Here is a 56,206-nt window from a genome sequence, read left to right as displayed (position 1 = left end):
CGCAGTTGCCGTGGATGTCCTTCATGATCTCGTGCAGGCGCAGGTCCACGTCGCTGTGCGACCAGGACAGGCGCATGGCGTTCTGGCTCATCTCCAGGCCCGAAGTGGCCACGCCGCCGGCGTTGCTGGCCTTGCCCGGCGCGTACAGCGTGCCGGCGGCCAGGAAGGCATCGACCGCATCCAGCGTGCTGGGCATGTTGGCGCCCTCGGCCACGCAGATCACGCCATTGGCGATCAGCGCCTTGGCGTCGCCCTCGTCCAGCTCGTTTTGCGTGGCGCAGGGCAGCGCGATGTCCACCGGCACGTGCCAGGGGCGCTTGCCGGCCTCGAACTTGAGCTTGTTCTTCTTGCAGAAATCGGCCAGCCGGCCGCGCTGCACGTTCTTGAACTCCATCAGGTCCTGCAGCATGCCGTGGCTGATGCCGTGGTCGTGCACCAGGGTGCCGCCCGAGTCGGACAGCGTGACCACCTTGGCGCCCAGCTCCAGCGCCTTTTCGGCCGCGTACTGGGCCACGTTGCCCGAGCCCGAGATGCTGACCGTGCGGCCGTCGAAGCCCAGCTGCTTGCGCCGCAGCATCTCCTGCGCGAAGTACACCGTGCCGTAGCCGGTGGCCTCGGGGCGCATCAGGCTGCCGCCAAAGGCGATGCCCTTGCCGGTGAACACGCTGCCGGCGTTGTTGGCCAGCTTCTTCATCATGCCGGCCATGAAGCCGACCTCGCGCCCGCCCACGCCGATGTCGCCCGCGGGCACGTCGGTGTCGGGGCCCAGGTGGCGATACAGCTCGCACATCAGGGACTGGCAAAAGCGCATCACCTCGCCGTCGCTCTTGCCCTTGGGGTCGAAGTCGCTGCCGCCCTTGCCGCCGCCCATGGGCAGCGTGGTCAGCGCGTTCTTGAAGGTCTGCTCGAAGCCCAGGAACTTCAGGATCGACAGGTTGACGCTGGGGTGAAAGCGCATGCCGCCCTTGTAGGGGCCGATGGCCATGTTGTGCTGCACGCGAAAGGCCCGGTTGACCTGGGTCTGGCCCTTGTCGTCCACCCACGCCACGCGGAACTGGATGGCGCGATCGGGCTCGACCAGGCGCTGCAGCAGGCCGTAGTCGCGGTACTTGGGATGCGCGTCCAGAAAGGGCCACAGCGAGACCATCACCTCGCGCACGGCCTGCAGGAACTCGGGCTGGTTGGGGTCGCGGCGCTGGACGGCGCCCATGAAATCTTCAAGGCTTTGGGTCGACACAGGAAATTCCTCCTAAAACAAGAATGGGGGGCATGGCACGGCAGCATGCGGCGCGGGGCCGCGCGGCCTGGCCCAGGGCCAGGCCGCCGGCTGGCGTGGCGGCGGCCAGATGGGAAAGGTGTCGTTCTGCCGGCGCCGTGACATGGTGGGGTGGCTGCGTGTGCCGGTCAGGGGGCCGCGATGTTCACAGCCGCACCTCGATGCCGCGCGCGGCCATGTGCTGCTTGGCCTGCGCGATGGTGAAGGTGCCGTAGTGGAAGATGCTGGCGGCCAGCACCGCGTCGGCGCCGCCCAGCTGCACGCCGTCGGCTAGGTGCTCGAGCGTGCCCACGCCGCCCGAGGCGATCACGGGCACCGACACGGCGTCGCTCACGGCGCGCGTCAGCTCCAGGTCGAACCCGATCTGGGTGCCGTCGCGGTCCATGCTGGTCAGCAGGATTTCACCGGCGCCATGCTCGGCCATCTGGCGCGCCCAGGCCACGGCGTCCAGGCCGGTGTTGCGGCGCCCGCCGTGGCTGTAGACGTCCCAGCCTTCGCCGCGCGCGGCCACCTCGCCCCCGGTGCGCCGGCGCGCGTCGATGGCCACCACGATGCACTGCGCGCCGTACTTGCCCGAGGCCTCGCGGATGACCTGCGGGTTGGCGATGGCGACCGAGTTGAAGCTGGTCTTGTCGGCCCCGGCGTTGAGCAGCCGGCGCACGTCGGCGACGGTGCGCACGCCGCCGCCCACGGTGAGCGGAATGAAGACCTGGCTGGCCACGGCCTCGATGATGGGCAGGATCAGGTCGCGCCCGTCGCTGGTGGCGGTGATGTCCAGAAAAGTGAGCTCGTCGGCGCCCTGCTCGTTGTAGCGCGCGGCGATCTCCACCGGATCGCCCGCGTCGCGCAGCTCGACGAAGTTGACGCCCTTGACCACGCGCCCGCCGGTCACGTCCAGGCAGGGGATGATGCGTTTGGCCAGCATCAGTCGTTCGCCAGCGCGTCGGCGCGCGCCTGCGCCGCGGCGAAGTCCAGGTCGCCCGAGTAGATGGCGCGCCCGCAGATCACGCCCTCCACGCCCTCGCCCTCGACCGCGCACAGGGCCTCGATGTCGGCCATGCCGGACAGGCCGCCGGAGGCGATGACGGGGATGGACAGCGCCTGCGCCAGCCGCACGGTGGCCTCGACGTTGATGCCCGAGAGCATGCCGTCGCGCCCGATGTCGGTGTAGACGATGGATTCGACGCCCCAGTCCTCGAACTTCCTGGCCAAGTCGACCACCTCGTGGCCCGTGAGCTTGCTCCAGCCGTCGGTGGCCACCTTGCCGTCCTTGGCGTCCAGGCCGACGATGATGTGGCCGCCGAAGGCGCTGCAGGCGTCCTTCAGAAAGCCCGGGTTCTTCACGGCCGCGGTGCCGATGATGACGTAGCGCAGCCCGGCGTCGATGTACTTCTCGATCGTGTCCAGGTCGCGGATGCCGCCGCCCAGCTGCACCGGGATGTCGTCGCCCACCTCCTTCAGGATGGCCTTGATGGCGCTCAGGTTTTGCGGCTTGCCGGCAAAGGCGCCGTTCAGGTCCACCAGGTGCAGGCGGCGCGCGCCCTCGTCCAGCCAGTGCGCGGCCATCTCGGCCGGGGCTTCGCTGAAGGTGGTGGCCTGGGCCATGTCGCCTTGCTTGAGGCGCACGCAATGGCCGTCCTTGAGGTCGATCGCGGGAATCAGCAGCATGATCGGTTGAGCAGAGAAAAGACTGGTTGCGCTGGTTGTGCTTGCGCGAGACGCTATGAAAACAAGAGTGAGTCGGAACTTAGGGGTTCCAGTGCAGGAAGTTGCGGTAAAGCTGCAGGCCCTGCGCCGCGCTCTTTTCGGGGTGGAACTGCGTGGCAAAAAGATTATCGCGTGCAATGGCCGAGGCAAAGCGCACGCCGTACTCGGTCTCGCCCGCGCACTGGGCCGCCGCGTGCGGGCGGGCGTAGAAGCTGTGCACGAAGTAGAACCACTGGCCGTCGGCCTGCTCGCCCCACACCGGGTGCGGGCGGCTGTGGAACACCCGGTTCCAGCCCATTTGCGGCACCTTGTAGCGGCTGCCGTCGGGCGCGCGCTGGCCGGCCAGCTCGAAGCGCAGCACCTCGCCGGCGATCAGGCCCAGGCCGGGGGTGCCGGCCGCCGTGGGGCCTTCGGCGCTGTGCTCCAGCAGCATCTGCATGCCCACGCAGACGCCGAACAGCGGCTTGGTGGCGGCGGCCTCCAGCACCGATTCGAGCAGGCCCGACTCGCGCAGCTCGCGCATGCAGTCGGCGATGGCGCCCTGGCCGGGCAGCACCACGCGGTGCGCGGCGCGCACCTGGGCCGGGTCGGCCGTGATGACGGCGTTGACGTGCGTGTCCTGCGTGGCGTGCATCACGGCCTGCGCCACCGAGCGCAGGTTGCCCATGCCGTAGTCGACCACGGCAACGGTTTGATTGACTCTTGAATTCATAGCTGCTCGCGCAAGGAAGACGCGGGCTGGAGGCCTATTTTGCTTAAAGAACGCCCTTGGTGGACGGGATTTGCCCCGCCGCGCGCGGATCGAGCGTGAGCGCCATGCGCAGCGCGCGGCCGAAGGCCTTGAAGATGGTCTCGACCTGGTGGTGCGCGTTGACGCCCTTGAGGTTGTCGATGTGCAGCGTGACGTGGGCGTGGTTGACGAAGCCCTGGAAGAACTCGTGCACCAGCTGCGTGTCGAGGCCGCCGATCATGCCGCTGGAAAAGCGCGCATCCAGCACCAGGCCGGGGCGGCCCGAGAAGTCGATGACCACGCGCGACAGCGCCTCGTCCAGCGGCACGTAGCTGTGGCCGTAGCGCGTGATGCCCGCCTTGTCGCCCACCGCCTGGCGCACGGCCTGGCCGATGGCGATGCCCACGTCCTCCACCGTGTGGTGGCCGTCGATGTGCAAATCGCCCTGGGCCTGCACCTGCAGGTCGATCAGGCCGTGGCGCGCGATCTGGTCGAGCATGTGGTCGAAAAAGCCGATGCCGGTGGCCAGCTGGGAATGGCCGGTGCCATCCAGGTCGAGGCGAACGTGGATCTTTGTTTCGGCGGTGTCGCGCGAAACCTCGGCGGTGCGGGCAGGAGTCGTCATAGGGCGGCTTGCAGGGCGGCCAGCATCTGCGCGTTCTCGTCGGCGGTGCCCACCGTCAGGCGCAGGCACTGGGCCAGCAGAGGATGCATTTTAGAAACGTTTTTGACCAGCACCCCGCGTGCCCTCATGCCCTCGAAGGTCTTGGCGGCATCGGGCACGCGCAGCAGGATCATGTTGGCCTGGCTGGGATAGGCGTGCACGCCGGGCAGCCTGGCCAGCGCTTCGAAAAGCAGAGCACGCTGCGCACGGATGTCCTGGGCCTGCGCGGCAAAAACATCCGAATGGCCAAGCGCGAACAGCGCGCATTCGGCGTTCAGCACGCTCACGTTGTAGGGCGGGCGCACCTTGTCCAGCTCGGCCACCAGCGTGGCTTCGCCCAGCAGGTAGCCGATGCGCACGCCCGCCAGGCCGAACTTGCTGAGCGTGCGCAGGATCAGCACGTGGCGGTGCGCATCGGGCACGGCACGCACGTTGTCGATCCAGCTGCGCGCGGCAAAGGGCTGGTAGGCCTCGTCCATCACCACCAGGCCGCCGGCCGCACCCTGGGCGGCGACGATGCGCGCGATGGCGCCCTCGTCCCACAGCGTGCCGGTGGGGTTGTTGGGGTAGGCCAGGTAGACGATGGCCGGGCGGTGCTGCGCGATGGCCGCCAGCATGGCCGCTTCATCCAGCTCGAAGTCGGCGGTGAGCGGCACGCCGTGAAAGGCCAGGCCCTGCAGCTGCGCGCTCATGGCGTACATGACGAAGCCCGGCACGGGGGCCAGAATACTTGCGCCCGGAATGTCGCAGGCCATGGCCAGCAGGCTGATCAGCTCGTCCGAGCCGTTGCCCAGCATGATCGACCAGCCGGCGGGCGGCTGCGCGTGGCCCAGCAGCGTCGTGCGCAGCGCGTCGATGCGCTCGCCCGGGTAGCGGTTGATGGCCACCTGGCCCAGGCGCGCGCCCAGCTCGGCCTGCAGCGCGGGCGGCAGGCGGTGCGGGTTTTCCATCGCATCCAGCTTGACCAGGCCGCGCGAGTCCTGCACCGCGTAGGCGTGCATGCCCTGCACGTCGCGGCGGATGCGGGCCAGGGGGCTGCTGGTGGGGACGGGAAGAATGGGGGCGTTCATGTCAATCTTCACTTGGTGGCAATTCGTCCGGGCCCACCCGGAATGGGTCGATCACCTGCACGGTCTCGAAGCGCTGCCGGTGCTGCAAATCCTCGCTCAGCAGGTAGCGGCAGCCCTGCTGCTGAGCGGCAGAAACGATCAGCGCGTCCCAGTAGCTGAGCGCGTAGCGGTCCTGCAGCGCCCAGGCGCCGTCGATCACGTAGGTGTCCAGGTGCGGGGGCTGCCACTGGCGCAGGTTGCGCACCTGCGCGCGCGCCTGCTGCACCGGCATCACGCTGCGAAACTGGGTGATGGCGTTGTTGTAGAACTCGTTGAGCACCTGCGAGCTGATGCGCCCGGCCGCGTTCAGCCAGCACCAGCGCACCCACTCGCGCGCGCGCGCCTGCTTGGGCAGGTCGCGCTCGTCGACCGTGTAGAGAAAGACGTTGGTATCAACGAAAACGAGCGCGCTCATACATCTCGTCGCGGGTCAGGTAGGGGCCGTCGCTCGCGCCCCAGGACTCGAAGCGCAGCGCATCGCGCATCGCCTGCGCGTAGGCGTCTTCCTGGCGCATTTTCTCGGCCAGCAGCTCGCCCACCATGCGCGAGACGCTGCTGCCGCGCTTGGCCGCCTCCACCCGCGCCCATTCGAGCACGCTGTCCTCCACGGTGATGGTGACGTTCTTCATGTCACCCAGTCTACACGAATTTCGTGTTACACGAAATTCGTGTTTTTAAATGGTAATCTGACCCCGATTATTTTGTGATCTGACCCCGATTATTTTTGCTGCGCCGTGCGCGCCAGGCCTTCCAGCGCCGCCAGGTCGAGCTGGCCCAGGGCGGCGCGCACGCCGTCGATCGGCACGCCGGTGCCCTCCACGCTCACCACCAGGCCGTTCTTGAGGATGGTCTTGGCCTCGGCCTGGCTGCCGTCCTTGTGATATTCCTCCATCAGGGTGCGCCCGCCGGACTGCCAGGTTTTCTCGATGCGGCCATCGCTTTCCTTCTCGCCCTGCACCAGGCCGGCCATCTGCGCCAGGCCCGACAGGCCGCCCATGTCGATGATCTCCACCCGCAGGCGCTTGCCCGCGCTGCCGTATTCGGCCCGCGCCTGGCCCATGGCCACGCCCATGGCCTGGTTGTTCTGCACCTCCAGCGCGGTGCGCGGCAGGCCGCCCAGCTGGTCGGGCAGCGCGGCCTTGAGCGCCGGCACCCCGACGCTGCCCTGCGCGCCGCCCAGCGCGCCCATGGCCGCAGCCGCGGCCTGCCCGGCGGCGGCCGCGGCATCGGCCGGCTTGCCGCCTTGTTGCGCCTGCTCCATCTGGCGCGTGGCCTCCTGCATCTTCTTGCCGGCGGCCTCGAGCGCCGCCGTATCGATGGACACCTTGCCCTGCGGCGTGGTGATGGACACCCCCGCGCCGCCGGCCCCCACCATGCCATGGTGCGGCCGGAACAGCGCGCTGATGGCGCCGATCACCAGCCCCATCACGATGCCGGCCACGATCACCACCGCGGTGTAGGCCAGCGACTTTTCAGGCGGGTTTTTCATCAGCACCGGCAGCCCGGTGTAGATCAGGTAGACCGAATACAGCGCCGCCAGCAGCCCCAGGATGGACAGCATGGGCAGCAGGCTGAACACGCCGCCCACCAGCGCCGCCGTGCTGGCGTACACCGTCAGCTTGAGCGCCTGAATGGAGCTGCGCGTGCCCCCGAAAGTGGGCGCCAGCGCATCGACGATGAGCGCCAGCACGAACACCCCCACCAGGCTGAGCACGTACGACACCACCAGGTTGCCCAGCCCCATCAGCAGCGGCACCCGCACCGTGAAGCCGAAGCCGCCGATGCCGATCAGCGACAGGCCGATGAAGCCGCACACCGCCGGGATGGCCGCCAGCCACACCAGGTAGCCGCGGTACAGCTCGGCCGTGCTGGTGGACTCGGCCTCGATGACAGGCCAGGTGCGCCGGGGGTCGAGCAGGATGCCTTTGACGCGATCGACGAGAGACATGGCAGACCTCCTTCTCTGGAAATCAGCCCACGCTACCCGATTCGGGCGCGCTGTCAAGCCCCGCGCCGCGGGCCCGGCCGGTCAGGACTTCAAGCGCAGCTCCGCCGCCCGGGCATGCGCCTGCAGCCCCTCGCCATGCGCCAGCACGCTGGCGATGCGGCCGATGGCCTGCGCGCCGGCCTCGCTCACCTCGATCAGGCTGGTGCGTTTTTGAAAGTCGTACACCGACAGCGGCGACGAGAAGCGCGCCGTGCCGCTGGTGGGCAGCACGTGGTTGGGGCCGGCGCAGTAGTCGCCCAGGCTTTCGCTGGTGTAGGCACCCAGGAAGATGGCGCCGGCATGGCGCAGCAGCGGCTCCCAGCGGTGGGGCGTGCGGCTGGCCACCTCCAGGTGCTCGGGCGCGATGCGGTTGGCCAGGGTGCAGGCCTCCTCCATGCTGCGCGTGTGGATGAGCGCGCCGCGGCCCGCCAGGCTGCTGGCGATGATCGGCGCGCGCGGCAGCGTGGGCAGCAGGCGGCTCATCGCCGCCTGCACCTGCTCGATGTAGGCGGCGTCGGGGCTGAGCAGGATGGCCTGCGCCAGCTCGTCGTGCTCGGCCTGGCTGAACAGGTCCATCGCCACCCACTCGGCGGGCGTGCTGCCGTCGGCCAGCACCAGGATTTCGCTGGGCCCGGCGATCATGTCGATGCCGACCTGGCCGAACACGCGCTTCTTGGCGCTGGCGACGTACGCGTTGCCGGGGCCGGTGATTTTGTCGACCTTGGGGATGGCGGCCGTGCCATAGGCCAGCGCCGCCACCGCCTGCGCGCCGCCGACGGTGAAGGCGCGCGTGACGCCGGCCACGTGCGCCGCGGCCAGCACCAGCGGGTTCTTGTCACCCTTGGGCGTGGGCACCACCATGATGATCTCGCGCACGCCGGCCACGTGCGCGGGGATGGCGTTCATCAGCACGCTGCTGGGGTAGGCGGCCTTGCCGCCAGGCACGTAGATGCCCACGCGGTCCAGCGGCGTGACCTTCTGGCCCAGCAGGGTGCCGTCCTCGTCGCGGTAGCTGGCCGTCTCGCCGCCCTGGGTCTTTTGCCACTCGTGAAAGCGGCGGATGCGCCCGGCGGCGGCCTGCAGCGCCTGGCGCTGCTCGGTGGGCAGGCCGTCGAAGGCGGCGGCCAGCTCGTCGGCCTTGAGCTGCAGCGCGCCCATGCTGGCCGCGCTCACGCCGTCGAAGCGCACGGTGTATTCCAGCACCGCCGCGTCGCCGCGCGCGCGCACGTCGGCCAGGATAGCGGCCACGCGCTGCTCGATGGCGGCGTCCTGCTCGGCGCTCCAGTGCAGGCGCTGCTGGAATTTGGACTCGAAATCGACCTCGGCCGTTGAAAGACGCGCGGGAGCAGCTATCAAGTTCATATCACCTCCGGCGACACCGCGGCCGCAAAGGCATCGATGATGGGGCGCATGGCCGCGGTCTTGAGCTTGAGCGCCGCCTGGTTGACCACCAGGCGCGAGCTGATGTCCATGATGTGCTCGACCTCGACCAGGTGGTTGGCCTTGAGGGTCTTGCCGGTGCTGACCAGGTCGACGATGGCCTCGGCCAGGCCGGTGAGCGGCGCCAGCTCCATGCTGCCGTAGAGCTTGACCAGGTCCACGTGCACGCCCTTGTCGGCAAAAAAGCGCCGCGCGATGGCCGGGTACTTGGTGGCCACGGTGATGCGGCTGCCCTGGCGCACGGCGCTGGCGTAGTCGAAGCCCTCGGGCGCGGCCACGGCCATGTGGCACTTGGCGATGCGCAAATCCAGCGGCTGGTACAGGCCCGCGCCGCCGTGCTCGATCAGCACGTCCAGCCCGGTCACGCCCAGGTCGGCGCCGCCGTATTCGACGTAGGTGGGCACGTCGGTGGCGCGCACCAGCACCACGCGCACCTCGGGCCGGTTGGTGGCCAGGATGAGCTTGCGCGAGGTCTCCGGGTCTTCCGTCACCGTGATGCCGGCGGCCGCCAGCAGCGGCAGGGTTTCGTCGAAGATGCGGCCCTTGGACAAAGCAAGCGTGATCACGATTGCGTCTCCTGTTTTTCAAGCGTGATCATGCCGAAACCCTCGTGATGTCGGCGCCCAGGGCGCGCAGCTTTTCCTCCATCTGGTCGTAGCCGCGGTCCAGGTGGTAGATGCGGTCGACCACGGTCTCGCCCTCGGCCACCAGGCCGGCGATGACCAGGCTGGCCGAGGCGCGCAGGTCGGTGGCCATCACGCGCGCGCCCGACAGCCGGGCGCCGCCGGCCACGGTGGCCACGCGCCCGTCGACCATGATCTCGGCGCCCAGGCGCATCAGCTCGTTGACGTGCATGAAGCGGTTTTCAAAGATCGTCTCGGTCACGCTCACCGTGCCCTGCGCCACCAGGTTCAGCGCCATGAACTGCGCCTGCATGTCGGTCGGAAAGCCCGGGTACTCCATGGTACGAAAGCCCTGCGCCTTGAGCCCGGCGCCGCCGCCGCTGGCCACGCGGACGCCGCCCTCCTCGGGCGCGACGCGCACGCCGGCGTCGCGCAGCTTGTCGATCACCGCCTCCAGGTGGTCGGCGCGCGCGTGGCGCAGCAGCGCATCACCGCCACAGGCGGCCACCGCGCACAGGAACGTGCCGGCCTCGATGCGGTCGGCCACCACGCGGTGCGTGCAGCCGTGCAGCCGCGGCACGCCCTGCACGCGGATGTGGCTGGTGCCATGGCCCTCGATGCGCGCGCCCATCTCGATGAGCATTTCGGCCAGGTCGGCCACCTCGGGCTCCTGCGCGGCGTTTTCCAGCACCGTCTCACCCTCGGCCAGGCAGGCGGCCATCAGCAGGTTCTCGGTGCCGGTGACGGTGACCATGTCGGTGGTGATGCGCGCGCCGCGCAGGCGGGTGCGGCCGGCCGGCAGGCGGGCCACCATGTAGCCGTGCTCGACCGCGATCTCGGCGCCCATGGCCTGCAGGCCCTTGACGTGCTGGTCCACCGGACGCGAGCCGATGGCGCAGCCGCCCGGCAGCGACACCCGCGCCTGGCCGAAGCGCGCCAGCAGCGGCCCCAGCACCAGCACCGAGGCGCGCATGGTCTTGACCAGCTCGTAGGGCGCCTCGGGCCGCAGCGCGTCGGGCGCGACCAGGCCGATGCCGCCGCGCTCGCCATGCGTCTCGGTGGCCACGCCCATGTGCTCCAGCAGGCGGCGCATGGTACGCACGTCGTGCAGGCGCGGCACGTTGGTCAGCTGCACCGGCTCGCGGGTCAGCAGCGCCGCGCACATCTCGGGCAGCGCCGCGTTCTTGGCGCCCGAGATCGTCACCGTGCCCGAGAGCGGGCGTCCGCCGTGGATGAGCAATTGGTCCATTGTGGCCGTTATTTTTCAGTCAAATCGGCCTCCAGCGCCCATCAAACAAGCGCCATCAGCTATCGAATATGGAGTATTACTGGCCCGCGGCCGCCCATTCGGCGGGCGTGAAGGTGCGCATGGACAGCGCGTGCACCGCCTCGGACTGCATCTGGCTTTCCAGCGTGGCATACACCATCTGGTGGCGCGCGATGGTGCGCTTGCCCTCGAACTGGGGCGAGACGATGACGGCGAACCAGTGGCGGCCGTCGCCCTCCACCTGCAGGTGCTCGCAGGGCAGGGCGGCGGCGATGAGTTGTCGGATTTGTTCAGCGTCCATGGATATCAGTTTCTGAGTTTGTAGCCGATCTTCAGCAGGTGCAGCGTCAGCGCCGACACCGCCAGCACGCTGGCCACGGCCACGCCCAGGCTGAGCCAGGGCGAGACGTCGCTGACGCCGAAGAAGCCGTAGCGAAAGCCGTCGATCATGTAGAAGAACGGGTTGAAGCGGCTCACCGTCTGCCACATGCCGGGCAGGGTGTGGATGGAGTAGAACACACCGGCCAGGAAGGTCATGGGCATGACGATGAAGTTCTGGAACACCGCCATCTGGTCGAACTTGTCGGCCCACAGCCCGGCCAGCAGGCCCAGCACGCCCATCAGCAGCGCCCCCAGCACGGCAAAGGCGATGATCCAGCCCGCCGCTGCGGCCTGCGGCGGTGCATACCACAGGGTGACCAGGTACACGCCCACGCCCACCATCAGCCCGCGCAGCAGGGCGGCGCCCACGTAGGCGACGAACCAGTGCCAGGCGCCCAGCGGCGTCAGCAGCAGGAACACCAGGTTGCCCATGATCTTGCTTTGCACCAGGCTGGAGGCGCTGTTGGCAAAGGCGTTCTGCAGCACGCTCATCATCACCAGGCCGGGCACCAGGAAGGCCACGTAGCCCACGCCGGGATAGACCTGCACGCGCCCTTCCAGCACGTGGCCGAAGATCAGCAGGTACAGCACGCTGGTGAGCACCGGCGCGGCGATGGTCTGCGTGGCCACGCGCCAAAAGCGCAGCACCTCCTTGGCCAGCAGCATCTTCCAGCCGTCCTCGGGCGCGGGCAGCGCGTGCAGATGGCGCGCGCCCTGGGGCGCGGGGGTGATGGCCTGTCCGTTGCTCATTGCGCGTGCTCCAGCGCCGGCACCGCCGGCGCGCCCGGGCCGCTCATCAGCTGGATGAACACGTCCTCCAGGTCGGCCTTGCGGATTTCCAGATCCTCGATGCGTACGCCGGCCTCGCGCAACGCGGCCAGGTGGTGCTCCGCCTCGGCCGCCATGGGCGCCGGCAGCTCCACGATGCGCCCCGTGACGCGCGCCTGCGCCGCCAGCTCGGGCGGCAGCGCGTCGTCGGTCTTGAAGTGCAGCACCTTGGCCGCCGCCTTCGCGAGCAGCGCGCTGGTGCGGTCCAGCGCGATCACGCGCCCCTGCTTGAGCATGGCGATGCGCTGGCACAGCGCCTCGGCCTCCTCCAGGTAGTGCGTGGTCAGCAGCACGGTGTGGCCGCGCCGGCTGAGGTTGGAGATGAACTGCCACAGCGTCTGGCGCAGCTCGACGTCGACGCCCGCGGTGGGCTCGTCCAGCACGATGACGGGCGGCTTGTGCACCAGCGCCAGCCCCACCAGCACGCGCCGCTTCATGCCACCCGACAGCTGGCGCATGTTGGCGCCGGCCTTGTCGGCCAGGCCCAGGCCGTCCAGCAGCTCGTCGATCCAGTCATCGCTGTGGCGCAGGCCGAAGTAGCCGGCCTGGAAGCGCAGCGCCTCGCGCACGGTGAAGAAGGGGTCGAACACCAGCTCCTGCGGCACGATGCCCAGGTGCCGGCGCGCGGCCACGAAGTCCTTCTGCACGTCGTAGCCGTGCACCAGCACACGCCCGCCGGTGGCGCGCACCAGCCCGGCCAGGATGGAGATCAGGGTCGTCTTGCCGGCGCCGTTGGGGCCCAGCAGGCCGAAGAACTCGCCCTCCTCGATGTCGAAGCTGACGTCGTCGAGGGCCTTGAACGGGGGAAGAGCGGATTTCCCGGTGCTGGCGTAGACCTTGGAAACCGATTGAAAGCTGATCGCGGGCATGAAGCCCTCGATTGTACGATTTTGGCGATTTTTGGCGCCGCTCAGGCGGCCGGCGCGGCGTCGGGCAGCAGCGCGTCCACGCCGTACAGGCCGGCCAGGGTGCGCAGCCGCGGCGCCAGGCCCCGCACGAGCAGCGTGTGGCCGGCGTGCCGGCAGCTGCGGCGCAGGCCCAGCAATACGGCCAGGGCCGAGGAATCGAAGCGCTCCAGCGCCGTGGCGTCGACCACGACCTCGGGGCCTGGCTCGGCCGCCGCGGCCTGGCGCAGCAGCGCCAGCCCGGCACGGGCCTGGGCGTGGGTCAGCTCGGCGGGCAGCACCAGCATCACTTCGACGCCTTGTTGTCGGCCGCGTTGCTGCGGTTGCGCTCATCCAGCGCCTGGATCAGGCCGTCAATGCCCGACTTGTTGATCTGCTCGGCGAACTGCGAGCGGTAGTTGGCCACCAGCCAGACGCCCAGCACGTTCAGGTCGTAGATCTTCCAGCCCGCGCCCTGGCCGGGCGTGCGCTCCAGCCGGTAGTCCAGCTCGATCGGATCGCCCCGGCCGACCACCTCGGTGCGCACCGTCACCTCCTTGTCGTCGGCGCCGGCGCGCAGCGGCTTGACCTCGACCTTCTGGTCGCTGACCTGCTTGAGCGCGCCGGCGTAGGTGCGCACCAGCAGCACCTTGAAGGCCGCCTGCAGCTGCTGGCGCTGCTCGGGCGTGGCGCGGCGCCAGGCCGGGCCGGTGGCCGAGGCCGTCATGCGCACGAAGTTGACGTTGGGCATGATCTTGCCGTCGACCACGCCGATCAGGCGGTCGATGTCGCCGCTCTGGATCGCCTTGTCGCCCCGGATGATGGTCAGCACCTCGTTGGACAGGCGGCCGATCATCGCGTCGGGCGCCTCGTCGGCGGCCCGCGCCGCGGGCGCGCCCGCCAGCAGCGCCAGGGCGGCGGCGGTGGATTGCAGGAAACGGCGGCGTTCGGTCAGGCTCATGTTCATCGTGGATCGGTCGTGGGGCGCCATGCGATGGCGGGTCGGCCAAGCATAAACCGGGCACCTGGGCGCGGGGTGACAAGGCGTAGCACGCGCCGCGCCTTTCTGCACGCTATTTGGCAGGCGGCTCGTCGAGGTCGTAGCGCTCTTCCTCGGGCGGCTCGCCGTCGCGGATGTCGTTGCGGCGCTTTTGCAGGAAGGCGTCGCGCTGGAAGCTGTAGGGGTCCAGCGCGGCCTGGTCCAGCAACTGCTCCACCCCCAGCAGGCGCGCGCGCGTGTCGATCACCTCCAGCACGGTGAACGAGTTGCGCACCGGCACGTCGGAGATTTGCGCCTGCGGGCGGCCCAGGTAGTCCACCGGCAGGGCGATCGTGTCGCGCAGGGTGGACGGGCCCAGGATGGGCAGCACCAGGTAGGGCCCCGAGTCGGCGCCCCAGTGGCCCAGGGTCTGGCCGAAGTCCTCGCGGTGGCGCACCAGGTGCATCTCGGTGGCCGGATCGAACAGGCCGCCCAGGCCGATGCTGGTGTTGACCACCACGCGCCAGAACGAGTGCAGCGCGCCCTCGGGCTTGGCCTGCAGCACGTTGTTGACGAAGGACCAGGCGTCGCCCAGGTTGCCGAAGAAATTGCCCACGCCGGTGCGTACCGGGCTGGGCAGCACCTCCTTGTAGACGGTGGCCACGGGCTTGATCACCGCCTTGTCCACGCCGTCGTTGAAGCGGGTCATGGCGCGGTTGTAGCCCTCCCACGGGTCGCGCGGGTCGGGGTGCGCCACGGTGGCGCAGCCGGCCAGCAGCAGGACGGCCAGCAAACCCGCCGCCGCGCCGGCGCGGCGCAGGACCGCCGCTGTGTTGATCGTCATGATTGAATGTCTGTCCATCGATCCGCTCGCGCCATGCTTCGGCGCGCCGGCCCTCGCCCTCGAATTGCCTATTTGCCCTTGCCGGGCGCGGGCTTGCCACCCGCGTCGGAAGAGCCGCCACTGGCCGCGCCGTTGTAGAGAAACTGGCTGATCAGGTTCTCCAGCACCACCGCCGACTGCGTGTTGCCGACATTATCGCCAGCCTTCAGGTTGGTGTCCGACGCGCCCGCCTCGATGCCCACGTACTGCTCGCCCAGCAGCCCGCTGGTCAGGATCTTGAGCGAGCTGTCGCTGGGAAACTTGTACTTGCTGTCCATGTCCAGCGCCACCAGCGCCTGGAAGCGCTCGTCGTCGAAGCCGATCGAGCCCACGCGCCCCACCACCACGCCGGCGCTCTTGACCGCCGCCTTGGGCTTGAGCCCGCCGATGTTGTCGAAGTGCGCCGTCACCCGGTAGGTGGACTGCCAGCTCAGCGACAGCAGGTTGGCCGACTGCAGCGCCAGAAACACCAGCGCCGCCAGCCCCAGCATCACGAACAGGCCGACCCAGACGTCATTCTTGGAGCGTCCCATGCTCTCGTGTCCTTTTGGTTTGAAACATCAGTAAGTGAACATCAGCGCCGTCAGGATGAAGTCGAGCCCCAGCACCGCCAGCGAGGCCATCACCACGGTGCGCGTGGTGGCGCGCGACACGCCCTCGGCCGTCGGCCGGGCCTCCCAGCCCTGCAGCAGCGCCACGAAGGTCACGGCCACACCGAACACGAAGCTCTTGAGCACGCCGTTGCCCAGGTCGGCCCACACGTCCACGCCGCCCTGCATCTGGCTCCAGAACGCGCCCGGATCGACGCCGATCATCCACACGCTGACCACCCAGCCGCCCAGTACGCCCACCGCGTTGAACACCGCCGTCAGCAGCGGCATCGTGATCACCCCGGCCCAGAAGCGCGGCGCGACGATGCGGCGCATCGGGTCGATGGCCATCATCTCCATCGCCGACAACTGCTCGCCGGCCTTCATCAGGCCGATCTCGGCCGTGAGCGAGGTGCCCGCGCGGCCGGCGAACAACAGCGCCGTGACCACCGGCCCCAGCTCGCGCAGCAGCGACAGCGCCACCATCAGCCCCACCGCCTCGGACGAGCCGTAGCGCTGCAGGATGTTGTAGCCCTGCAGCGCCAGCACGAAGCCGACGAACAGGCCCGACACGGCAATGATGGCCAGCGAGTAGTTGCCCAGAAAGTGCACCTGGTCGCGCACCAGCGAAAAGCGCCGCAGCGTGGAGCCCAGCAGCGCGATCAGGCGGGCGAAGAAGCGCGCGCCCTGGCCGATGTCGGCCAGCTTGCGGCGCACGGCCAGGCCCACGTCGGACGGGCGCCACCAGCTCATCGCGCCGCCTCCTGGCCAAAGTCCTGCTCCACCGTCGGGCCCGGGTAGTGGAACTGCACCGGCCCCTCCTGGCTGGCGCCGATGAACTGGCGCACCAGCGGGTGCCGGCTGGCGCGCAGCTCGTCCGGCGTGCCGCTGGCGGCCACGCCGCCGTCGGCCAGGATCACCACCCGGTCGACGATGGCGAAGGTCTCGGCCACGTCGTGCGACACCACGATGCTGGTGATGCCCAGCGCGTCGTTGAGCTGGCGGATCAGCCGCGCCGTGGTGTTCATCGAGATCGGGTCCAGCCCGGCAAAGGGCTCGTCGTACATCACCAGCTCGGGGTCGGCCGCAATCGCGCGCGCCAGCGCCACGCGCCGCGCCATGCCGCCCGAGACCTGCGCCGGCATCAGATCACGCGCGCCGCGCAGGCCCACGGCGTCCAGCTTCATCAGCACGATGTCGCGGATCAACTCCTCGGGCAGGTCGGTGTGCTCGCGCAGCGGGAAAGCCACGTTGTCCAGCACCGACAGGTCGGTGAACAGCGCGCCGAACTGAAACAGCATGCCCATGCGCCGGCGCGCGGCGTACAGCCCGGCCTCGTCCAGCGCGCCCACGTCCTGCCCGTCGAACAGCACGGCGCCCTGCTGCGCGCGCTGCTGCCCGCCGATCAGGCGCAGCACCGTGGTCTTGCCCCCGCCCGAGGCGCCCATCACCGCCGTCACGCTGCCGCGCGGCACGGCGAACGTCACGCCGGTCAGAACCGCGCGCTCGCCATAACCGAAGTTCACGTCGCGCAGCTCGACCAGGGCGTCCGGGGGAGTTGGAGGGTTCATGCCATCAAAAAAGCCGGCCACGATGGCCGGCGGGCAATGATACGGGATCAGGCCGTGCCGTGATTCGATGGATCGGGACCAGACAACCCTCAGTTGGACACCGGCAGACCCAGCGCCTTGAGGCCCTGAATGGCCCAGTCGGCATTCTTGGGGCATGCGACCGGTTTCAGCGGATAGGCGACCGTCTTGACCGGATAGGTGTCGCGTGAAGCGACCTTCAGGTATTCGATGATGGCGGCGCGATCATGGGCGCTCAGCGCCGGGCCGATGCGCCCCGGGCGCGCGGCATCGTCGGTGAACCAATGGCCTGCATTGCTGTTGCCCCGCACGCTGGCATCGAACTCCAGGGCGCCCGGACCGCCCTGGGTCGCCAGCCCCAGCCGCACCGGGTCGTAGTCGTTGCCGCCCGAGGCGAAGCGGGCCGGACGCTGCTCGCTCAGCAAATCGTCCACCGTCGGCACCGAACCATTGTGCAGAAACGGCGGCGTCGCCCAGATGCCGATCAATGGGCGCGGGCGATAGCCGCAGGTGTCGGGGTTCATCTCGGCCTTGCGGCCGAAGCCGTCATAACGGGGCGCCTCTTGCGCGGTGATCCCGGCATCGGCATACGCCTGCTGCTTGACCTTGGTGGCCACCAGGTTCAGGCCCTCCAGTGCGTTGATGGTGTGCTTGAGCCCCAGGATCGAAGCGTCGAACTGCCTCCCGGACATGGCATAGACCAGCATCGGATCGGTGCCGATCTTGGCCAGCGGCACCACCGGCAGGTGCCACGTCGGGGTCTTGCTGCCTTCAATCTGCTTGATGCCGTGGCAGCCCGCGCAGCGGTTCTCGAACAGCTTTTGCCCCACCGCCGCGCGTTGCGTGTCGATGGTCCCCAGCAGCTTCTCGGGCCAGGGCGGCGGCGCCAGCGATTGCAGGCGATTTTCGATCTCATGCAGGTTCTTGACCCGGTAGCTGCTGCGCCAGCGCTCGGGCTCAGGCTTGAGCGTGCCATCGGCGTTGACGAAGTGGTTGGGCCCCGTGCCCATCGCCTCGGTCACGTTGCGCAGCATCGGCTGATGCGCCGAGGCATTGGACTGGACCCAGTCGAAATACCAGATATCCCACAGCGGCGGGTAGCTCTGCGGCGCGTCGGCGGGAAAGAGGTTGTGCGGGTTGTCGAAACCGTCGGCGAACACCGCGGTCGCGATCGAGGCCACCGCATCCACACGTCCCGGCCCCGGCACGGTGGACACGAGATGGGCGCTCCGCGCTGCCTCGCGCCTGGTCTTGTCGATCACCTGCGCCCAGTCCGACTCGATGCGGTCGGCGGGATGACCCAACGCGACCGCGCGCTTGAACAGGCGCGCACGCCGGGCCGGATCGGCGTCGGTTTCCAGAAAGCTGCGCATCCAGTCGCCGCCCATCCGCGCGATGTCGGTCACGGACTGTCCGCCCTCGATCAGCAGGCGCTTGCCCTTGTGGCGCACCTCGCCGGTATGGCAGGCGGCACAGGTGACCGAGAACTGCCGCCCGCCAAGCCTGGGCAGGTCGTCCACCACGAAGCCGATCGGCCAGCCCCAGGGATTGTTGGGCACCTTCAGCCCATCCTCGGGGTACAGGACGCCATATTTTTCGAGGTTGTCGCGCGCCATGAAGGGCTTGCCGTCGGCCGTCTCCAGCGCCTGCATGATGGCGGCGGGATACATGGCCGTCCCCTGCGTGGTGCCGTAAAAAAGGGCACGGTCATCGTCGCTCCAGCCTTGGTTGAGAAGCATCGGCGCAGTCGCGGCCGCCAAGGGAAGCAACGCAGCCAGGACAAGAAGGCGCTTGGTTTTCATGGGTCTTTCCTTTCGTCGGTGTTGGCATTCAGTCGGTGGCGCAGATCGAAGATCATGGGATAGATCACGCGGCGCACCCGGTTGATGCCGCCCGCCGGCGCGTGGGCTTCGAGGCTGTGCCAGGGCGAGAACTGGAGGTTCTCGCAAACCGCCCTGTCCTCGCTGGTCGGCGGCGGGGCCGGTTCGATCCGGATGTGCGCCACGGTGTGAAACGGGCCTTTCCATGGCACCGTCGCATCCTCGATCGGATCCGTTGCGGGGTCCGTCTGCGGCTGCAGCGCGAAATCGAAGCAGGCCGGCGCGCCAGCCAGGCGCTGATACAGGCGCGCGGCCAGGAAGTCGGCTCCATCCGGCCCGGCGGGCTGCGGCGCCGGCGCCGCAGCGCCATGGCCCGGACAAGCGGCAGGAAACGCCGCGAACTTGGCGAACGTGGCGCCCAGCCGGTAAGGCACCTGGCTGAAATAGCGCTGCTCCAGCACATCGTCGATCGGCCGGGCGGTTGCCGCCGCGATGGCGGCCTCGGCTGGGTGGGTCGCAAAAAATTGCGCCCCGCGATCCTCGGCCATGGCGCGGGTCAGGCCGGTGTAATCGGCCGCATCGCGCACGAAAAAGACCGGGTGATTGATCATCAGGAAATCCTGGCCCTGGGGTGCATGCGCAACTCCGGTCAGCTTGACGGCCATGCCACGCCCGTCGCCGCGGTGATCGTCGGCGGGCAGCGCCGCGCCGTTGGAGAACCGGATCACCGCCGCATAGTCCCCCGGCGCCGCGAACAGGCCCACGCGCAAGGCCTCGGGCACATCGCCGGCCACCACGAAGCGCGCCGCCACGCAGCCATGCGCCTTGGCATGGGCATCGCGCAGGGCGGGCGCCGCGGGTGGGCGCAGGGCCAGATCGCGGCCGTAGCGGATCAGCGTCTGCGCGGCAATGGCGCGAATCGCCTCGTTCTCGCCCGCAGGCACGCACGCATCGCCTGCGGCGCAGGCCAGGGCCAGCATGGGCGTGAGCGCCAGCATGGGTGTCAACCGGCCTCAGTCCTTGGCCGACGCGGTTCGGGGAGTGGTGGCACGCAGCTGGCGCGTGGTCAGGCTGCTGCCGTCGGCGCTCCAGCCAGGGGCCGCGAACAGGCAGCCCAGGACCTCGCGCGCGCTGCGCGCACAGCGCAGGTCGCGCCAGATGCCGGCCCATTCGTGAAAGGCGATGCGCAGCGGGTTGTCGGTGCCGACCGGGTGCGTCAGGCCATAGCGCGGCGTCTGGCGCTCGGTGTAGAAACTGCCGAACAGCCGATCCCAGACAATGAGCGTGCCGGCATAGTTGCGATCCAGGTATTCCTCGTCGCTGCCATGGTGCACGCGATGGTGCGACGGCGTGTTGAAGACGGCCTCGAACCATGGCGGCAGGCGGCCGATGGCCTCGGTGTGGATCCAGAACTGATAAATCAGGCTGACCGACTGCATGAACAGCACCATGGCGGGATGGAAGCCCACGAACGGCATCCAGGCCCAGAACAGGAAGCTGCCGCTCACCGTGCCGGTCCAGGTCTGGCGCAACGACACGCTCAGGTTGTAGTGCTCGGATGAGTGGTGCACCGAGTGCGAGGCCCAGAACCAGCGCGACTCGTGGCTGATGCGGTGGAACCAGTAATAGGTGATGTCGTCGGCAAAGAAGCACAGCCCCCACACCCACCAGGCCCCCATGGGCAGAGTCAGCAGCCGGTGCTGGTACAGCCAGCCGTAGACCAGCAGCACCATGCCGCCCAGCAAGGTGCTCAGCAGCAGGTAGCCCAGCGCGAGCGAAAGATTGGCCGCCGTGTCGCGTGCGCGGTAGCGTCCGTCTCCCCGGTACATGCTGGTCACCGTGCCGATGGCGATCAGCGCCATGAACGCGGGCAGCGCCGCCAGCAGGATGTTGGGCAGTTCTTCGTTCATCGGGCGCGGCTTTCCGTGTCAGGCGCCGAGCGCGTCGGCGGTGGCCTGCAGCACGGGTGCCACCGCGGCCACGAATTCAGGCACGCGCTGCACGCTGTCGGCGCCGCCGCGCCAGTTGAGGGTGAAGCAGAACGTGGCGGCGCGCCGCCCCACCACCATCTGCCCCGGCACGCTGAGGGCGTGAAAGCCCTCCCAATCGATGCTGCCGCCCTTGCCGTAGGCGGCCAGCCCGGCTGGCACCACCAGCGCCAGCGCGTCGGCCATGGCATGGATGCGGCGGAACTCGCGCAGCGTGTCGGCCTGCGCAAACCAGCGCCCGGCCAGCGCTCCGGCGTACCAGCGCACCATGTCGTCGGCCGAACCGGTCATGCGCTGCGGCGCGCTCATGAGGTCGGTGAGGGGCGTCAAACCCATGTCCTGTCCACGCGCCAGGCGCTGCATGCCTTCCCAGCCCAGGTCGGTGCCACTGGGGGCGCCAGCCAGGCAACTGAACAGCTTGCGGGTGGAGTCGGGAATGTGCACGCTGGCCAGGTCGGCCTGGGCAATCAGCGCGCGCACCGCGTCCGGCCCGACGGCAGCCAGCACCGCGTCGGTGGCGGTGTTGTCGCTGTGGGTCATCATGGCCTCCAGCACGTTGCGGTACGCGGTGCGGCCTGTGAGCGCCTCGAACACCGGGCTGCCGGGCGAACGCACGCCATCGTCGATGGCGCAGGGCGCCGCGGCCGACAGCGGCGCCTGGGCGGCCTCCGTGGCACGAAGGAACTGCGCCAGCATGAAGGTCTTGGTGGCGCTGCCGATGAACAGTGTGCGATCCGCCCCGTGGGCGGCACGCCAGCCCACGCTGGCGGAGGCATCGGGCCAGGCATGAGTACGCACCAGCGCGCCGCTGGTGTCGGTCGCCAGCGTGGCAAAGCGCGCCAGCGCCGCCTGCACGGCCGCCGGCACCTCGCTCGGCGCGGCCTGTGCGCTGCCGTCCCAGGCGCCCAACACGCCCGACAGAGCCAGCCCCGTGCCCGCCAGCAGTGCGCGGCGGCGGGCGACGCTGCCGCCTGGCAGCGGCTCGGCCAATGGATTCATGGGCAAGCTCCTGGAATGTTTTGATGTTTGCCACAGCCTGCCCGATGCCAGGCGCCTTGCTGCGGCGAATGTTGCAAGCCTAGCAAGAACGCGACAATTTGTATGTCGCCAGAAATGGCGACATGCGCAATCCATCAACTGGCATCAGGAGCGCGGCGATACGGCCTGCAAGGCTTGCAACGCCGCCCAGGCCCGCCCGTTACCGCCGGGCGGGCAGTTGGACGTCTGCATCCGGGAGCGCCGGCGCCTCGCCGGCAAAAAGACCGTGGGTTGGGTTGCAGAGCGAAAACCCGGCGCGCGGCTGGATGCGGCCGCTGCTCCTCACCTCAGCCCTCTCCCCAGAGGGGCGAGGGCGCAAAACCTTCAGCGCGGCAGGTCGCTCGCGCCCATCAAAAACTCATCCACCGCACGCGCCGCCCGGCGGCCTTCGCGCCACGCACGCGGTCAGCGTGCGTGTCTCTTGCTCGCCCAACGGGCGGTTCGTGAAGGACGCACCCCGGCGACTCACCGAGGCAAGTCGCTCGCGCCCATCAAAAACTCGTCCACCGCGCGCGCTGCCTGGCGGCCTTCACGAATCGCCCACACCACCAGGCTCTGCCCGCGCCGCATGTCGCCGGCGGCAAACACCTTCTTGACGTTGGTGGCGTAGCAGCCCTTGAGGTCGGTGCTGGCCTTGGCGTTGCCGCGCGCGTCCTTGGCCACGCCAAAGGCCTCCAGCACGCTGGCCACCGGGTTGGTGAAGCCCATGGCCAGCAGCACCAGGTCGGCCGGCCATTCCTTTTCGGTGCCGGGCACTTCATTGAACTTGCCGTCCTGCAGCTGCACCTGCACCGTCCTGAGCGCCTTGACCTTGCCGGTCTTGCCGCCCTTGCCGTCGCCCACGAAGGCCTGGGTGGCGATGGCGAACTCGCGCTGCACGCCCTCCTCGTGGCTGGAGCTGGTGCGCAGCTTGATGGGCCAGTAGGGCCAGGTGAGCGGGCCGTTCTCGTGCTCGGGCGGCATGGGCATGACTTCGAACTGCGTCACGCTCTTGGCGCCGTGGCGGTTGCTGGTGCCCACGCAGTCGCTGCCGGTGTCGCCGCCGCCGATGACGATGACGTGCTTGCCCTTGGCGCTGATGGCGCCCTCCACCTTGTCGCCCGCGTTGGCGCGGTTTTGCTGCGGCAGCAGCTCCATCGCGAAGTGGACGCCGGCCAGATCGCGCCCCGGCACGGGCAGGTCGCGCGAGTGCTCGGCGCCGCCGGCCAGCACCACGGCGTCGAAGTCCTGCATCAGTTGCGCGGCCGACACGGTCTCACGCGACAGGTTGGTGACCTTGGCGCCAGGGCCTTCGCCGGGCAGCCCGCCCACCAGCACGCGGGTGCGAAAGACCACGCCCTCGGCCTGCATCTGCGCCGCGCGCTTGTCGATGTGCGACTTGTCGAGCTTGAAGTCCGGGATGCCGTAGCGCAGCAGGCCGCCGATGCGGTCGTTCTTCTCGAACACCGTCACCGCGTGGCCGGCGCGCGCCAGTTGCTGCGCCGCCGCCAGGCCCGAGGGGCCCGAGCCGATCACGGCCACCGACTTGCCGGTCTTGCGCGCGGCCGGACGCGGCAGCACCCAGCCCTCGGCCCAGGCGCGGTCGATGATGGCGTGCTCGATGCTCTTGATGCCCACCGGGTCGCTGTTGATGTTGAGCACGCAGGCGGCCTCGCAGGGCGCGGGGCAGATGCGGCCGGTGAACTCGGGGAAGTTGTTGGTCGAGTCGAGCACCGCGAAGGCGTTCTTCCAGTCGTTGCGGTAGACCAGATCGTTGAAGTCCGGAATGATGTTGTTGACCGGGCAGCCGTGGCTGCAAAACGGCGTGCCGCAGTCCATGCAGCGCGCGCCCTGCTGGCGCGCCTGCGGCTCGGTCAGGCCGATGACGAATTCCTTGTGGTTCTGCACGCGCTCGGCCACGGGGGCGTAGCCCTCCTCGATGCGGTCGAACTCCAGAAAACCGGTGATCTTTCCCATGGTGTGATTCCTTGAATTGGTGCACCGATGCCGGCCAGGCGGCGTGCCTGGCGCGTCATCGGCGGTGCCTCACTTGGCCGCAGCTGCTTCTTTTTTTGTAGCTTTCGGCGCTTTGTGCACCGGGGCTGCAGCCGATTTTTTCTCATGCATGTGATGCAGCGCACGCTGGTACTCGGCCGGCATGACCTTGACGAAGCGCGCCCGCGCGGCGGCCCAGTCGTCCAGCAGCTCGCGCGCGCGGCGGCTGCCGGTGCGGCGCAGGTGCTCGTCCATCAGGGCCTTGAGCTGCTCCTCGTCGGTCTGGCCGCGGTGCCAGTGGCCCGGCTCGCCGGTGGCCTTCTGCTCGGCCGCGGGCAGTACCTTCTCCAGCGCGACGGTGGCGCGGTTGCAGCGCTGGACGAACTGGCCGTCCTCGTCGTACACGTAGGCCACGCCACCCGACATACCGGCGGCGAAGTTGCGGCCCGTGCGACCCAGCACCACCACGGTGCCGCCGGTCATGTACTCGCAGCCGTGGTCGCCCGTGCCCTCGACCACCGCCGAGGCGCCCGACAGGCGCACGGCAAAGCGCTCGCCGGCCACGCCCGCAAAGAAGGCCCGGCCGCTGGTGGCGCCGTACAGCACGGTGTTGCCGACGATGATGTTGTCGTGCGCCTTGCCGCCGAAGTCCAGGCTGGGGCGCACGGCGATGCACCCGCCCGACAGGCCCTTGCCGGTGTAGTCGTTGGCGTCGCCGATGAGCTGCAGCGTGATGCCGCGGCACAGGAAGGCGCCGAAGCTCTGGCCACCCGTGCCTTCCAGCTGGATGCGGATGGTCTCGTCGGGCAGGCCCTCGGGGTGCACCTTGGTCACCGCGCCGGACAGCATGGCGCCGACCGAGCGGTTGATGTTGCGCGCGGTGTCCATGATCTTCACTGCCTCGCCGCGCTCGATGGCGGGCTGGCACTTTTCGATCAGGCGGTTGTCCAGCGAATGGTCGAGCCCGTGGTCCTGCTTCTCGACGTGGTGGCGCGGCACCTCGGCCGGCGCCTGGGGCTGGGCCAGCAGGCGCGAGAAGTCCAGGCCGCGCGCCTTCCAGTGGGCGATGCCCTCGCTCATGTCCAGCAGGTCGCTGCGGCCGATCAGGTCGTCGAACTTGCGGATGCCCAGCTGCGCCATGATCTGGCGCACCTCCTCGGCGACGAAGAAGAAGTAGTTGACCACGTGCTCGGGGCGGCCGGTGAAGCGCTGGCGCAGCACCGGGTCCTGCGTGGCGATGCCGGTGGGGCAGGTGTTGAGGTGGCACTTGCGCATCATGATGCAGCCCTCGACCACCAGCGGCGCGGTGGCGAAGCCGAACTCGTCGGCGCCCAGCAGCGCGCCGATGGCGACGTCGCGGCCGGTCTTCATCTGGCCGTCGGCCTGCACGCGGATGCGCCCGCGCAGACGGTTCAGCACCAGGGTCTGCTGCGTCTCGGCCAGGCCGATCTCCCACGGCGAGCCCGCATGCTTGATCGACGACCAGGGCGAGGCGCCCGTGCCGCCGTCGTGCCCGGCGATCACCACGTGGTCGCTCTTGCACTTGGCCACGCCGGCGGCGATGGTGCCCACGCCCACTTCGCTGACCAGCTTGACGCTGATGTCGCTGTGCGGCGCCACGTTCTTGAGGTCGTGGATGAGCTGCGCCAGGTCCTCGATGGAGTAGATGTCGTGGTGCGGCGGCGGGCTGATCAGGCCCACGCCGGGCACGCTGTGGCGCAGGCGGCCGATGTACTCGCTGACCTTGCCGCCGGGCAGCTGGCCGCCCTCGCCGGGCTTGGCACCCTGGGCCATCTTGATCTGGATCTGGTCGGCGCTGGCCAGGTATTCGGCGGTGACGCCAAAGCGCCCCGACGCCACCTGCTTGATGCGGCTGCGCAGGCTGTCGCCGTCCTGCAGCGGCACGTCGACCTCGACCACGTCGGGGCCGATCACCGAGGCCAGCGTCTCGCCCTTCTTGATGGGGATGCCGCTCAGCTCCTTGCGGTAGCGCGCGGCGTCCTCGCCGCCCTCGCCGGTGTTGCTCTTGCCGCCGATGCGGTTCATGGCCACGGCCAGGGTGGCATGCGCCTCGGTGCTGATGGAACCCAGCGACATGGCGCCGGTGGCGAAGCGCTTGACGATCTCCTTGGCCGGCTCGACCTCGTCGATGGGAATGGCCTTGCCCGGATCGACCTTGAACTGGAACAACCCGCGCAGCGTCATGTGGCGGCGGCTCTGGTCGTTGATGATCTGCGCGTATTCCTTGTAGGTGTTCCAGTTGCCGCCGCGCGCGGCGTGCTGCAGCTTGGCGATGGCGTCGGGCGTCCACATGTGCTCGTCGCCGCGCGTGCGCCAGGCGTAGTCGCCGCCGGTCTCCAGCATGGTGGCCAGCGTCGGGTCGCCGCCGAAGGCGGCACGGTGGCAGCGGATGGCCTCCTCGGCGATCTCGAACACGCCGATGCCCTGCACGCGGCTGGCGGTGCCGGTGAAGTACCTGTCCACCGTGTCGCTGTTGATGCCGATGGCCTCGAACAGCTGGGCGCCGCAGTAGCTCATGTAGGTGCTCACGCCCATCTTGGACATGATCTTGGACAGGCCCTTGCCGATCGCCTTGACGTAGTTGGCGATGGCCTTGTGCGCGCTCAGCTCGCCCGGCAGGTCCTTGTGGATGGCCGCCAGCGTCTCCATGGCCAGCCAGGGATGCACGGCCTCGGCGCCGTAGCCGGCCAGCACGGCGAAGTGGTGCACCTCGCGCGCGCTGCCGGTCTCCACCACCAGGCCGGCGTTGGTGCGCAGGCCCTCGCGGATCAGGTGCTGGTGGATGCTGGACAGCGCCAGCAGCGCCGGGATGGCCACGCGCTCGCGCCCCAGCGCGCGGTCGCTGATGATGAGGATGTTGTGCCCGCCCTTGATGGCGTCCACCGCCTGCGCGCAGAGGCTGGCCAGGCGCGCCTCCACGCCGTGCGAGCCCCAGGCCAGCGGGTAGGTGACGTCGAGCACGGCCGAGCTGAACTTGCCCTGCGTGTGCTTCTTGATGTCGCGCAGCTTGGCCATGTCGGCGGCGTCCAGCACCGGCTGGCTCACCTCCAGGCGCATCGGCGGGTTGACCTGGTTGATGTCCAGCAGGTTGGGCTTGGGGCCGATGAAGCTGACTAGGCTCATCACGATGGCCTCGCGGATCGGGTCGATCGGCGGGTTGGTCACCTGCGCGAACATCTGCTTGAAGTAGTTGAACAGCGGCTTGTTCTTGCTGGACAGCACCGCCAGCGGGCTGTCGTTGCCCATGGAGCCGATGCCCTCCTCGCCGTTGGCGGCCATGGGGCTGAGCAGGAACTTGACGTCCTCCTGCGTGTAGCCGAAGGCCTGCTGCAGGTCGAGCAGCGCGCGCGAGGTGTTCTCGACGCCGCTGGACTGCGGCTCGGTCTCGCCGATGGGCAGCTCCTGCGCGTCGGCGCCGGCCACGGGCCTGAGCACGTCGTCCAGTCGGATGCGCAGGTCCTCGATCCAGCGCTTGTACGGCTTGGCGTTGGCCAGCGTGGCTTTGACCTCCTCGTCGTCGATCATGCGGCCCTGGTCGAGGTCGATCAGGAACATCTTGCCCGGCTGCAGGCGCCATTTCTTGACGATCTTGTGCTCCGGAATCGGCAGCACGCCCGATTCGGAGCCCATGATGACCAGGCCGTCGTCGGTGATGCAGTAGCGCGCCGGACGCAGACCGTTGCGGTCCAGCGTGGCGCCGATCTGGCGCCCGTCGGTGAACACGATCGAGGCCGGGCCGTCCCAGGGCTCGAGCATGCTGGCGTGGTACTCGTAGAACGCGCGGCGGCGCTCGTCCATGGTGGTGTGCTGCTCCCAGGGCTCGGGGATCATCATCATCATGGCCTGGGCCAGCGGGTAGCCGGCCATGGTCAAGAGCTCCAGGCAGTTGTCGAACACCGCGGTGTCGGACTGGTGCGGAAAGCTGATCGGGTAGAGCTTTTGCAGGTCGGCGGCCAGCACGGGCGAGCTCATCACGCCCTCGCGCGCGCGCATCCAGTTGTAGTTGCCGCGCACGGTGTTGATCTCGCCGTTGTGCGCGATGTAGCGGTACGGGTGCGCCAGCGGCCACTCGGGGAAGGTGTTGGTCGAAAAGCGCTGGTGCACCAGGCCCAGGGCCGAAACGCAGCGCTCGTCCTGCAAGTCGAGATAGTAAGTACCCACTTGATCGGCCAGCAGCAGGCCCTTGTAGATCACCGTGCGGCTGCTCATGCTGGGGACGTAGTACTCCTTGCTGTAGCGCAGCCCCAGCGCCTGGATGTGGGCGCTGGCCGTCTTGCGGATGACGTACAGCTTGCGCTCCAGCGCGTCCTGCACGATCACGTCGTGGCCGCGGCCGATGAACACCTGGCGGATGATCGGCTCCTTGTCGCGCACCGCGGGCGACATCGGCATCTCGCGGTTGACCGGCACGTCGCGCCAGCCCAGCAGCACCTGGCCTTCCAGCCGGATGGCGCGCTCCAGCTCCTCCTCGCAGGCCAGGCGGCTGGCGTGCTCCTTGGGCAGAAAGATCATGCCCACGCCGTATTCGCCGGGCGGCGGCAGATCCACGCCCTGCTTGGCCATCTCGGCGCGGTACAGCGCATCGGGCAGCTGGATCAGGATGCCGGCGCCGTCGCCCATCAGCGCATCGGCCCCCACCGCGCCGCGGTGGTCGAGGTTCTGCAGGATCTTGAGCGCGTTGCCGATGATGGCGTGGCTCTTCTCGCCCCGGATGTGGGCCACGAAGCCGACCCCGCAGGCGTCGTGCTCGTGCGCCGGGTCGTACAGGCCCTGGGCTTGCAAATGTTCTTGTTCAGTCGGCGTGGACATCGAGGGCTCCATCAGTCGCAACACAAAGGAGCCCGAGCATATTGCAGCGCAACAAAATCTCAAAGCATTTTAATTAGGGTCAGATCACAATTAATTTTGATTTCCATTTGTTAGAATTTAATTGGGGTCAGATCATAATATTTGTCCAGAAACCTCCCCGCCCCAGGTAAAGTGGCGCCATCGACATCTCCCCATCCGCCATGGCCCGACAGCCCCGCCTGACCGTCCCCGGCTACCCGCACCACATCATCCTGCGGGGCAACAACCGGCAAGCCATCGTGCTGGACGACGCCGACCGCCGGCGCCTGCTGGACGGCCTGGGCGAGCAGGCGGCGCTGGCCCAGGTGGCCGTCAACGCCTACGTGCTGATGAGCAATCACCTGCACCTGCTGCTCACGCCCGAGACGGCCGAGGGCATCCCGCGCCTGATGCAGGCGTTGGGCCGCAACTACGTACAGGCCTTCAACCGGCGCCACGCCCGCACCGGCACGCTGTGGGAGGGCCGCTACCGCAGCACCCTGATCGAGGCCGAGCGCTACCTGCTGGCCTGCATGGCCTACATCGACCTGAACCCGGTGCGCGCCGGCATGGTGGCCACGGCGGCGGACTACCCCTGGTCCAGCCACGGGCACATGATCGGCCTGCGCATCGACCCGCTCATCACCCCCCACCCGCTGTACTGGGCGCTGGGCAACACGCCCTTTGCCCGCGAGCGCGCCTATGCCGACCTGGTGGAAGGTGCCCCCGGCTCGCCCCGCCAGGCCGAGCTGGCGCGCGGCCTGCGCACCGCCTGGGCCCTGGGCGGCGACGCCTTCGTGGCCGACCTGGCGCGGCGCACCCAGCGCCGGGTCAGCCGCACGCGGCCGGGGCGGCCGCGCAAGGCCGTCGAGGACCTTGCCGCACCCGATCAGGCCGCGTTGCCGCAACAACAGTAGCCCGCTCAAGCCATGCCGCTCGTCATCCGTCCCGAATGCCAAGGCGACGAAGAAACCATTGGCAACCTGACCCGCCAGGCATTCGCCACCCACCCTCACAGCAGCCATACCGAGCACTTCATTGTCGAAGCCTTGCGCAAGGCCGACGCCCTGGCCCTTTCGCTGGTGGCCGAGCAGGCCGGCCAGGTGCTCGGCCATATCGCCTTTTCGCCGGTCACCGTCTCCAACGGTGCTCCGGGCTGGTTGGGTCTGGGGCCGGTTTCGGTGCTTCCACCGGCTCAAAGGCGCGGCATCGGCCGGGCTCTCATCAAACGGGGCCTGTCGCTGCTGCGCGCGAGCGGCGCCGCCGGCTGCGTGCTGCTCGGCGAACCCTCGTTCTACGGACGGTTTGGTTTCGCCCATACCCCAGGGCTGGTTCTCCCCGGCGTGCCGCAGGCGTTTTTCCTGGCGCTCCCGTTCGGTTCAGGCACCCCGCAAGGCGAGGTTGCCTACCATGCCGCCTTTTCCGCCGAGGGTTGACCACGCAGGCCGGCGAATTTGATTCCAACGGCGGTGGACGCCCACATAATCAAGCCATGCCCCGCCCCAGCCAACTTTTGCACCCGCAGCGCGAGCCCGCGCCCACCCGCCCCGCCGCCACCGTGCTGCTGCTGCGCGACTCGGCCGCCGGCATCGAGGTGCTGATGACGCGCCGCTCGATGACGGCCAGCTTCGCGCCCGGCGCCTACGTGTTTCCGGGCGGCGGCATCGACCCCGCCGACAGCGCCGCGCACGCGCAGGCCACGCGCCGGGCCACGCAGAGCGACACGCACCTGACGCAGGCCATTGCCGCCATCCGCGAAAGCTTCGAAGAGCTGGGCGTGCTGCTGGCACGCCACGCCGATGGCTCATTTGCCACCGCCGCCGACGTGGCCGCGCTGGACCGCCACGCGCCCCTGGCCGCGCAGTGCGCCACGCACGGTTTGACGCTGGCCGCAGCCGACGTCTACGTGCTGGCGCACTGGATCACCGACCGCGACCTGCCGCGGCGCTTCGACGTGCCTTTTCTGGTGGCCCGCATGCCCGAAGGCCAGACGCCCGTGGCCGACGAGGCCGAGCAGTTCGAGCCCGTGTGGGTGCGTCCTGCCGATGCCCTGCAGCGCCACGCCGCCGGGCAGTTCTTCATCATCTTCCCCACCATCCGCACGCTGGAGCGCCTGCAACAGTACGCCAGCGTGGACGCCGTGCTGGCCGCCGCTGCCTCCGAACAGCCGCTGTGGACGAGCTGCCCGCGCGCGGGCTGGCTGGCCGGCAAGGAAGCGCGCTACATGGAGCACGAGATGCCCTACGGCGAGCTGCAGCTGGTCAGCCCCGACGGGCAGATCGTGCATACGCTGGACTGGCAGAGCGAGCGCCCCGTGCCGCTGCTGAAGAACGTGCAGCGCCTGACGGCGCCCAACCCCGGCTTCATGACCGGGCCGGGCACCAACAGCTACCTGGTGGGCGACCCGAACACCGGCTACATCGCCATCGACCCCGGCCCGGCCGACGCCGAGCACGTCGAGCGCCTGTGGCGCGCCGCCGGCGGGCAGATCCGCGCCATCGTGTGCACCCATTCGCACCCCGACCACGCACCGGGCGCCCAACCCCTGCAAGACCTGTGCGCCGGCAAGCCGCCCATCCTGGGCCTGCCCTCGCTGCCCACGGCGCGCGCGCACAGCGCCTTCACGCCCGACCGATCGCTACAAGATCAGGAGCTGATCGCGCTGGCCGGACGCGGGCCAGATGGCGAAATCACCCACACCCTGCGCGTCATCCACACGCCCGGCCACGCGGCCAACCACCTGTGCCTGCTGCTGCAGGAAGACGGCCTGCTGTTTTCCGGCGACCACATCCTGAACGGCAGCACCACCGTGATCGACCCGCCCGACGGCGAGATGACGGCCTACCTCGAATCGCTGGACAAGCTGGACGCCGCCTGCGCCGCGCAGCAGGTGACGTTCATCCTGCCCGCGCACGGCCACGTGCTGGCCCCGGCGCGCCAGGTCATTGCGCAGCTCAAGGCGCACCGCCTGGCGCGCGAGGCCAAGGTGCTGGCCGTCATGCGCGCCGACCCCGACGGCACGCTGGACGACTGGGTGGCCAAGGCCTACGACGACGTGCCCGCGCGCGTGTGGCCGGTGGCCAAGCGCTCGCTGCTGGCGCACGTGGAGCGCATCCAAGCCACGGCGCCGGGCAACGATTGAGGCGCCCGCGCGCGCCTCAGAAAAAAAGTGTGAAGTCCACCGATACGCCGGATTCTGTGCGCGCCGGTTGCCCGGTGCGTGACCGCCATCAATCTGGGCCGCCGGTCGCCCGAACGGCTCGATGCCACCTACCCGCACACTCGGCGGGCCGCCTCGACGTGTGCCTACTTGGTGTTGCTGCGCGCAGAGATTGCCCGTTTCACCCAGACTTAACTGGCTCGTCTCTGTTGCTCTGATCCTCACCTCACGGTGGACAGCCGTTGGCTGCTGCGCTGCCCTGTGCAGTCCGGACGTTCCTCCAGTGCGCCCTTTCGGGCCTTGCACCAGCGGCGGCCTGGTGAACTTCACCCGCCGATTATCACCCGCCGGCATATCGATATGGGTGACGCGCGCGCGGCAGCGGGCCACAATGCGCGCTTTCCAATCCACGGGGGCATCCGAGCATGAAATACGACAACATCCTGCAGACCATCGGCCGCACGCCCGAGGTGCGCATCAACCGCCTGTACGGCCCCACCGCCCAGGTGTGGATCAAGTGCGAGCGCGCCAACCCGGGCGGCTCGCTGAAGGACCGCATCGCGCTGGCGATGGTGGAGGTGGCCGAAAAGAGCGGTGCGCTCAAGCCCGGCGGCACCATCATCGAGCCCACCAGCGGCAACACCGGCGTGGGCCTGGCCATGGTGGCCGCCGTCAAGGGCTACAAGATCGTGCTGGTGATGCCCGACAGCATGAGCATCGAGCGCCGCCGCGTGATGCTGGCCTACGGCGCCACGTTCGACCTGACGCCCAAGGAGAAGGGCATGAACGGCGCCATCGCCCGCGCGCAGGAGCTGGCGGCGCAAACGCCCAACAGCTGGATCCCGCAGCAGTTCGACAACCCGGCCAACGCCGACGTGCACGAGCGCACCACGGCGCAGGAAATCCTGCAGGACTTTCCCGAAGGCCTGGACGTGCTGATCACCGGCGTGGGCACGGGCGGGCACCTGACGGGCTGCGCGCGCCTGCTGAAGGCCCAATGGCCCAAGCTGAAGGTGTTTGCGGTGGAGCCCAGCGCCTCGGCCGTCATCAGCGGCGGCGCGCCGGGCCCGCACACCATCCAGGGCCTGGGCGCGGGCTTCATCCCCAAGAACCTGGAAACCGGGCGGCTGGACGGCGTGATCACCGTGGACAACGACGAGGCGCGCGAATGGGGCCGCCGCAGCGCGCGCGAGGAAGGCCTGCTGGTGGGCATCAGCAGCGGCGCCACGCTGGCGGCCATCGCCAAGAAGCTGCCCGAGCTGCCTGCCGGCGCCCGCGTGCTGGGCTTCAACTACGACACGGGCGAGCGCTACCTGTCGGTCGAGGGCTATTTGCCCGCCTGACTGACTCAGCGCCCCAAGGCCTGCAGCGCCGCGATGCGCTGCTCCATCGGCGGGTGGGTGGCAAACAGCTCGCCGATGCTGCCGGCAATGCCCATGGCCGCCAGGTTCTTGGGCATCTCGGCGCCCTCGGCGTGCATGCCGCCCAGGCGCTGCAGCGCGGCGATCATGTTGCGCGGGTTGCCCATCAGCTGGGCCGAGCCGGCGTCGGCGCGAAACTCGCGCTGGCGCGAGAACCACGCCACCACGATGCCGGCCAGAAAGCCGAACACGATCTGCAGCACCATGGACACGACGTAGTAGCCGACGCCCGGCCCGCTGCGGTCGTCGCCCCGGCGCAGAAAGCCGTCCACCAGCGAGCCGATCACGCGGCTGGCAAACATCACGAAGGTGTTCATCACGCCCTGGATCAGCGCCATGGTCACCATGTCGCCGTTGGCCACGTGGGCCATCTCGTGGCCCAGCACGGCCTCCACCTCCTCGCGCGTCATGCCGCGCAAGAGGCCCGTGGACACGGCCACCAGGGCCGAGTTCTTGAACGCGCCGGTGGCAAAGGCGTTGGGCTCGCCCTCGTAGATGCCCACCTCGGGCATGCCGATGTGGGCCTTGTCGGCAAAGCCGCGCACCGTCTCCACCAGCCAGGCTTCGTCGGCATTGCGCGGCGTCTCGATGACCTGCACGCCCATGCTCCATTTGGCCGCGGTCTTGCTCATCAGCAGCGACACGATGGCGCCCGAGAAGCCGACGACGAGCGAGAAGATCATCAGCTGCACGGTGTTGGTGCCGGTGTAGCGGCCCACGCCCAGCAGGCTGGTGACGATGCCCACCACCACCATCACGGCCAGGTTGGTCAGCACGAACAATGCAATGCGCTTCATGGATTCCCTCAAGAAAGGCCGCCGCCGGTCAGGGTGCCGGGGCTGGCGCGAATGGTAGGGGCAATTGGAGCCGATTCAAGCCCCGCGGTTCCCCGCGCGGCTGTCCTACACTGCAGAAACATTTCGAGGACTTATGCCATGACCACCCCAGCCTGGCTCGAGCGCCTGGTCGCCATCGACACCACCAGCCGCAACTCCAACCTGGGCCTGATCGAGACCGTGCGCGACGCGCTGGCCGGCCACGGCCTGGCGCCCTGGCTGGCCGCCAACGCCGAAGGCAGCAAGGCCAACCTGTTTTGCACCCTGCCCGCGCAGGACGGGCAGACGCAGGGCGGCATCGTGCTGTCGGGCCACACCGACGTGGTGCCGGTCGACGGCCAGGACTGGACGAGCGACCCCTTCAGGCTGACCGACAAGGGCGACGGCCGCCTGTACGGGCGCGGCAGCTGCGACATGAAGGGCTTCATCGCCAGCAGCCTGGCCCTGGTGCCGCAGGCGCTGGCCATGCCGCGCAAAAAGCCGCTGCACCTGGCCTTCTCGTACGACGAGGAGCTGGGCTGCCTGGGCGCGCCCGTCATGCTGCGCGAGCTGCAGGCGCGCGGCATCCGCGCCGACGGCTGCGTGGTGGGCGAGCCCACGTCGATGAAGCCCGTGGTGGCGCACAAAGGCGGCTACTTCTTCCACTGCAGGGTGCACGGCAGGGCGGCGCATTCCTCGCTCACGCCGCAGGGCTGCAACGCCATCGAATACGCCGCGCGGCTGATCTGCCACATCCGCGACCTGGCCGACGCCTGGCGCACCCAGGGCCCGTACGACGAGGCCTTCGACGTGCCGTACAGCACCATCACCACCAACCTGATCGCCGGCGGCATCGCCGCCAACACCGTGCCCGAGTCGTGCACCTTCAGCTTCGACTTTCGCCACCTGCCCGGCCACGGCGCCGAGGACATCCAGGCCGACGTGCGGCGCTACGTCGACCAACAGCTGCTGCCGCGCATGCGGCGCGAATACGCCGGCGCGCGCATCGACATCGAATGCGGCGCCTCCGTGGCCGCGCTGGACGCCAGCGAGCAGGCCGCCATCACCACCCTGGTGCGCGCCCTCACCGACGACCGCGGCGTGCGCAAGGTGGCCTACGGCACCGAGGCCGGCCAGTTCACCCAGGCCGGCATCCCCGCCGTGCTGTGCGGCCCCGGCTCCATCGAGCAGGCGCACAAGGCCGACGAATGGGTCGAGCTGGAGCAGCTGGCGCAGTGCGACCGCTTCTTGCGGCGGATCGCCGAGTCGCTCTGCTGAACGCTCTTGGTTTGATAGCTGACGCGGCTTGATCGGCGGGCGCAAACAGGCGATCCGGCTTTAAATCGAACGCTCGCGCCCGGCACGCCATCGCCCGACGGCCGACACGGTTGCTCAAGCAGGCCGCCGCCGCAGGCCCCCCAGCCCGAAACCGGCCGCCAGCAGGCCCAGCAGCGCCAGCGCCCAAGGGCCCAGCGCCGGGATCGGCGCCACCTCGGTGCTGACGATCGGCCCCACCGGGTCGACGATGGTGCCGTTCACCACCCAGTCGTCGTCGCCCTTTTGCCCGTCGGTCACGGTGAAGGTGCTGGTGTTGCCGCTCACGTTCAGGCCTTCCGGCGCGAAATAGCTGGGCGCCGCGCCCGTGCTTGCCACGCCCCACTTGATGAGGTTGCCCACCGGCCGCGGCCAGGCGATGCTCATGCTCACCGGCGTGCTGTCGCAGCCGATCAGCTTGAACTGGAACATGCCCTGCGGCAGCCTTTGTCCCTGCGGCGGCGGCGCAGGCGCGGCGATGAAGGCGGTGGCAGCCAGGTCGAACCGGCAGGCCGGCCCGCCGCCCGTGAACTGCGCCGTGGCCGGCCCGCCCGCGCCGCTGGGGGGCACGGTGGTGCCGCTGAAGGTGGTGACGACCGGCACGAACTGGGCCGTCACGGCACGCGCCTGGTCCATGGCGACGGTGCAATCGGGCGCGCTGCCGCTGCAGGCGCCGCCCCATTGCGCCAAGATCTGCCCGGGCGCCGCGCTGGCGGCAAGGGTGACGTTGCCGGCCGGCGTGGTCTCCAGATAGGTTGCCGTGCAAGCCGCGCCGCCCGCGCTGGTGCAGGTGTTGATGCCGCCGCTGAAGGGTGTTGGCGTGGCCCCGGCCGAGACGCTGCCTGCGCCGCTGACGGCGACGCTCAAATCCAGCACGGCCGCGGCCGGGCCGCGCAGGTCGTTGTCTGAAGCGGCCGGCCCCGTGCCCTGGCCGTTGCGCCCGGCCCCCGCCGCGTTGCCGCTGACGGCGGCCAGACAGGCCGCCGTGATGCCCAGCGTGCCATCGTTCCACAGCCCGCCCACGGCCTGGCCGCCGCCACGGTACCCCGGGCCGCCGCCGCCGGCCGCCAGGTTGGCGCCGACGGCGCAGCCGGCACCCAGAATGGTCAACGTGGCGCCCGACGCGTTGTAGATGCCGCCGGCCGCCGCGCCGCCGTCGCTGCCGCTGTTGCCCGCCGCGCCGCCGCCGCCGCCCACCCACACGCCGGCCAGCGTGGCGTAACCGCCGCCGCCACCGAAACCTCCACCGTATCCCACCGCGTCACCCCCAGCTCCGGGCCCGCCGCCGGCACCGCCTGCTCCGAACTCGTCGCTGGCACTGCTACCACCATTGGTCCCATCGCTGCCTCCACCCCCAAAACCATAACCGCCACCACCCCCATAACCTCCGCCACCGGCACCCCACCACCCACCGCCACCGCCACCACCACCCCAACCACCGCCACCGCCACTGCCACTGATGCCGCCACCGCCCGCACCGCCGCCATTGCTTCCGGAGCCACCATTTTCGTTACTGACACCGCTGCCGCCTGCCGGGCTGTCGGTGCCGCCAGCGCCTCCTACATAGCTAGGGTAACCAACGCCACCCGTCCCTCCCGCGCCATACAACCACGTCCCACCCACCGACACTCGCACCCCGCCACCGCCACCGCCACCGCCATAAAACTCGCCGCCGCCCCCACCGCCCCCCGTGGCGTAGTTGCCCACCACCTGAACCCCGTCGAGCACCAGCGCGCCGTCGTTACGGATGCCCGCGCCCCAGGACGAGCCGGAGTCGGCGCTGCCGTTCCAGTCGATGCCCTTGCCGGCCAGCAGGCCGCGGGTGATGGTCAGGCCCTGCAGGGTGGCGCTGGCGCCGGCGGCCACGTGCAGCACGCGGCCCTTGAGCTGGCCGTCCAGCGTGACGCCGGGGCCGTTGATGCTCAGGTTCCTGTCGATCTCCAGTGGACTGTCCAGCAGGACCTGGGTGACGCCGCTGGCAAAGACGATGACGTCGCCCGCGGCCGCATCGACCAGCGCCTGGCGCAGGCTGCCCGCGCCGCTGTCGGCGCCGTTGATGACGGTGAGCGTGGCCGCGTGCAGCGGGCCGGCCAGGGCCAGCGCGGCCAGCAGGGGGACGAGGCGCGGCAGGATCGTTTTTCTCATGGGACTTCCCTGGGTGGCGGTGACAGCCAAAGCATGCGGAATTCAGTCGGGTATCAAGCCTATCGAATGTGAATCTGTTTGTATGTCCCCCAAACCGGCTTCAGGAAAACCCTGATGGGCCGGCGGGCGGCCCAGGGCGCGGGACGCTCCGCTACAGTGGACACCGCCCATGCCCGTCCTGACTCCACCGCCCCGCGCCAGCGCCGAGGCCGCCACGGCCCGCCTGGTGGACGGCCTGCAGCGCCGCTTGCAGGCCGAGCACCCGGGCGGCGCGGTGCGGCGCATCGAGACGCACATCTCCTGGCTGCTGCTGGCCGGCCCGCACGCCTACAAGCTGAAAAAGCCCCTCACGCTCGACTTTCTGGACTTCGGCACGCCCGAGCAGCGCCGCGCGGCGTGCGAGGAGGAGCTGCGCATCAACCGCCGCAGCGCGCCCGATCTGTACCTGCAGGTGCTGCCCGTCACCGGCACGCCCGATGCGCCGCGCCTGGGCGGCGACGCGCGAGGCGCCATCGACTGGGCGGTGCACATGCGCCGCTTTCCCGACGACGCGCTGCTGTCCGAACGTGCCGCGCGCGGCCAGCTGGGCCCCGAGCCCATCGACGCGCTGGCGCGCGAGGTGGCCGCCTTCCAGGCCCAGGCCGCGGTGGCCGCGGCCAACAGCCCCTGGGGCCGCCCGGACGAGCTGGCGCAGCGGGCGCAGGACAACTTCGCCCCCCTGGCCGCCCTGCTGGCCGGCACCGAGCTGGCCGAGACGCTACAACATCTGAAGCAATGGACGCAGGCGGAATACGGGCGACTGGCCCCTTTGATGGCCCAGCGCCGCGCCGCCGGCCGGGTGCGCGAGGGCCATGGCGACCTGCACCTGGGCAACCTGCTGTGGCTGGACGGCCGCGCGCGCCTGTTCGACGCCATCGAGTTCAACCCGCAGCTGCGCTGGATCGACACCGCCTGCGACATCGCGTTCGTGTTCATGGACCTGCACGCGCACGGGCTGGCGCCGCTGGCCTGGCGCTTTCTCAACCGCTGGCTGGAGTGCAGCGGCGACTTCGGCGCCGTGGCCCGCCTGCCCTGGGACGCCAGCTACCGCGCCCTGGTGCGCGCCAAGGTGGCCGCGCTGCGGGCCGGGCAAGGCGGCGGCGCCCAGGCCCTGGCCGACGCGCAGCGCCACGTGCGCCTGGCCGCCCGGCTGGCCGCGCCGCGCCGCCCCTGGCTGGGGCTGACCATGGGCGTCAGCGGCTCGGGCAAGAGCAGCCAGACGCAGGCCCTGATCGAGCAGCGCGCCCTGGTGCGCCTGCGCGCCGACGTGGAGCGCAAGCGCCTGTTCGGCCTGGCGCCCGAGGCCAGCAGCGCCGGCGTGCCGGGCGGCATCTACGGCGAGGACGCCAGCGAGCGCGTGTTCGCCCACCTGCTGGGCGTGGCGCGCACGCTGCTGCAGGCCGGCCAGCCAGTGCTGGTGGACGCCACCTTCATCCGCCGCGCGCGGCGCAGGCCCTTCATCGCGCTGGCCCAGGCGCTGGATATGCCCTGGCGCATCCTGGCCTTCGACGCGCCCGAGCCCGTGCTGCGCGAGCGCGTGCGCCAGCGCCACGCCGGCGGCGGCGATGCGTCCGAGGCCGACCTGGCGGTGCTGCAGGACCAGCTGGCCCAGCGCGAGCCTTTGTTAGCCGACGAGGCCGCGCAGGCGCTGCGCATCGACACCCGGGATGCCGTCGACTGGCAGGCCTGGGACGCGGCCCTGCCGCCGGGTTGACGCTCTTGTAACGATAGCTGTTTGCGCTGGATCGACAAGGGCCAGCGGCCAATTGGACACCCAATCACCGGCTACCCATACCACCGTCGCTTCCGGGCCACCCCGAGTGGATACCCCATGTATCCTTGCCTCGCGTCAATTTATACAATTTTCCTACTTTCGAAACAATCCGACGCTTTTCGATGCGGCCATGCAGGCGCCCAAGGCACGCCGACGCGCGCCGCACACGGGCGCCTGATGCCCACCCCCTTGAATTTCTTGACGGAGCTCTTGATGAACCTGCGAACTGCGTTGCTGGCCACCGGCCTGACCACCGTGGGCGCCGCCGCGCCGGCGGCCAACGTCACCGTCACGCCCCCCAGTGGCGGCAGTGTGGTCATCAACTCGGCGCCGGCCACGCCGGCCCTGGTGGTGATGCCCGATGGGCGCGTCCAGGTGCCCGGGCTGGTGACCGCGCCCCAGTACCCCGGCGTGGTGTGCCGCGACGCCAACGGCGTGCTGGGCCAGTGCGATCCGCAGGCACTCACCGGCCCGACTGGGCCCACCGGCCCGCAGGGCGCCACGGGCCCCACCGGACCGGCCGGACCCACCGGAGCAACCGGGGTCGTCGGCCCCCCTGGCCCCATCGGACTGCAGGGCCCCATCGGGCCAGCCGGATCGGGGATCACCGGCCTGAGCGAGGTGCGGCACGGCTGCTTCGACCGCACTGGCGCCATCCTCAGCGGCTCGGGTTACAACGTGGCCCTCAGCGGCACCACCTACACCGTCAGCTACACCACCCCGCTGGGCGGTGCCGCCAGCTTCATCATGGACGCACGCGCCAGCAGCGGCCGCAGCCTGGCCGTGGGCGCCACCACCGGCGTCAATGGCGCAGTGCTGGCCGTGGGCTGGCTGGAAGCCAACGAAACGGTATCCAGCATCTGCTTTTTGGCCGCCCGCTGACATCGCCCTCGAGCCGGAGATTCTTCATGCACGCACCCCAAACCCTGCCGGGCCGCTCCATCCACACCCGCACCCCCTGGCGCGCGGCGCTGGCCGGCCTGCTGCTGGCCGCGGCCCACCTGCCGGCGGCGCACGCCCAGACCGAACCCTTCATGGGCCAGCTGATGCTGGTCGCCAGTAGCTACTGCCCAAAGGACTGGCTGGAGGCCAATGGACAAATGCTGTCGATCTCGGATAACCCGGCCCTGTACTCACTGCTCGGCACCAGCTACGGCGGCAATGGGCAGAGCACCTTTGCCTTGCCGGACCTGCGCGGCCGGGTGCCGGTGGGACAAGGCACGGGCCCGGGCCTGTCACCGGTGGTGCGGGGCCAAAGCGGCGGCACGGAAACCGTCACCTTGTTCACATCCCAGTTGCCGCCGCACACCCATGCGCTGCAGGCCAGCAGCCAGCCGGCCACGCATGCGGCACCGGCCAACGACCGCGCCCTGGCCGTGACCCAGAACGCCGGCAGCTACGTGCAAGGCTCTGCGGACACGGCGCTGGCGGCAAACAGCATCGGCGCGACAGGCGGAGGGCAGCCGGTTCCCATCCGCAACCCCTACCTGGGCATGCGCTGGTGCATTAATGTGTTCGGCGTCTATCCAAGCCAGCCATGACCACCGTTGCCTGCGCCCGCCGCTGACGCGCAGCCCATCCGGGCCACGCGCCAAAGGACTGGCGGGCGCGTGGCCCTCGATGTGTCCCCCGAAATGGCGACAAGACAAGCGCGGGGCTTTGCGTCAAGATCGGGCCGGCTGCCCGGGCCAGACCGGACGGCCGACACCCCCCTTCGCGCCATGCCGACCGCCCCGCCAACCGCCCCCGAGCCCGCTCGCCCCGCGCCGGCCGCCGAGGGCATGGCGGTGGCCGTGGTGGAAGACGATGCCGCCTGCCGCGAGGGGTTGGCGCTGGCCATCGGGTCGGCGCCGGACATGCGCCTGGCCTGGGTGGCCGCCACCCACGCGCAGGCGCTGGCGCGGCTGCCCGGCGCGCCGCTGGACGTGCTGCTGGTGGACCTGGGCCTGCCCGACGGCAGCGGGCTGGACGTGATTGCCCATGCGCGCCGGCACTGGCCGGCCTGCGCGCCCATGGTGTGCACCATCTTCGGCGACGAGGCGCACGTGCTGGCCGCCATCCAGGCCGGCGCCATGGGCTACCTGCTGAAGGACGCGACGCCCGAGACCGTGGTGCAGGAGGTGCGCAGCCTGCACGCCGGCGGCAGCCCGATCAACCCGCTGGTGGCGCGCAAGCTGCTGCTGCACGCGCGGCTGGCCGACGCGCCACCGCCGGGCGTGGGCACGGCGGCGCCCGCCCCCGACGGCCTGCCGCCGCTGTCGGCGCGCGAGATGGCGGTGCTGCGCCTGGTGTCGCGCGGACACACGCTGGTGGAGGTGGCGCAGGCGCTGGACGTGTCGCAGCACACCGCGCGCACCTTCGTGCGGCGCATCTACGCCAAGCTGCAGGTCAAGTCGCGCGCGGCGGCGGTGCGGGAGGCGGCGCGGCAAGGGCTGCTCGATGCGACTTGACGTTTGTATAAAAAACAGGGTCCTGGCCAGCATCCGCAGTGCGCAGGCAGCTATATTTTCAATAGTAACCCTGATGCTGGCGGCGGCCTTGCTGGCGCTCGCGGGCTGCGCGCCCACGGCCGTGGGGCCGGCGCCGGCGCACCTGACGCAGGCCCAGCTGTGGCACTCGCCCTCGACCGACTGGGCGCCGCCGGACTCGCTGGCGCAGGCGGGCGACGGCGTGCTGGACGCGGCCACCGCCTGGCACACGGTGGCTCTGCCGCACACGCAGCCGCGCGCGGTGGCCAGCACCCTGGCCGACGCGCAGGCCGCGCCCGAGGTGTCGTGGTTTCGCCTGCAGGTGCCGGCCGCCGCGCTGGCGGCCACGCCCCAGGGGCCGCGGCTGTACCTGCCGCGCTGGCAGACGCTGGGCACGCTGGCGGTGTACGGCAACGGGCGGCTGCTGTGGCAGTCGCGCGGCGACGGGCGGGTGTGGAACAGCTTCAACCGCCCGGTGTGGATCGACCTGGGCGGCGTGGCGCCGCCGGGCCAGCCGCTGGCGCTGCACCTGCGCATGGCCAGCCAGCGCGACGCGGGCGGCGCGCTGAGCACGCTGTGGGCGGGGCCGGCCGAGGCGCTCAAGCTGTCCTGGCGCGCGCGCACGCTGGCGCAGGCCGACCTGGTGGCGTTCTCGCGCGGCTCGTACCTGGTGATCGGCGTGTTTGCTTTGGGGCTCTGGCTGCTGCGGCGCCGGCGCGACGAGCGCCTGTACCTGCTGTTTTTTTTGATGTCGGTGTTCCAGCTGCTGTCCACGCTGCACTACCTGGTGGACAACGAAGGCTTCGGCATCACCGACGACTGGTTTGCCTGGCTCACCTACGTGCTGGGCGCGCTGGGCGCCAACCTGTGCTCGTTTTTCTTTCTGTGCGTCATCAACCGGCTGCGGCTGCCGCGGCTGGCCTGGGCCATGGTGCTGTATGCGCTGGTGCTGACGCTGGCCACGCTGCCGGGGCTGGGGCTGCCGCTGGGCACCGCGCTGCCGCTGGCGCGCATGGCGCTGGCGCCGCCGGCGCTGGTGGTGATCGGCATCGGCGTGTGGGGGGCGCTGCGCACCCGCTCGTGGTCCAGCGCGCTGCTGGCCGGCTGGCTGCTGCTGTCGCTGCCCATCGGCATCCACGACCTGCGGCTGCAAAGCTACCAGGGCAACCTGGAAGACATCTACTACACGCCGTATGTCTACGTCGGCCTGTTCGCGATGTTCCTGCTGATCGCCTACACGCGCTACGTGCGGGCGCTGGACGTGGCCGCGCAGGCCCAGGCCACGCTGGCGCGGCGCCTGGCCGAGCGCGAGCGTGAGCTGGCCGCCAGCCACGCGCGCCTGCGCCAGGTGGAGCGCGAGCAGACGCTGATGGCCGAGCGCCAGCGCCTGATGCGCGAGATGCACGACGGCGTGGGCTCCTCGCTGATGAGCGCGCTGCGCTGGGTCGAGCAGGGCCGCCCGGGCGAGGTGGACGTGGCGCAGGTGCTGCGCGAGAGCATCGACGATTTGAAGATCTCCATCGACTCGCTGGAGCCGGTGGACGCCGACCTGCTGGCGCTGCTGGCCGGCCTGCGCTTTCGGCTGGCGCCGCGCCTGGAGGGCGCCGGCCTGGTGCTGCACTGGCAGGTGCAGGAGGTGCCGCCCCTGCCCTGGCTGGACGCGCAAAACGCGCTGCACGTGCTGCGCATCGTGCAGGAGGTGCTGGCCAACATCGTCAAGCACAGCGGCGCGCGGGCCATCACGCTGCGCACGGCGCCGGCCGAGCGCGACGGCGCGCCCGGCGTGCAGGTGCAGGTGCAGGACGACGGCCGCCCCTTTGCCCCGCCCCCGCCCGGCACGCGCCAGCCCGGCCGCAAGGGCCTGGGCAACGTGCAGGCGCGCGCGCAGGCCCTGGGCGCGCACGTGGACTGGGCGCCGCAGCCCGGCGGCGGCACGGTGTTCACGCTGTGGCTGCCCTTGCAGGGGCCGGGCGAGCGGGCCGACGACAGCGGCTTTCTGATCACCCGGCCGCCGCCGGATGCGGGCCAATGACGCCAGGCCGCGCCAGCCGAAATACCTGCGCGTCGTCGTAAAAACCGGCGTCCTCGTTGCCCGCCCACCAGCCCGGCACACCCAGCAGCGGCAGCGGCGCAAAGGGCTTGGCGGCCAGCCGGTCGGCCGTCAGGTCGGCGGCCAGCCACTCGTCCAGCGCCTGCAGATCGCCCGCCGGATCGAACGCCGGCGCCACGCGCCACACGTGGCCGGTGATGGACTTGTAGGGCGCCACCAGCTTTTCCAGCGCGGCATGGCCGAACACCAGCACGCGCGTGCCGGCCCACAGCGGGCGCAGCGGGCCGAACAGCTCGGCCCAGCGGCGCTCGCGCAGCGCCTGCCACAGCGCATCGGGCGCGTGCAGCAGCACGGCGTTCTCGTCGAACACGGTGGCCGCGTCGCGCACCGGCCCGCGCGTGGCACGCACGCCGTCGCGCGCGATCTCGGCCGCCTGCAGCGCGTTCAGGCGCGCCTTGGCGGCCGGCAGGCGCAGCCACGCCAGGCCGTTGAAGGCGTCGTGCAGGTTGTCGCGCGTGGGCACGGCGCGCCGGCGGGCGATGAAGGCTTCGTAGGCCGCATCGGCCGGCACCTCGACCGCTGGCACGAAGCGCACCGGGATAGCGGGCGCGGCGCAGGCATTCAGCGCCGCCGCCACCGTGCCCGGCGCCGCGGCCCCAGATCCAGCCGCGCGCCACACGGCCGAGCCCACGCCGCGCCAGGGCGCAAACCAGGGCGCGGCCCACTCGGGCGCAGCCAGGCCCACCGCCGCCGTCCACATCGCTTGCCTTACCATGGCCGCCGATCGTGCCACACACCCAGGGAGACCCGATGACCGAAGCCTGCGTCCAGCCAACCACCCTGCGCGGGCGCGACATTCACGAGCAGCACCGCACGGCCACGCCGCTGGAGCTGCTGTTCGATCTGACCTTCGTGGTCGGCGTGGCGCTGGCCGCCGCGCAGCTGCACCACGCCGAAGGCGCCGGCCACCTGCTGCAGGTGCTGCCGGGCTACCTGCTGGCCTTCTTCGCCATCTGGTGGGCGTGGATGAACTACACCTGGTTCAGCTCGGCCTACGACAGCGACGACGCCGTCTGGCGCGTGCTGACGCTGCTGCAGATGGTGGGCGTGCTGATCTTCGCCACCAGCGTGCCGGGCCTGTTCGAGGGCCGCACGCTGCTGGCGGTGGTGGGCTACGCCGCCATGCGCCTGCCGCTGTGCCTGCAGTGGCTGCGCGCGGCGCAGGGCGACGCGGCGCGGCGCGCCACCTGCCTGCGCTACGCCGGCGGCGTGGCGGCCGTGCAGGCGCTGTGGATCGCCAACTACGCGGCCGGCGCGCACGGCTGGCTGCCGGCCGGCGCGGCCTGGCCCGCGTTTGGCCTGCTGGTGCTGCTGGAGCTGGCCGTGCCCGTGTGGGCCGAAACGCGCGGCCCGCCCACGCCCTGGCACGCGCACCACATCGCCGAGCGCTACAGCGGCTTCGTCATCATGATTCTGGGCGAGAGCATCCTGGGCGCCACCAACGCCGTCAGCAACCTGGTGCAGGCCAGCGGCCTGACGGCCGAGCTGGCGCTGGTGGGCCTGGGCGGCGCGCTGCTGGCCTTTTGCCTGTGGTGGATGTACTTCCTGCTGCCCTCGGGCGCGGCGCTGCACGCGCACCGCGAGCGCAGCTTCGGCTGGGGCTACGGCCACTACGTCACCTTCGCCGCGCTGGCCGCCGTGGGCAGCGGGCTGGAGGTGGTGGCCGACGCCATGAAGCCCGATGGCGCCACGGCGCTGGCCGCCGTCAGCGCCGTGGCCGTGCCGCAGGCCATCTACGTGGCCTCGATCTGGGCGCTGCACCGCCACGCCACGCGCGCGCCGCAGCGGCAGATCGCCCTCACCCTGCTGGTGCTGGCCTGCATCGGCCTGGGGCCGCTGGCGGTGGCGCGGGGGCTGCCGCTGCCCTGGGGCCTGCTGCTGCTGTCGCTGGGGCCGGTGATGGCGATTGTGGCGCAGGAGCGCGGGCGGCGAGCCTGATTCAAGCCATCAGCCGCCACGCCAGCGCCTCGCCCCCGGCCAGCGGCTTGAGCACCGCGTCGCCGAAGGGGTAGCTGTCGGGCGGCGTCCAGCTTTCGCGCTTGAGCGTCACGGTGCCCGTGTTGCGCGGCAGGCCGTAGAAGTCGGGGCCGTGGTGGCTGGCAAAACCCTCCAGCTTGTCCAGCGCGCCAGCGGCGTCGAAGGCGGTGGCGTACAGCTCCAGCGCGGCGTGCGCGGTGTAGCAGCCGGCGCAGCCGCTGGCGTGCTCCTTGAGCTGCGCGGGGTGCGGGGCGCTGTCGGTGCCCAGAAAGAATTTGGGGCTGCCGCTGGTGGCTGCCTGCACCAGGGCCTGGCGGTGCTGCTCGCGCTTCAAGACCGGCAGGCAGTAGTAGTGCGGGCGGATGCCGCCCTGGAAGATGGCGTTGCGGTTGTACAGCAGGTGGTGCGCGGTGATGGTGGCGGCCAGGTTGGCATCGGCCTGCTGCACGTACTGCGCGGCCTCGCGCGTGGTGATGTGCTCGAAGACGATCTTCAGCTCGGGCAAGTCACGCCGCAGCGGGCTCAGCACGCGCTCGATGAACACCGCCTCGCGGTCGAACAGGTCGATCTCGGGGTCGGTCACCTCGCCGTGCACCAGCAGCTTCAGGCCCGCGCGCTGCATGGCCTCCAGCACCTTGTAGGTCTTGCGCACGTCGGTCACGCCGGCGTCGCTGTTGGTGGTGGCGCCGGCCGGGTACAGCTTGAGCGCGACCACGCCGGCCGCCTGCGCGCACGCGATCTCATCGGGCGGCGTGTTGTCGGTCAGGTACAGCGTCATCAACGGCTCGAAGGCCACGCCCGCCGGCACCGCGGCCTGGATGCGCGCCTTGTAGGCCAGCGCCTGCGCGGCGGTGGTGACCGGCGGGCGCAGGTTGGGCATGACGATGGCGCGCGCGAACTGCGCCGCCGTGTGCGGCACCACGGCGGCCAGGGCGGCGCCGTCGCGCACGTGCAGGTGCCAGTCGTCGGGGCGGGTGAGGGTGAGCGTTTGCGGGGCAGTCATCGCGCCATTTTCGTTCAGTCCGTGTAGTCGCCATTGGCCTCGGGCTGGGACTCGATGGCGCGCACCACCACCTCGCCGGGCTTGCCATCGGCGCCGCGCCAACGTGCGCTCTCGCCCGCGCGCAGGCCCAGCAGCGCGGTGCCCAGGGGCGACAGCACCGAGATGAAGCCGCGCGCGGCATCGGCCTCGGGCGGGTAGCACAGGGTCAGGCTGCGCTCGGTGCCGCCGGCGAGGTCGGCCACGCGCACGCGCGTGAGCATGGTGACGACGTCGGGGGCGACGGTTTGCGGCGTGACGATCTCGGCGGCGTCGATCAGCTCGGCCAGCGGGGCATCGTCGGCCAAGCCCTGGCGCTGCAGCAGCTTGTACAGGCGGATGTGGTCCAGGTCGGTGATGGTGCGGCCAAAGGCGGTGTCGGTCATGGTGGCTCCTGTGCGGGCGAACGAGGGAAAAGCGCCCGGGTGGGCGAGGTCAGGCAAAGCGGTCACGGCGCCGGTGCGGTGCGGGCCCGACGATCGGTGGGGGCGCTGTGCGGGTGCGAGGGGGTGCAGCGGGACCGTCGGGCTCAGGCGAGTGCGGCCGCGAGGCGGGCCGCGCGAGCCGTGCGGGCTCGCCAGATCACGTGAGGCACCCGGCGCGCGCGCGCCCTGCCGGCGGCCGCGGGGGCCGCGTCGAGGTGCGCGGGGACGCGCACGGGCAGGACGCTCAGGGTTTGCATGGATCAATGATAGCCGCAGGACCGGCCCAAAGCCTTGCCGGCGCCTTTAAGATAGGGCGCTTGTACGGTTGATCAAGGGGTCAGCCGTTTTTTTGGCCCTCCGCGTCCCCATGTCCGCTCCCGATCCCAGCACGAGTCCGCCGGCCGCCGACCCGGCCTCCTCCCCGGCCCCTGAAAAAGCCCGCGTGCCCCTGGCGATCGAGGACTGGCTGACGGTCATCATCATGGCGCTGCTGGCGCTGATCACCTTCGCCAACGTGCTGGTGCGCTACTTCACCGACGCCTCGTTTGCCTGGACGGAGGAGGTGTCGGTGTTCCTGATGATCCTGCTGGCCATGGTGGCCAGTTCGGCCGCGGTGGCGCGCAACCGGCACATCCGCATCGAGTTCTTCGCCGACAGCGGCCCCGAGAAGCGCCAGCGCGCGCTGGCCGTCCTGGGCGCGGCGCTGGTGGCGCTGCTGTTCGTCCTGATGGCGGTGCTGTCGGTGCGGCTGGTGTGGGACGACATCCAGTACGGCGAGACCTCGCCCGGCATCGGCGTGCCGCAATGGTGGTATTCGATCTGGCTGCCCATCGTCTCCATCGCCATCGCGCTGCGCGCCATCGGCCTGATGCTGCGCGGCGGCCGGCCGGCGGCCGAGAACCCCGAGATGCCAACCTCGGCCGAGGTGCGCGACGAGGAGCAGGCGCCATGAGCACCGCACGGCCGTCCGAAGGTGCGAACGCCCCCTCGGGGGGCAGCGCAGCATGCGCAGCAGCGAAGCGTGGGGACCTTGAGCCGCCGCCGGGCCGCCCCAAGGCGGCGAACGCCCCCTCGGGGGGCAGCGCAGCATGCGCAGCAGCGAAGCGTGGGGGCCAAGTTCCATGATCGCGACGCTGCTCTTCACCCTCTTCATCGTCACCATGCTGCTGGGCGTGCCGATCGGCGCGTCCCTCGGGCTGGCGGGCGCGGCGGCCATCGCGCTGGCCAACAGCGACGCGCAGTGGTTCGGCCTGCTGGCGGTGCCGCAGAACTTCTACGCCGGCCTGGGCAAGTACCCGCTGCTGGCGGTGCCCATGTTCGTGCTGGTGGGCTCGATCTTCGACCGCTCGGGCGTGGCGCAGCGCCTGGTCAACTTCGCCATCGCGCTGGTGGGGCGCGGGCCGGGCATGCTGCCGCTGGTGGCCATCGCGGTGGCGATGTTCCTGGGCGGCATCTCGGGCTCGGGCCCGGCCAACGCCGCGGCCGTGGGCGGGGTGATGATCGCGGCGATGAACCGCGCGGGCTACCCGGCCAGCTACTCGGCCAGCGTGGTGGGCGCGGCGGCGGCCACCGACATCCTGATCCCGCCCTCGGTGGCCTTCATCATCTATTCGGTGCTGGTGTCGGGCGCCTCGGTGCCGGCGCTGTTCGCCGCCGGCATGATCCCCGGCGTGCTGGCCGGCCTGGCGCTGATCGTGCCGGCGGTGTGGATGGCGCGGCGCCACAAGATGGGCCAGCTGGAGGCCAGCCTGCCCAGGCCGCCCATCCTCAAGAGCTTCATCGAATCCATCTGGGGCCTGCTGGCGCCGGTGGTCATCCTGGGCGGCATGCGCATGGGCTGGTTCACGCCGACCGAAGCCGCCGTGGTGGCGGTGTTCTACGGCCTGTTCGTGGGCATGGTGATTCACCGCACCATGACCTGGCGCGACGTCATCATCGTGCTGAAGGAGTCGGGCGAGCTGTCGGCCGTCATCCTGATCGTGGTGGCGCTGGCGGGCATCTTCGCCTTCTCGCTGTCCACGCTGGGGGTGATCGACCCGATCACGAACGCCATCGTCAACTCGGGCCTGGGCGAGTACGGCGTGCTTTCGCTGCTGATCCTGATGCTCATCACCATCGGCATGTTCCTGGACGGCGTGTCGATCTTCCTGATCTTCGTGCCGCTGCTGTGGCCCATCGTCGAGCACTACAAGTGGGACCCGGTATGGTTCGGCGTGCTGCTGACGCTGAAGGTGTCGCTGGGCCAGTTCACGCCGCCGCTGGCGGTCAACCTGATGGTGTCGTGCCGCATCGCCAACGTGCGCATGGAGCAGACCATCCGCTGGGTGTGGCCGATGCTGCTGGCCATGGGCCTGGTGCTGGTGGCCGTCATCATCTGGCCGCAACTGGCGCTGTGGCTGCCGCATGCGCTGGGTTATTGATGTTTTTGGGCGTTGACCCGCGCCGATCAAGCGCAAGCAGCTATTTTTTGTGTAGCAACCTGAGGAGACCTCGACCATGAAGCTTCGCCGCACCCTGCTCACGGTGGCCGCCGCCGCCACCGCCGCGCTGGCCCTGGGCACCAGCCTGCCCGCCGCCGCGCAAGGCAAGTACAAGTCCGAGTACCGCATGTCCCTGGTGGTGGGCACCGCCTTCCCCTGGGGCAAGGGCGGCGAGATCTGGGCCAACAAGGTCAAGGAAAAGACCCAGGGGCGCATCAACATCAAGCTGTACCCCGGCGTCTCGCTGATCCAGGGCGACCAGACGCGCGAGTTCTCCGCCCTGCGCCAGGGCGTGATCGACATGGCCATCGGCTCCACCATCAACTGGTCGCCGCAGGTCAAGCAGCTCAACCTGTTCTCGCTGCCCTTCCTGATGCCCGACTACGCCGCCATCGACGCGCTGACCCAGGGGCAGGTGGGCAAGGACATCTTCACCACCCTCGGCAAGGCAGGCGTGGTGCCGCTGGCCTGGGGCGAGAACGGCTACCGCGAGCTGACCAACTCCAAGCACCCGATCAAGACACCGGCGGACATGAAGGGCCTGAAGATCCGCATCGTCGGCTCGCCGCTGTTCATCGACACCTTCACCGCCCTGGGCGCCAACCCGACGCAGATGAGCTGGGCCGACGCGCAGCCGGCCTTCGCCAGCGGCGCGGTGGACGGGCAGGAAAACCCGATGAGCATCTTCACCGCCGCCAAGCTGCAGACGGTGGGCCAGAAGTACGTGACCATGTGGCACTACGTGGCCGACCCGCTGGTGTTCGTGGTCAACAAGGACATCTGGGCCTCCTGGACGCCCGAGGACCGCGAGGCCGTGCGCCAGGCTGCCCTCGAGGCCGGCAAGGAAGAGATCGCCCTGGCCCGCAAGGGCCTGGCCGAGCCGGGCCAGCCGCTGCTCAAGGACATCGCCGCGCTGGGCGTGACCATCACCGAGCTGACGCCCGACGAGCGCGCCGCCTTCGTCAAGGCCACCAAGCCGGTCTACGACAAGTGGAAGCCGCAGGTGGGCACCGAGCTGGTCACCATGGCCGAGAAGGCGATCGCGGCGCGCAAGAAGTGAGCGCCTGAGGCATGCAAAAACGCCCCGCGACGCGGGGCGTTTTTTTGCGCCGTGCCCAATCAGTGTTGCAGGATCTTGCTGAGGAAGTCCTTGGTGCGCGGCTGACGGTTTTCGGGATGGTTGAAGAACTCGTCCTTGCTGCAGTCCTCCAGGATATGGCCGCCGACGTCGATGAAGATCACGCGGTTGGCCACCTTGCGGGCAAAGCCCATCTCGTGCGTGACCACCATCATGGTCATGCCCTCGCTGGCCAGCTTGACCATGACGTCCAGCACCTCGCCCACCATCTCGGGGTCGAGCGCGGAGGTGGGCTCGTCGAACAGCATCACGTTGGGGTCCATGGACAGCGCGCGCGCAATGGCCACGCGCTGCTGCTGGCCGCCCGACAGCTGGCCGGGGAACTTGTCCTTGTGCGCCATCAGGCCCACGCGGTCGAGCATCTTCAGGCCGCGCACCTTGGCGTCGTCGGGCTTGCGGCCCAGCACCTTGATCTGGGCGATGGTCAGGTTCTCGGTGACCGACAGGTGCGGGAACAGCTCGAAGTGCTGGAACACCATGCCGACCTGGCTGCGTAGCTTGGGCAGGTCGGTCTTGGGGTCGGTCACGGTGATGCCGTTGACGACGATCTCGCCCTGCTGCACCGGCTCCAGCGCGTTGACGGTCTTGATGAGCGTGGACTTGCCCGAGCCCGAGGGGCCGCAGACGACCACCACGTCGCCCTTGGCGACCTCCAGCGAGCAGTCGTGCAGCACCTGCACCGGGCCGTACCACTTGGAGACGTTCTTGATCTGAATCATGGAGGAGGACATGGGACGATCTCCTTATCGGATGATGGCGATTTTCTTGTTGATGGCCTTGACCACCGACGACAGCGAATAGCTGATGACGAAGTAGGTCACCGTCGCCATCAGGTAGGTCTCGATCGGGCGGCCGTAGTTCTTGCCGGCGGTCTCGAAGCCCTTGAGCAGGTCGTAGGCGCCGATGGCGTAGACCAGCGAGGTGTCCTGGAACAGGATGATGGTCTGCGTCAGCAGCACCGGCAGCATGTTGCGGAAGGCCTGCGGCAGGATCACCAGCTTCATGTTCTGCGCATAGGTCATGCCCACGGCCTGGCCGGCGAACACCTGGCCGCGCGGGATCGACTGGATGCCCGCGCGCATGATCTCGCTGAAGTAGGCGGCCTCGAAGGCGACGAAGGTGACGACGGCCGAATACTCGGCGCCGATGGGCCGCCCGATCATCAGCGGCACCAGCAGGAAGAACCACAGGATCACCATCACCAGCGGCACCGAGCGCATGACGTTGACGTACAGCGCCGCCGGCGCGTCCAGCCACTTCCTGCCCGACAGGCGCATCAGCGCCAGCAGCGTGCCGAAGAAGATGCCGCCGGCGGTGGCCACCGCCGTCAGGAAGATGCTGAACCACAGGCCCTTGAGGATGAAGTTCTGGATCAGGCCCCAGTTGAGCAGGGAGAAATCAAGATTGAGCATCTCAATGCCCCCCTGCGCCGGTACCCGACGAGACGAAACCCGGCACGCGGGCGCGCTTCTCGATCCAGGCGAAGATGCGGTTGATCACCAGCGCCGAGATGGCGTAGAGCACGGTGACGGCCAGGTAGACCTCGATCGGGCGCGCGGTCTCCTCGCCCACCTGCAGCGCGTACTGCGTCAGCTCGGGGATGGACACGGCAAAGGCCACTGCCGAATTCTTGAAGATGTTCATCGACTCGCTGGTCAGCGGCGGGATGATGATGCGGTAGGCCATGGGCAGCAGCACGTAGCGGTAGTACTGCGGCGTGGTGAAGCCCAGCGCCATGCCGGCGTAGCGCTGGCCCTTGGGCAGCGCCAGGATGCCGGCGCGCACCTGCTCGGCGATGCGCGCCGAGGTGAACAGGCCCAGCGCCAGCACCACCAGGATGAAGGGCGGAAAGTTCTTCATGGGCGGCACCAGCGCCGGCAGCACGAAGTACCACAGGAAGATCTGCACCAGCAGCGGGATGTTGCGAAACAGCTCGACCCAGGCATTGCCCAGCCGCGCAAGCCAGGGGCTGCTGGGCAGGGTGCGGATGACGCCGATCAGCGAGCCGACCACCAGCGCCACCACCAGCGCCGTGAGGGAGACGGACACCGTCCAGCCCCAGGCCGAGAACAGCCAGTTCAGATAGGTGATGTCGCGCCCGCTGCCAAGGCAGCCAGGCATCACATCGCCGGTGAGGGTGTCCTTGCAGAACACCATCCAATCCATTGCCATCACGACCCTCCTGCGACCGAACCGGCCCGATCCGCGACCTTCATAACCACGAACGCCCACTTGAGGCCAAGTGGGCGTCCATGCAGCTCACGCCATCAACGCGCGCTGCTGCGCGATCACTTGTTGCCGTAGTCTTCCATCGGCTTGTCGTTGGGGTGCGCCCAGGCGTTCTTGGTGCCTTCCGATGCCGGCATGTTCAGGTTGACGTTGTTGGGCGGGATCGGCTGCATGAACCACTTGTCGTACAGCTTGGCCAGCGAGCCGTCCTTGATCTGGCGCACGATGGAATCGTCGATGGCCTTCTTCAGCTTGGCATCGCCCTTGGGCAGCATGCAGGCAATGGGCTCGACCGACAGCACCTCGCCCACGATGGCGAAGTCCTTCGGGTTCTTGGCCTTGGCGATGTTGGCCGCCAGGATGGAGCCGTCCATCACGAAGGCGTCGGCACGGCCGGCCTCCAGCAGCAGGAAGCTGTCGGCATGGTCCTTGCCCTGCACGGTCTTGAAGTCGATGCCCTCGGCGCGCTCGTTCTTGCGCAGGGTCTGCACCGAGGTGGTGCCGGTGGTGGTGGCCACGGTCTTGCCGTTCAGGTCCTTGATGGACTTGATGCCGGACTTGGTGTTGACCGCCATGCGCACCTCCTCGACGTAGGTGGTGTAGGCGAAGTCCACGTCCTTCTGGCGCGCCTTGTTGTTGGTGGTGGAGCCGCACTCGAAGTCGATGGTGCCGTTCTGGATCAGCGGAATGCGGTTTTGCGAGGTGATGACCTGGTAGTTGATCGTCAAGGGCTTGCCCACGTCCTTGGCCAGGTCGCCGACGATACGCTCGGCCATCTCGGTGTGAAAGCCGACGTACTTGCCGCCACCCAGCGTGAAGGCCAGGCCCGACGAGTCGCGCACGCCCAGGTTGACGGCGCCGCGCTCCTTGATCTTGGCCAGCGTGTCGGGGGCCTGCGCCATGACGGCGCCGGCGCTCAGTGCCACGATGGAGAAAGCCAGCAGTTGCTTCTTCATGTCAGGGAACCTTTCAAAAAAACAGATGAGAAACGCTTCAGGCGCGTTCCTAGGGATTGCCATTCTACGAACCCCCGTCTAGTGGTGAACCCTTAATTGGCCTCCGGATTGTGTTGATTACTTCGCTGAACCGCCCACATCTGTGCATAGGCGCCGTGCGCGGCCAGCAGTTGCAGGTGGGTGCCGCGCTCGACGATGCGGCCGTGCTCCATCACCAGGATCTGGTGCGCATCGACGATGGTGGACAGCCGGTGCGCGATGACCAGCGCCGTCTTGCCCTGCGCGGCGCTGGCCAGTTCGGCCTGGATGGCGCGCTCGTTGGCCGAGTCCAGCGCGCTGGTGGCCTCGTCGAAGATCAGCACCGGCGGGTCCTTCAGCAGGGTGCGGGCGATGGCCACGCGCTGCTTCTCGCCGCCCGACAGCTTCAGGCCGCGCTCGCCCACCACGGTGTCGTAGCCCCTGGGCGTGGAGACGATGAAGTCGTGGATGCGCGCGGCGCGCGCGGCGGCGTGCACCTCCTCGTCGGTGGCCGCGGGGCGGCCGTAGCGGATGTTGTAGGCGATGGTGTCGTTGAACAGCACCGTGTCCTGCGGCACGATGCCGATGGCCCGGCGCACGCTGGCCTGGGTGACGCCGCGGATGTCCTGCCCGGCGATACGCACGCTGCCGGCCTGCGGCTCGTAGAAGCGGAACAGCAGCCGCGCCAGCGTGGACTTGCCCGAGCCCGAGGGGCCCACCACCGCCACCGTCCTGCCAGCCGGAATGGTGAAGCTGACGTCGTGCAGGATGGGGCGGTTGCTCTCGTAGGCGAAGTCCACGTGCTCGAAGCTCACGTCCACCGGGCCGTTGGTGTGCAGGTCGGGCGCGCCGGGCGCGTCGGCCACCTCGCGCGGACGGTCCATCAGCGCGAACATGCGGTGCAGGTCGGTCAGGTTCTGCTTGATTTCGCGGTAGATCACGCCCAGGAAGTTGAGCGGGATGTACAGCTGGATCATGAAGGCGTTGATCATCACCAGGTCGCCGATGGACAGGTGCCCGTCGGCCACGCCGGCGGTGGCGCGCCACAGCATGGCCACCAGGCCGATGCCGATGATGAGCTGCTGGCCGGTGTTGAGCAGCGACAGCGACGACTGCGACTTCAGGCGCGAGCGCTGGTAGCGGCGCAGGCTCTCGTCGTAGCGGCGCGCCTCGAACCCCTCGTTGCCGAAGTACTTGACGGTCTCGTAGTTCAGCAGCGAGTCGATGGCGTGGTTGTGCGCGGCCGAGTCGGCGGCGTTGGCCTCGACGCGAAAGTGCGTGCGCCACTCGGTCACCCACACGGTGAACACCACGTAGGCGCCCAGTGCCGCCAGCGTGATCCAGACGAAGCCGGCGTCGAAGCGCGTGCCCAGGATGGCCAGCACCAGCGCCACCTCCACCGCCGTGGGGACGATGGAATACAGCGAATAGGTCACCAGCGACTCGATGGCGCGCACGCCGCGCTCGATGTCGCGCGTCATGCCGCCGGTCTGGCGCTCCAGGTGAAAGCGCAGGCTGAGCGAATGCAGGTGCTCGAAGGTCTGCAGCGCCACCTGGCGCGTGGCGCCCTGCGTGGCCTTGGAAAACACCAGCTCGCGCAGCTCGGTGAACACGGTGGTCATCAGGCGCAGCAGGCCATAGGCCAGCAGCAGGCCCACCGGCACCACCACCAGCGCCAGCGGGTCGCTGGCCTTGACGTTCATGCGGTCGACCAGCGCCTTGAGCAGCAGCGGCACGCCCACGTTGGACAGCTTGGCGCCGGTCACCATCAGCAGCGCCGCGCCCACGCGCCAGCGGTAGCGCCACAGGTAGGGCGCCAGGCGCGCCAGCGTGCGCCAGTCCGACTGGGAGGCCGTGCCGGCGGGCATGGGCATGGGCTCAGCGGCGGCGCGCATGTTGGAAAATGCCATTCATCGATTCCTCACAGGACATTGTGCCGATGCCATCCGATCCCCGCCCAACCACCCTGCTGCGCCCGCCCAACGAGGAGCCGGTCAACGCCCCGTTCGAGCCCCTGCCCGCCGACCACACGCTGGTGCTGAAGGTCATCCCCATGCCCAGCGACGCCAACGCCAACGGCGACATCTTCGGCG

The 56,206-nt window shown here is 69.6% G+C and carries 51 protein-coding genes, 1 other RNA gene and 1 pseudogene (2 of these 53 running past the window's edge); 15 read left to right on the top strand and 38 right to left on the bottom strand.

Going from position 1 to position 56,206, the window contains the following annotated elements:
- The 27 genes from gdhA to H6927_06645 form a co-directional block, all read right to left on the bottom strand.
- A protein-coding gene (gene gdhA, locus H6927_06775; GenBank protein MCP5217803.1) for an NADP-specific glutamate dehydrogenase crosses the window boundary here: on the bottom strand, positions 1 to 1,237 show its 5' portion. 107 nt of this gene lie to the left of the window's left edge; only the first 1,237 of its 1,344 coding nucleotides appear in the window; it begins with the start codon at positions 1,235 to 1,237; the stop codon falls past the left edge of the window.
- Positions 1,238 to 1,421: 184 nt separating this feature from the next.
- On the bottom strand, positions 1,422 to 2,201 hold the full coding sequence (gene hisF, locus H6927_06770) for an imidazole glycerol phosphate synthase subunit HisF (GenBank protein MCP5217802.1): 780 nt from the start codon (positions 2,199 to 2,201) through the stop codon (positions 1,422 to 1,424).
- Complete coding sequence (hisA, locus tag H6927_06765; protein ID MCP5217801.1) at positions 2,201 to 2,944, bottom strand: 1-(5-phosphoribosyl)-5-[(5-phosphoribosylamino)methylideneamino]imidazole-4-carboxamide isomerase; 744 nt, start codon at positions 2,942 to 2,944, stop codon at positions 2,201 to 2,203. The genes hisF and hisA overlap by 1 nt, the downstream gene beginning before the upstream one ends.
- Positions 2,945 to 3,023: 79 nt before the next feature.
- Positions 3,024 to 3,695, bottom strand: coding sequence for an imidazole glycerol phosphate synthase subunit HisH (hisH, locus tag H6927_06760; protein ID MCP5217800.1), 672 nt, complete (start codon positions 3,693 to 3,695; stop codon positions 3,024 to 3,026).
- A 43-nt stretch (positions 3,696 to 3,738) separates the two neighbouring features.
- Positions 3,739 to 4,338 carry an imidazoleglycerol-phosphate dehydratase HisB gene (hisB, locus tag H6927_06755; GenBank protein MCP5217799.1) on the bottom strand — a complete coding sequence of 200 codons (600 nt, stop codon included), beginning with the start codon at positions 4,336 to 4,338 and terminating at the stop codon, positions 3,739 to 3,741.
- Entirely contained in the window at positions 4,335 to 5,447 is a 1,113-nt protein-coding gene (locus H6927_06750) for a histidinol-phosphate transaminase (GenBank protein MCP5217798.1), read from the bottom strand. The genes hisB and H6927_06750 overlap by 4 nt, the downstream gene beginning before the upstream one ends.
- 1 nt (position 5,448) lies before the next feature.
- Complete coding sequence (locus H6927_06745; protein ID MCP5217797.1) at positions 5,449 to 5,901, bottom strand: PIN domain-containing protein; 453 nt, start codon at positions 5,899 to 5,901, stop codon at positions 5,449 to 5,451.
- Positions 5,879 to 6,115 (bottom strand): CopG family transcriptional regulator, encoded by a 237-nt coding sequence (locus tag H6927_06740; protein MCP5217796.1) that lies wholly within the window; start codon positions 6,113 to 6,115, stop codon positions 5,879 to 5,881. Before H6927_06740 ends, H6927_06745 begins: the two co-directional genes overlap by 23 nt.
- A gap of 89 nt (positions 6,116 to 6,204) precedes the next feature.
- On the bottom strand, positions 6,205 to 7,434 hold the full coding sequence (locus tag H6927_06735) for a YIP1 family protein (protein MCP5217795.1): 1,230 nt from the start codon (positions 7,432 to 7,434) through the stop codon (positions 6,205 to 6,207).
- A gap of 81 nt (positions 7,435 to 7,515) precedes the next feature.
- On the bottom strand, positions 7,516 to 8,835 hold the full coding sequence (gene hisD, locus H6927_06730) for a histidinol dehydrogenase (protein ID MCP5217794.1): 1,320 nt from the start codon (positions 8,833 to 8,835) through the stop codon (positions 7,516 to 7,518).
- The gene (locus H6927_06725; protein ID MCP5217793.1) at positions 8,832 to 9,479 is read right to left on the bottom strand and encodes an ATP phosphoribosyltransferase; all 648 of its coding nucleotides are present in this window, start codon (positions 9,477 to 9,479) and stop codon (positions 8,832 to 8,834) included. Before H6927_06725 ends, hisD begins: the two co-directional genes overlap by 4 nt.
- Before the next feature lie 28 nt (positions 9,480 to 9,507).
- Positions 9,508 to 10,785 (bottom strand): UDP-N-acetylglucosamine 1-carboxyvinyltransferase, encoded by a 1,278-nt coding sequence (gene murA / locus H6927_06720; protein MCP5217792.1) that lies wholly within the window; start codon positions 10,783 to 10,785, stop codon positions 9,508 to 9,510.
- 76 nt (positions 10,786 to 10,861) lie between these two features.
- Complete coding sequence (locus H6927_06715; GenBank protein MCP5217791.1) at positions 10,862 to 11,104, bottom strand: BolA family transcriptional regulator; 243 nt, start codon at positions 11,102 to 11,104, stop codon at positions 10,862 to 10,864.
- A 5-nt stretch (positions 11,105 to 11,109) separates the two neighbouring features.
- Entirely contained in the window at positions 11,110 to 11,934 is an 825-nt protein-coding gene (locus tag H6927_06710) for an ABC transporter permease (protein MCP5217790.1), read from the bottom strand.
- A complete protein-coding gene (locus tag H6927_06705; protein ID MCP5217789.1) occupies positions 11,931 to 12,881 on the bottom strand; it encodes an ABC transporter ATP-binding protein in 951 nt (316 codons plus the stop codon). The genes H6927_06710 and H6927_06705 overlap by 4 nt, the downstream gene beginning before the upstream one ends.
- Before the next feature lie 41 nt (positions 12,882 to 12,922).
- Positions 12,923 to 13,204, bottom strand: a complete 282-nt coding sequence (locus H6927_06700) for an STAS domain-containing protein (protein ID MCP5217788.1) — start codon at positions 13,202 to 13,204, stop codon at positions 12,923 to 12,925.
- Positions 13,204 to 13,863 (bottom strand): ABC transporter substrate-binding protein, encoded by a 660-nt coding sequence (locus tag H6927_06695; protein MCP5217787.1) that lies wholly within the window; start codon positions 13,861 to 13,863, stop codon positions 13,204 to 13,206. The genes H6927_06700 and H6927_06695 overlap by 1 nt, the downstream gene beginning before the upstream one ends.
- A 106-nt stretch (positions 13,864 to 13,969) precedes the next feature.
- Positions 13,970 to 14,719: a VacJ family lipoprotein gene (locus tag H6927_06690; protein MCP5217786.1), complete on the bottom strand. Its 750-nt coding sequence runs from the start codon at positions 14,717 to 14,719 to the stop codon at positions 13,970 to 13,972.
- 68 nt (positions 14,720 to 14,787) lie between these two features.
- Positions 14,788 to 15,291 (bottom strand): outer membrane lipid asymmetry maintenance protein MlaD, encoded by a 504-nt coding sequence (gene mlaD / locus H6927_06685; GenBank protein ID MCP5217785.1) that lies wholly within the window; start codon positions 15,289 to 15,291, stop codon positions 14,788 to 14,790.
- Positions 15,292 to 15,318: 27 nt separating this feature from the next.
- Entirely contained in the window at positions 15,319 to 16,101 is a 783-nt protein-coding gene (gene mlaE / locus H6927_06680; GenBank protein ID MCP5217784.1) for a lipid asymmetry maintenance ABC transporter permease subunit MlaE, read from the bottom strand.
- Positions 16,098 to 16,919, bottom strand: a complete 822-nt coding sequence (locus tag H6927_06675; GenBank protein ID MCP5217783.1) for an ABC transporter ATP-binding protein — start codon at positions 16,917 to 16,919, stop codon at positions 16,098 to 16,100. The genes mlaE and H6927_06675 overlap by 4 nt, the downstream gene beginning before the upstream one ends.
- An 89-nt stretch (positions 16,920 to 17,008) precedes the next feature.
- Positions 17,009 to 18,739, bottom strand: a complete 1,731-nt coding sequence (locus tag H6927_06670; protein ID MCP5217782.1) for a hypothetical protein — start codon at positions 18,737 to 18,739, stop codon at positions 17,009 to 17,011.
- Positions 18,736 to 19,755 carry a catalase gene (locus tag H6927_06665; GenBank protein MCP5217781.1) on the bottom strand — a complete coding sequence of 340 codons (1,020 nt, stop codon included), beginning with the start codon at positions 19,753 to 19,755 and terminating at the stop codon, positions 18,736 to 18,738. The genes H6927_06670 and H6927_06665 overlap by 4 nt, the downstream gene beginning before the upstream one ends.
- A 15-nt stretch (positions 19,756 to 19,770) precedes the next feature.
- Positions 19,771 to 20,667, bottom strand: coding sequence for a sterol desaturase family protein (locus H6927_06660; protein MCP5217780.1), 897 nt, complete (start codon positions 20,665 to 20,667; stop codon positions 19,771 to 19,773).
- 18 nt (positions 20,668 to 20,685) lie between these two features.
- A complete protein-coding gene (locus H6927_06655; protein ID MCP5217779.1) occupies positions 20,686 to 21,744 on the bottom strand; it encodes a serine hydrolase in 1,059 nt (352 codons plus the stop codon).
- Between the two features lie 504 nt (positions 21,745 to 22,248).
- Complete coding sequence (locus H6927_06650; GenBank protein ID MCP5217778.1) at positions 22,249 to 23,739, bottom strand: glutamate synthase subunit beta; 1,491 nt, start codon at positions 23,737 to 23,739, stop codon at positions 22,249 to 22,251.
- A gap of 69 nt (positions 23,740 to 23,808) precedes the next feature.
- Positions 23,809 to 28,587 (bottom strand): glutamate synthase subunit alpha, encoded by a 4,779-nt coding sequence (locus tag H6927_06645; GenBank protein MCP5217777.1) that lies wholly within the window; start codon positions 28,585 to 28,587, stop codon positions 23,809 to 23,811.
- 200 nt (positions 28,588 to 28,787) lie between these two features.
- Here H6927_06645 and H6927_06640 point away from each other — a divergent pair, with 200 nt between their 5' ends.
- From H6927_06640 to H6927_06630, 3 genes are read left to right on the top strand one after another with little or no spacing between them, the layout of a single operon-like run.
- Complete coding sequence (locus tag H6927_06640) at positions 28,788 to 29,522, top strand: transposase (GenBank protein ID MCP5217776.1); 735 nt, start codon at positions 28,788 to 28,790, stop codon at positions 29,520 to 29,522.
- Positions 29,523 to 29,534: 12 nt separating this feature from the next.
- Positions 29,535 to 30,041 carry an N-acetyltransferase gene (locus tag H6927_06635; protein MCP5217775.1) on the top strand — a complete coding sequence of 169 codons (507 nt, stop codon included), beginning with the start codon at positions 29,535 to 29,537 and terminating at the stop codon, positions 30,039 to 30,041.
- Positions 30,042 to 30,097: 56 nt separating this feature from the next.
- Complete coding sequence (locus H6927_06630) at positions 30,098 to 31,747, top strand: MBL fold metallo-hydrolase (protein ID MCP5217774.1); 1,650 nt, start codon at positions 30,098 to 30,100, stop codon at positions 31,745 to 31,747.
- Between the two features lie 27 nt (positions 31,748 to 31,774).
- On the opposite strand, the gene rnpB is transcribed toward H6927_06630, so the two are convergent.
- Positions 31,775 to 32,093: RNase P RNA component class A (gene rnpB / locus H6927_06625), an RNA gene on the bottom strand.
- 97 nt (positions 32,094 to 32,190) lie between these two features.
- Between rnpB and cysK the strand changes: the two genes are divergently transcribed.
- The gene (gene cysK / locus H6927_06620; protein ID MCP5217773.1) at positions 32,191 to 33,108 is read left to right on the top strand and encodes a cysteine synthase A; all 918 of its coding nucleotides are present in this window, start codon (positions 32,191 to 32,193) and stop codon (positions 33,106 to 33,108) included.
- Between the two features lie 5 nt (positions 33,109 to 33,113).
- On the opposite strand, the gene htpX is transcribed toward cysK, so the two are convergent.
- Positions 33,114 to 33,983 (bottom strand): protease HtpX, encoded by an 870-nt coding sequence (gene htpX / locus H6927_06615; protein MCP5217772.1) that lies wholly within the window; start codon positions 33,981 to 33,983, stop codon positions 33,114 to 33,116.
- Between the two features lie 138 nt (positions 33,984 to 34,121).
- Here htpX and argE point away from each other — a divergent pair, with 138 nt between their 5' ends.
- Positions 34,122 to 35,279: an acetylornithine deacetylase gene (argE, locus tag H6927_06610; protein MCP5217771.1), complete on the top strand. Its 1,158-nt coding sequence runs from the start codon at positions 34,122 to 34,124 to the stop codon at positions 35,277 to 35,279.
- A 114-nt stretch (positions 35,280 to 35,393) separates the two neighbouring features.
- Here argE and H6927_06605 read toward each other — a convergent pair whose 3' ends face one another.
- Positions 35,394 to 37,460, bottom strand: a complete 2,067-nt coding sequence (locus tag H6927_06605; protein MCP5217770.1) for an IPTL-CTERM sorting domain-containing protein — start codon at positions 37,458 to 37,460, stop codon at positions 35,394 to 35,396.
- A gap of 169 nt (positions 37,461 to 37,629) precedes the next feature.
- Between H6927_06605 and H6927_06600 the strand changes: the two genes are divergently transcribed.
- The 5 genes and pseudogenes from H6927_06600 to H6927_06580 all read left to right on the top strand — a co-directional run bounded on the left by H6927_06600 (position 37,630) and on the right by H6927_06580 (position 43,773).
- The gene (locus H6927_06600) at positions 37,630 to 39,213 is read left to right on the top strand and encodes an AAA family ATPase (protein ID MCP5217769.1); all 1,584 of its coding nucleotides are present in this window, start codon (positions 37,630 to 37,632) and stop codon (positions 39,211 to 39,213) included.
- 525 nt (positions 39,214 to 39,738) lie between these two features.
- A pseudogene (locus H6927_06595) lies at positions 39,739 to 39,873 on the top strand (collagen-like protein).
- A gap of 308 nt (positions 39,874 to 40,181) precedes the next feature.
- The gene (locus H6927_06590) at positions 40,182 to 40,814 is read left to right on the top strand and encodes a phage tail protein (protein ID MCP5217768.1); all 633 of its coding nucleotides are present in this window, start codon (positions 40,182 to 40,184) and stop codon (positions 40,812 to 40,814) included.
- A gap of 180 nt (positions 40,815 to 40,994) precedes the next feature.
- Entirely contained in the window at positions 40,995 to 41,723 is a 729-nt protein-coding gene (locus H6927_06585) for a response regulator transcription factor (GenBank protein MCP5217767.1), read from the top strand.
- A complete protein-coding gene (locus H6927_06580) occupies positions 41,713 to 43,773 on the top strand; it encodes a histidine kinase (GenBank protein MCP5217766.1) in 2,061 nt (686 codons plus the stop codon). The genes H6927_06585 and H6927_06580 overlap by 11 nt, the downstream gene beginning before the upstream one ends.
- Here the strand turns inward: H6927_06580 and H6927_06575 are convergent.
- Positions 43,742 to 44,551 (bottom strand): DUF3025 domain-containing protein, encoded by an 810-nt coding sequence (locus tag H6927_06575; GenBank protein MCP5217765.1) that lies wholly within the window; start codon positions 44,549 to 44,551, stop codon positions 43,742 to 43,744. The two genes, H6927_06580 and H6927_06575, sit on opposite strands and share 32 nt — an antisense overlap.
- An 80-nt stretch (positions 44,552 to 44,631) precedes the next feature.
- Here H6927_06575 and H6927_06570 point away from each other — a divergent pair, with 80 nt between their 5' ends.
- Positions 44,632 to 45,789: a low temperature requirement protein A gene (locus H6927_06570; protein ID MCP5217764.1), complete on the top strand. Its 1,158-nt coding sequence runs from the start codon at positions 44,632 to 44,634 to the stop codon at positions 45,787 to 45,789.
- A 1-nt stretch (position 45,790) separates the two neighbouring features.
- Here H6927_06570 and pyrC read toward each other — a convergent pair whose 3' ends face one another.
- Both pyrC and H6927_06560 read right to left on the bottom strand, forming a co-directional pair.
- On the bottom strand, positions 45,791 to 46,831 hold the full coding sequence (gene pyrC / locus H6927_06565) for a dihydroorotase (GenBank protein ID MCP5217763.1): 1,041 nt from the start codon (positions 46,829 to 46,831) through the stop codon (positions 45,791 to 45,793).
- A gap of 14 nt (positions 46,832 to 46,845) precedes the next feature.
- Positions 46,846 to 47,253 carry a GreA/GreB family elongation factor gene (locus H6927_06560; GenBank protein MCP5217762.1) on the bottom strand — a complete coding sequence of 136 codons (408 nt, stop codon included), beginning with the start codon at positions 47,251 to 47,253 and terminating at the stop codon, positions 46,846 to 46,848.
- A gap of 406 nt (positions 47,254 to 47,659) precedes the next feature.
- Here H6927_06560 and H6927_06555 point away from each other — a divergent pair, with 406 nt between their 5' ends.
- The 3 genes from H6927_06555 to H6927_06545 all read left to right on the top strand — a co-directional run bounded on the left by H6927_06555 (position 47,660) and on the right by H6927_06545 (position 50,832).
- The gene (locus tag H6927_06555; GenBank protein ID MCP5217761.1) at positions 47,660 to 48,244 is read left to right on the top strand and encodes a TRAP transporter small permease; all 585 of its coding nucleotides are present in this window, start codon (positions 47,660 to 47,662) and stop codon (positions 48,242 to 48,244) included.
- 169 nt (positions 48,245 to 48,413) lie between these two features.
- Positions 48,414 to 49,712 carry a TRAP transporter large permease gene (locus H6927_06550; protein MCP5217760.1) on the top strand — a complete coding sequence of 433 codons (1,299 nt, stop codon included), beginning with the start codon at positions 48,414 to 48,416 and terminating at the stop codon, positions 49,710 to 49,712.
- Positions 49,713 to 49,788: 76 nt separating this feature from the next.
- Positions 49,789 to 50,832 (top strand): DctP family TRAP transporter solute-binding subunit, encoded by a 1,044-nt coding sequence (locus H6927_06545; GenBank protein MCP5217759.1) that lies wholly within the window; start codon positions 49,789 to 49,791, stop codon positions 50,830 to 50,832.
- A 59-nt stretch (positions 50,833 to 50,891) separates the two neighbouring features.
- Here the strand turns inward: H6927_06545 and H6927_06540 are convergent, their stop codons facing one another.
- The 5 genes from H6927_06540 to H6927_06520 all read right to left on the bottom strand — a co-directional run bounded on the left by H6927_06540 (position 50,892) and on the right by H6927_06520 (position 56,008).
- On the bottom strand, positions 50,892 to 51,629 hold the full coding sequence (locus tag H6927_06540) for an amino acid ABC transporter ATP-binding protein (protein ID MCP5217758.1): 738 nt from the start codon (positions 51,627 to 51,629) through the stop codon (positions 50,892 to 50,894).
- A 24-nt stretch (positions 51,630 to 51,653) separates the two neighbouring features.
- Positions 51,654 to 52,322: an amino acid ABC transporter permease gene (locus H6927_06535; protein ID MCP5217757.1), complete on the bottom strand. Its 669-nt coding sequence runs from the start codon at positions 52,320 to 52,322 to the stop codon at positions 51,654 to 51,656.
- A gap of 1 nt (position 52,323) precedes the next feature.
- Positions 52,324 to 53,082 (bottom strand): amino acid ABC transporter permease, encoded by a 759-nt coding sequence (locus H6927_06530; GenBank protein ID MCP5217756.1) that lies wholly within the window; start codon positions 53,080 to 53,082, stop codon positions 52,324 to 52,326.
- Positions 53,083 to 53,198: 116 nt separating this feature from the next.
- Positions 53,199 to 54,095 carry a transporter substrate-binding domain-containing protein gene (locus H6927_06525; protein MCP5217755.1) on the bottom strand — a complete coding sequence of 299 codons (897 nt, stop codon included), beginning with the start codon at positions 54,093 to 54,095 and terminating at the stop codon, positions 53,199 to 53,201.
- A 92-nt stretch (positions 54,096 to 54,187) separates the two neighbouring features.
- The gene (locus H6927_06520; GenBank protein MCP5217754.1) at positions 54,188 to 56,008 is read right to left on the bottom strand and encodes an ABC transporter ATP-binding protein/permease; all 1,821 of its coding nucleotides are present in this window, start codon (positions 56,006 to 56,008) and stop codon (positions 54,188 to 54,190) included.
- A 44-nt stretch (positions 56,009 to 56,052) separates the two neighbouring features.
- On the opposite strand from H6927_06520, the gene H6927_06515 reads away from it, so the two are divergent.
- Positions 56,053 to 56,206: the 5' portion of an acyl-CoA thioesterase gene (locus H6927_06515; protein ID MCP5217753.1), read on the top strand. It continues 332 nt past the right edge of the window; the window shows 154 of its 486 coding nt (coding positions 1-154); the start codon lies at positions 56,053 to 56,055; its stop codon lies off the right edge, out of view.

Source organism: Burkholderiaceae bacterium, assembly GCA_024235995.1.
Classification (GTDB): Bacteria; Pseudomonadota; Gammaproteobacteria; order Burkholderiales; family Burkholderiaceae_C; genus Ottowia.
This window is presented reverse-complemented; position numbering and strand designations above follow the sequence as displayed.

Coding starts and splice junctions, on each gene's coding strand:
- hisF (MCP5217802.1), bottom strand. CDS start 2,201: ATGCTGGCCAAACGCATCATCCCCTGCCTGGACGTGACCGGCGGGCGC.
- hisA (MCP5217801.1), bottom strand. CDS start 2,944: ATGCTGCTGATTCCCGCGATCGACCTCAAGGACGGCCATTGCGTGCGC.
- hisH (MCP5217800.1), bottom strand. CDS start 3,695: ATGAATTCAAGAGTCAATCAAACCGTTGCCGTGGTCGACTACGGCATG.
- hisB (MCP5217799.1), bottom strand. CDS start 4,338: ATGACGACTCCTGCCCGCACCGCCGAGGTTTCGCGCGACACCGCCGAA.
- H6927_06750 (MCP5217798.1), bottom strand. CDS start 5,447: ATGAACGCCCCCATTCTTCCCGTCCCCACCAGCAGCCCCCTGGCCCGC.
- H6927_06745 (MCP5217797.1), bottom strand. CDS start 5,901: ATGAGCGCGCTCGTTTTCGTTGATACCAACGTCTTTCTCTACACGGTC.
- H6927_06740 (MCP5217796.1), bottom strand. CDS start 6,115: ATGAAGAACGTCACCATCACCGTGGAGGACAGCGTGCTCGAATGGGCG.
- H6927_06735 (MCP5217795.1), bottom strand. CDS start 7,434: ATGTCTCTCGTCGATCGCGTCAAAGGCATCCTGCTCGACCCCCGGCGC.
- hisD (MCP5217794.1), bottom strand. CDS start 8,835: ATGAACTTGATAGCTGCTCCCGCGCGTCTTTCAACGGCCGAGGTCGAT.
- murA (MCP5217792.1), bottom strand. CDS start 10,785: ATGGACCAATTGCTCATCCACGGCGGACGCCCGCTCTCGGGCACGGTG.
- H6927_06715 (MCP5217791.1), bottom strand. CDS start 11,104: ATGGACGCTGAACAAATCCGACAACTCATCGCCGCCGCCCTGCCCTGC.
- H6927_06710 (MCP5217790.1), bottom strand. CDS start 11,934: ATGAGCAACGGACAGGCCATCACCCCCGCGCCCCAGGGCGCGCGCCAT.
- H6927_06705 (MCP5217789.1), bottom strand. CDS start 12,881: ATGCCCGCGATCAGCTTTCAATCGGTTTCCAAGGTCTACGCCAGCACC.
- H6927_06700 (MCP5217788.1), bottom strand. CDS start 13,204: ATGCTGGTGCTGCCCGCCGAGCTGACCCACGCCCAGGCCCGTGCCGGG.
- H6927_06695 (MCP5217787.1), bottom strand. CDS start 13,863: ATGAACATGAGCCTGACCGAACGCCGCCGTTTCCTGCAATCCACCGCC.
- H6927_06690 (MCP5217786.1), bottom strand. CDS start 14,719: ATGACGATCAACACAGCGGCGGTCCTGCGCCGCGCCGGCGCGGCGGCG.
- mlaD (MCP5217785.1), bottom strand. CDS start 15,291: ATGGGACGCTCCAAGAATGACGTCTGGGTCGGCCTGTTCGTGATGCTG.
- mlaE (MCP5217784.1), bottom strand. CDS start 16,101: ATGAGCTGGTGGCGCCCGTCCGACGTGGGCCTGGCCGTGCGCCGCAAG.
- H6927_06675 (MCP5217783.1), bottom strand. CDS start 16,919: ATGAACCCTCCAACTCCCCCGGACGCCCTGGTCGAGCTGCGCGACGTG.
- H6927_06670 (MCP5217782.1), bottom strand. CDS start 18,739: ATGAAAACCAAGCGCCTTCTTGTCCTGGCTGCGTTGCTTCCCTTGGCG.
- H6927_06665 (MCP5217781.1), bottom strand. CDS start 19,755: ATGCTGGCGCTCACGCCCATGCTGGCCCTGGCCTGCGCCGCAGGCGAT.
- H6927_06660 (MCP5217780.1), bottom strand. CDS start 20,667: ATGAACGAAGAACTGCCCAACATCCTGCTGGCGGCGCTGCCCGCGTTC.
- H6927_06655 (MCP5217779.1), bottom strand. CDS start 21,744: ATGAATCCATTGGCCGAGCCGCTGCCAGGCGGCAGCGTCGCCCGCCGC.
- H6927_06650 (MCP5217778.1), bottom strand. CDS start 23,739: ATGGGAAAGATCACCGGTTTTCTGGAGTTCGACCGCATCGAGGAGGGC.
- H6927_06645 (MCP5217777.1), bottom strand. CDS start 28,587: ATGTCCACGCCGACTGAACAAGAACATTTGCAAGCCCAGGGCCTGTAC.
- H6927_06640 (MCP5217776.1), top strand. CDS start 28,788: ATGGCCCGACAGCCCCGCCTGACCGTCCCCGGCTACCCGCACCACATC.
- H6927_06635 (MCP5217775.1), top strand. CDS start 29,535: ATGCCGCTCGTCATCCGTCCCGAATGCCAAGGCGACGAAGAAACCATT.
- H6927_06630 (MCP5217774.1), top strand. CDS start 30,098: ATGCCCCGCCCCAGCCAACTTTTGCACCCGCAGCGCGAGCCCGCGCCC.
- cysK (MCP5217773.1), top strand. CDS start 32,191: ATGAAATACGACAACATCCTGCAGACCATCGGCCGCACGCCCGAGGTG.
- htpX (MCP5217772.1), bottom strand. CDS start 33,983: ATGAAGCGCATTGCATTGTTCGTGCTGACCAACCTGGCCGTGATGGTG.
- argE (MCP5217771.1), top strand. CDS start 34,122: ATGACCACCCCAGCCTGGCTCGAGCGCCTGGTCGCCATCGACACCACC.
- H6927_06605 (MCP5217770.1), bottom strand. CDS start 37,460: ATGAGAAAAACGATCCTGCCGCGCCTCGTCCCCCTGCTGGCCGCGCTG.
- H6927_06600 (MCP5217769.1), top strand. CDS start 37,630: ATGCCCGTCCTGACTCCACCGCCCCGCGCCAGCGCCGAGGCCGCCACG.
- H6927_06590 (MCP5217768.1), top strand. CDS start 40,182: ATGCACGCACCCCAAACCCTGCCGGGCCGCTCCATCCACACCCGCACC.
- H6927_06585 (MCP5217767.1), top strand. CDS start 40,995: ATGCCGACCGCCCCGCCAACCGCCCCCGAGCCCGCTCGCCCCGCGCCG.
- H6927_06580 (MCP5217766.1), top strand. CDS start 41,713: ATGCGACTTGACGTTTGTATAAAAAACAGGGTCCTGGCCAGCATCCGC.
- H6927_06575 (MCP5217765.1), bottom strand. CDS start 44,551: ATGTGGACGGCGGCGGTGGGCCTGGCTGCGCCCGAGTGGGCCGCGCCC.
- pyrC (MCP5217763.1), bottom strand. CDS start 46,831: ATGACTGCCCCGCAAACGCTCACCCTCACCCGCCCCGACGACTGGCAC.
- H6927_06560 (MCP5217762.1), bottom strand. CDS start 47,253: ATGACCGACACCGCCTTTGGCCGCACCATCACCGACCTGGACCACATC.
- H6927_06555 (MCP5217761.1), top strand. CDS start 47,660: ATGTCCGCTCCCGATCCCAGCACGAGTCCGCCGGCCGCCGACCCGGCC.
- H6927_06550 (MCP5217760.1), top strand. CDS start 48,414: ATGATCGCGACGCTGCTCTTCACCCTCTTCATCGTCACCATGCTGCTG.
- H6927_06545 (MCP5217759.1), top strand. CDS start 49,789: ATGAAGCTTCGCCGCACCCTGCTCACGGTGGCCGCCGCCGCCACCGCC.
- H6927_06540 (MCP5217758.1), bottom strand. CDS start 51,629: ATGATTCAGATCAAGAACGTCTCCAAGTGGTACGGCCCGGTGCAGGTG.
- H6927_06535 (MCP5217757.1), bottom strand. CDS start 52,322: ATGCTCAATCTTGATTTCTCCCTGCTCAACTGGGGCCTGATCCAGAAC.
- H6927_06530 (MCP5217756.1), bottom strand. CDS start 53,082: ATGGCAATGGATTGGATGGTGTTCTGCAAGGACACCCTCACCGGCGAT.
- H6927_06525 (MCP5217755.1), bottom strand. CDS start 54,095: ATGAAGAAGCAACTGCTGGCTTTCTCCATCGTGGCACTGAGCGCCGGC.
- H6927_06520 (MCP5217754.1), bottom strand. CDS start 56,008: ATGCGCGCCGCCGCTGAGCCCATGCCCATGCCCGCCGGCACGGCCTCC.